The following is a 49,675-nucleotide window of genomic DNA, read 5'->3' as shown; positions in this document are numbered from 1 at the left end:
GTCCGTCAGCAGAGCTATCCCGTGAAAGGGCGGATCGCCTCCATGGCACGCTCGGTGACCTCCTCGACCGGGCCGGACGCGTCGTCACCCAGGCCCACCGCGACCAGCAGCGGGGCGGTGATGGCGCCGAAGGTGGGGATCTTGGCGATCTCGCCGGGCCGGCCGCTGAAGCCGGCGGCGGTCAGGGAGGCGGCGAGCTTGCCCCCGAAGGCCGCGTCGAGCGCATCGGCGCTCGTGACGGGGCGGGGGGCTTCGGAGCCGGACCGGAACCCGACGATCAGCGCGTCGGTGTCGAAAGAGACGGGATCTGCTGAGTTCAGCCGCACAGTGGTCACGTAAATGGACTCTATCGAGGGTTACGAGGTACTCACAAACAGGGGTTCATCCCACCTATCAGCGGTAATGGAATGGTGCTAGTGTCATTGGCATCATGTTGCTGACACTCGACCTCAACGACGCCCGGCCCCTGCACGAGCAGGTGGCGGCGGCCATCCGCCGGGCCATCGGCGAGGGCTCGTACGCCCCTGGAGACCGGCTGCCGCCGGCCCGTGACCTGGCCCTGGCGCTCGGCATCAACACCAACACGGTGCTGCGCGCCCTGCGCGACCTGCGCGACGAGGGCCTGCTGGAGTTCAGGCGGGGACGGGGCGTCAGCGTCGCCGGCGCCGCCGGCGGCCGCGCCCTGCTGGTCCAGCGGGCGCGCGAGCTGCTGGAGGACGCCCAGAGGCACGGCTACCGCCGCGAGGACCTCATCACCATCCTGGAGGAGCTGCCATGACCCCCCGAACGTCGGCCACGCTGTGTGGCCTCCTGGTCTCCGCGGTCCTGGCCGTGGCGCCGCTCGCCGTACGGGACCGGCTGCCCGACCCGGTCGCCACCCACTGGAGCGGCGGGTCCGCGCCCGACGGCGCGATGCCGCTCGCCGTGTCGACGACGGTGAACGTGGCGATCTGGGGCGTCCTCTGGGTGACCCTCGTCGTGGTCGCCCCGATGGCGCAGCAGCGCAGGAACGGCCGTGCCGGGTGGTGGGGCGCCCTGGCGGGGGGCGCGGTGCTCTTCGTCGGGGTGAGCGGCACGACTCTGCTGGCCAACCTGGACGCCTCCTCCTGGACCGAGGCGCGGCTGAGCGGCTGGCAGGCGGCCGCCGTCATCGGCGCGTCCCTGGCCGTGGGGGTGCTGGTCGGATACCTGCGCCGCGGCGAGACGGACCCGCCGTCCGCGGGGGAGTCGGCGCCGCCGTCGCTGCGGCTCCAGGCCGGCCGGCGCGCCGTGTGGGTCGGCCGGGCCGGCAACCGAGGGCTGGCCGCGGTGACCGTGGCCGCCGGGGTGGCGCTGTGCGTCCTGGCCGCGCTCGTGCTGCTCGGCCTGGCAGACGGCGGCGCCGCTCGCGCGCTGCTGCCCGGCCTGGGGATCACGCTGGCCGTCGGCCTGCTCACGTCGTCGCTCGCGGCGCGGGTCACCGAGGACGGGCTCGTGATCGGGCTCGGGCCGCTGAGGTGGCCGGTGCGCAGGATCCGCCTGGACGCCATCGAGCGGGCGTGGACCGAGACGCGCAGCCCCGCCGAGGTCGGCGGGTGGGGCTTCCGCGGCCTCCCGGGCAGCGCCACGATCATGCTGCGCGGCGGGGAGTGCCTGGTGGTCCGTTACCGCTCGGGCGGGCGGCTGGCGATCAGCGTCGACGACGCCGAGCGCGGGGCGTCCCTGATCAACGCCCTCATCGCCGAACGGGCACGCGTATGAACCGGCTGCCGGTGTTCCTGGCCGTGTCGTTCGGACTGGCGTGGGTCGTGGCGATGCCCGTATGGCTCGCGGGCGGCCTCGGCACGCCGCCGACGCAGGTGTCGGCGGTGCTGATGATGTTCACGCCCGCTCTGGGCGTGCTGGCTGTGTGGCTGCTGCCGGGCCGGTCGGGTGGATTGGGCGGTTCCGGCGGGACCCGGCGGCCGCCGTTCCGCGTGTTCGCCGCGAGACGGGGCTGACGCCGGGGGAGCGGCCCGGCCGCACCCTCCTGCTCGTGCTGCTCGCCTGGCTCGGCGTGCCGCTGCTCGTGGCGGTGTCGATCGCGCTCAGCGCCGCGCTGGGGCTGGTCTCGCTGGACCTCACCCGGTTCAGCCTGTTTCAGGAGGCACTGCGGGCGCAGGGGGCGCAGGTGCCGGCCGGGCTCTCCACGATGGTCACCGTCCAGGTCGTGCTCGCGGTGCTGGCCGGCCCGCTGCTCAACGCGGTCCCGGCACTCGGCGAGGAGTGGGGCTGGCGTGGCTGGCTGGTGCCCCGGCTCGTGGCCGCGCGCGGTCCGGTCGCCGGGCTGATCCTCTCCGGCGTCGTCTGGGGGCTCTGGCACGCGCCGCTCACGCTCCTGGGCTACAACTACGCTCGCCTCGGCCCGTGGGCCGCCCTCTACTTCGTGGGGTTCTGCGTGGCAGCCGGGGTGGTGTTCGGCTGGCTGCGGCTGCGCTCGGGCAGCGTGTGGCCCGCCGTGGCCGCCCACGGCTCGGTGAACGCGGTGACGGGCGTCGTCGTGCTGCTCGGCGACGCCGCCGCGCCGCCCGATCCGGTCGTGGCCGGGCTCACGGGCCTGGTCGGGTGGGCCGTACTCGCCGTGACGGGTGTGGCGCTGCTCCGCTTCTTCCCCGTACGGCAGCCCGGGCCCGCCACCTCGCCACTCACGGAGCCCTCGCACGCGGACCCCTGATCCGGGGCTCTGCGCTCCGCCCGCCTTCGCGTACGGAGTCCGGAACGCGGCCCCACGGGTCGGCCCGGGCGGGTCGGCCCGTGCGGGTCAGCCCGCCATCGCGCACACCACCAGGACGCCCGTCGTCGCCGTCTCCACCAGCGCGCCGAGCACGTCCCCGGTGACGCCTCCCAGCCGGCTCCGTGCCCGCCGGAGCAGCAGCAGAGCGATCCCCAGCCCCAAGGCCATGGCGACGGGCAGCAGCAAGGCGAGCGGTACGGCGCCGGGGAGCCCGGTGCCGGACAGCCCCGTGCCGGACAGCCCCGTGCCGGCCAGCCCGGTGCCGGCGGCCGCGGCGAGCGCCGCCGCGGTCACCAGCGATGCGGTCGCGGGCCGTACCGTGCCGGCGACCGTCGATCCCAGCCCGCCGGGCCGCGCGGCCGGCACCCCCGGACGGCAGGCCCAGACGAGGGCCAGCCGCCCCGTCACGCAGGCGGTCACCAGCGCGTACGGCCCGGCCGCCGCCAGCGCGGCCACCTGGGCGAACAGCGTGATCACCAGCGTTATGACACCGAACGGCCCGATGTCCGACTTTTTCATGATGTCGAGCGCTTGACCGGCGGGCTTGCCGCTGCCCAGCCCGTCGGCCAGGTCCGCCAGCCCGTCCAGGTGGAGCCCCCGCGTCAGCACCGCGAGCACCCCCACCGACAGCACCGCGCCCAGCAGCGGCGGCCCCGGGAGCAACAGCGGCAGGCAGGCCACCGCCCCCAGCACCAGCCCCACGGCCGGCGCCACGAGCATGGCCACGCCCGCGGCCCGCCGGTCCACCCGTTCCACGCGTACCGGGAAGATCGTCAGCATGCCCACGGCCAGCCGGAGCCCGTCCATCCGGCCCGTCCCGCCCGGCGAGGAGCCGGGAGATCCCCCGCGAAGCCGCATAACGGTCGATGGTACGGCCGTTAGGGTGAGCGGATGCACGTGGTTCAACTCGAAGGCGTAGCGGTCCGGGTCGTCGGCAAGACGCTGCTGAGCGGCGTCGACTGGCGGGTGGAGTACGGCGAGCACTGGGCGATCCTCGGCCCCAACGGGGCGGGGAAGACGACGCTGCTGTCGCTGGCCGCCGCCGTGCGGCACCCGACCGAGGGCGCGGTCAGCGTCCTCGGCCACCGCCTCGGCCGGGTCGACCTGCGGTCCCTGCGCCGCCACATCGGCCTGGTGGCCTCCAGCCAGCGCCTGGTCGACGAGGGGCTCCTGGAGGAGGAGGGGGCCACCGCGCTCACCGTGGTGCTCACCGGGCACACCGGGACCAGCGCCCCTCTCTGGGACAGGTACGGCGACGCCGAGCGTGACCGTGCCCTGCGCCTGCTGGCCGACCTCGGCTGCAAGGACCTGGCCGACCGGCCGTTCCGGGTGTGCTCCCAGGGGGAGCGGGCCCGGGTCAGGGTGGCCAGGTCGCTCATGCCGGACCCGGCGGTGCTGCTGCTGGACGAGCCGTACGCCGGCCTGGACCTGCCGGCCCGCGAGGACCTGATCGCGGCGGTCGAGGACCTGGCGGCGACGCGGCCGGTGCTCACCACGATCACGGTGACGCACCACCTGGAGGAGATCCCCGCCACGACCACGCACGCCATGCTCATGCGCGACGCCCGCGTCCAGGCGGCGGGGCCGGTGGCGGACGTCCTCACGCCCGCCAACCTGTCCGAGTGCTTCGGCCGCGCCCTCCACGTCGACCGCCTCGACGGCCGCTGGTACGCCCGCGCCGTCCGTCCCTGACCGTCCAGCCACCTCGTCCGGCCACTTCGTCCGGCCCGGTGGGAGGTCACGGCAGGGGGACGAGGCGGCCCGCCACGACGAGGGCGACGTCCTCCGACTCGGCCGCCAGGCGCTCGTTGAGGCGGCCCAGCGCGTCCCTGAACATCCGCCCGCTCGGCGTCGCGGGCACCACGCCCATGCCCACCTCGTCCGACACCGCCGCGACGCGACACCGGGCCCCGCGCCAGGCCGCCACCAGCTCGTCGCACCGCCGCCACACGGCGGACCGGTCGCCCTCCCAGGCGCCGTGCTCGTCGAACACCGCCGCCAGCCACGTGCCCAGCCCGTCCACCAGCAGCGGCGTGGTGGCGTCCCGCACCGCCCCGGCGAGGTCGGTCGTCTCCAGCGTCGCCCAGTGCGCCGGCCTGCGCCGCCGGTGCGCGCTGATCCGCGCCGCCCACTCGGCGTCGCCCTCGCCGCCGGGGCCGGTGGCGACGTAGGTGACGTACGGCTCGGCGGCCAGCCGCAGCTCCGCCTCGGCCGACTTCCCCGAACGCGTCCCGCCCAGCACCAGCTCACGCCACGGCCGGCCCACGGGCGTCACGCCGGGAACCGTCCCCTCCGGGCGGGCCCCGGCTGATCGGTGGGCCGTGTCGAGTGTCGTGCCGTCCGGCACGGCCCGCGCGCCCCACAGCGCCAGCCGCCGGGCCAGCTCCTCCTCCGAGCGCACCCGGTGGTCGAGCCCGACCGCCACCACGAGGGTGTCCACGTCCGCGATCCCTTCGCGGCGCAGCAGCCCGAGCCGCTCCGGCCGGTCGAGCAGGTCGATCAGCAGAAGGTCGCAGCGGCCACGCCCGCCCGCCGTCTCCGAAAGGCCGGTGCCCGGCAGGCCGGTCGGGTGGCCGGAAGGCGCGTACAGCACGCGTGTGCCGTCGGGGCCCTCCAGGCCGTGGCCTTCCCCGAAGGCGCGGTAGCCGGACGGCGGGGAGTGGCACGGCAGGCGTACGGCGCCGTCCACGATCGCCTCGAACGGCCGCCGGCGACCGGCGGGAAGACGCCCGCAGGAGGCGCACCGGCAGCCCGGCTCCGGCCAGCCCGCGCCACCCGCCGTACCGGGGAGAAAGACCTTCACCGCGCCGAGGGTACGCGCCCCGGCGGCCCCGCGGGGGCACGCCCCGTCCCCGGCCGGACGGGCTGGAGCGGGCGGCAGGGCGGGCGGCAGGGCGGGCGGACGGCTGCGCGGGGTGCGGGCCCTCGCCGGGGCGCGGGAGTAGGGTGCCAGTGCCGCCGGAGGGTGCGCCGGCGAACCCGCGGAAAAGGAGCGTATGGCATGACATGGCGGTGGCGTTACGAGAACGCGCATGGCGGTGAGGTGACAGACCGCCCGTTGCCGCGAGAGGTGTTCCCGAGCCAGGCCGACGCGGAGTCCTGGCTCGGCGAGAACTGGCGTGAGCTGCTCGAGTCCGGTGTCGAGCAGGTCGCCCTGCTCGACGAGGACCGTGTCGAATACCAGGGGATGTCCCTGCGCGCGGAGTGACGGCCGCGCGTCCATGGAGATCACGAACGGCGGGACGCGAGACCCCTCGAGCCGGTGGTCATGGCTCGAGGGGTCTCGCATGCCGGGGGCCTCGCGTGCGAGGCCCTGCCGGCCGCCGCACGCGGACGAACGTTCAGGTACGGGTCAGGGGCGCTTGGCGGGGCTGACGGTCTTGCCGGGGTCGCGCTCGACGACGGAGCCGAGGACGTCGTCGATCTGCTTGAGCACCTCGGCGTCCAGCTTGACGCCGGCCGCCTTCACGTTGTCGCGCACCTGCTCGGGGCGGGAGGCGCCGATGATCGCGCTGGACACGTTCGGGTTCTGCAGCACCCAGGCGACGGCGAGCTGCGCCATGCTGAGCCCGAGATCGGCCGCGATCGGCTTGAGGTTCTGGACGCGGGTGAGCACGTCGTCGTTCATGAACCGGGCGATCATGCCGCTGCCGCTCGGGTCGGTGGCGCGGGAGCCCTCCGGGGGCTGCTGGCCGGGCAGGTACTTGCCGGTGAGCACGCCCTGCGCGATCGGCGACCAGACGATCTGACCGATGCCCTCACGCTCGGACAGCGGCACGATCTCGGCCTCGATGACCCGCCACAGCGCGGAGTACTGCGGCTGGTTGGACACGATCCGGTCGAAGCCCATCTCGTCGGCGATCTTCAGCGCCCGGGCGATCTGGTCGGCGGTCCACTCGCTGACGCCGATGTAGAGGACCTTGCCCTGCCGTACGAGGTCGTCGAACGTCTTCAGGGTCTCTTCGAGCGGCGTCTCGGCGTCGAACCGGTGCGCCTGGTAGAGGTCGACGTAGTCGGTCTGGAGGCGGCGCAGGGAGCCGTTGATCGACTCGGTGATGTGCTTGCGGGACAGGCCGCGGTCGTTCTGGCCCGGCCCGGTGGGCCAGTAAACCTTGGTGAAGATCTCCAGCGACTCGCGGCGCACGCCCTTCAGCGCCCGGCCGAGGACCTCCTCGGCCTTGGTGCCGGCGTAGACGTCGGCGGTGTCGAACGTGGTGACCCCCTCGTCGAGGGCGGCCTGCACGCACTGCTTGGCGGCCTCCTCCTCGACCTGGGAGCCATGGGTGAGCCAGTTACCGTAGCTGATCTCGCTGACCTTGAGACCGCTGCGGCCGAGGTGACGGAATTCCATACACCCGACCCTAGGCGGTCACGTGATGTGACCGGATTCGGGATAGGGTGCGCGACGTGCTGAAGCTCGTACGGACGGCGCTGACGGCGGCGATCCTGACCGCGATCGCCGTACGGCTGCGCCGCCGGTCGCACCGGGAGACGGCCGGTGAAACGGCAGGTGGAACGGCAGGTCAGGCGTCCGGTCACGCGACTTCTGAAGCGAGGCGTCCCGGCCGGGACGCCGGGACGGGCCTGTCGGCCCGCGGCGCACGGCGGGCGGGGCGGGTCACGCCGCTCGTGCTCGGCGCCGGCGCGATCGTGGCGGTGGCGCTCGTGGTCGCAACGGCGCTCGTGACACCCGCCGCCACGACGGTCCCGGCCACGACGGCGCCCGTCATGCCGGCGGCCGCCACACCGCCACCGGCTCCCTCGGCGCCCGCGACCCCCGCCGGCGCGTCCCCGAGCGCCGACCCGGAGACGCCGCTGGGCCCCGGCTGCCGTCCCCGGTCGCGTCCCGTGGTGGTACGGCCGATCGACCCGCGTGTGCGGCGTGCCGTCAACCGCCAGTGGGGGCGCGTCGAGCGGTGGCTGAGGCGGAACGCGCCGCGGACCTACGCGACGCTCGGGGCCCGGAGCAGACCGAGGACGATCGCGTTCGCGGAGGCGTACATGGGCATGGAGTTCCCGGACGCCCTGCGCGCCTCCCTGCTGCGCCACAACGGGGCGGCGTATTTCGGGTTCTTCGGCGAGCGGCTGTACGGGGTCCGGCAGATCCGCGCAGTTTGGCGCGACCACTGCCGCGAGGGCGGCCGGGACGGCTGGGGCGGCGAGCTGATCCCGGTCGCGTCGCAGGGAGAGCCGGAGCTGTTCGTCTCGGGCGAAAAGTCCGGCTCCCTCGGCGAGCTCGCCGAGATCGGCGAGGAGTCGCGGACGTCCGAGCCCGCCGGCCTGAAGGTCAGGTCGTACTACGCGCTGCTGAAGGCCACGGCCGACGCCCTGGAGCGAGGCCGGCTGGGAGAGTGGCGGCCCCGCGTCGTGGACGGCTCGCTCGTCTGGGACCGGCGGTAGGAGACCGGACCAGCGGCAGGAGGCCGGACCGGAGGGCGGCGCTACTTCTTGGGTGTCACAGGCTTGCCGCCCGGCCGCACCGTGGGCGGCGGGAAGCGGAGCTTGCGGATCTGCAGCGCGCGCATCGCCGCGTAGAACCCGACGCCGCGCATGCTCTCGTTCGGCAGCTTCTCGGCCGCCACCCGCTTGACCCGCCACGCCACGTAGATCGAGGTGGCCACGACGCCGATCATCATGACCGGCCAGCCGATCGTGATGACGTAGCCCAGGATCAGGCCCCGGACGTCGGGCGGCCACGGGATCCACGTCGCCAGCAGGATCACCAGCGAGAACGGCAGGAAGTACTGGCTCGGCAGCCGCCGCGAGTCGACCCAGTCGCGGGCGAACTTGCGGGCCGGGCCCTTGTCGCGCGCCGGGAGGAAACGCTCCTCTCCCGCCAGCATGCCCTTACGGGCCCGCTCGCGCTCCGCGGCCTGCTTGGCCCGCATCTGCCGGTAGGCCTCCTTGCGATCCTTCGGAGCGCTGACCGGCTGGCGCCGCCTGCCTTCGGCGTCTCGGCGCTTGGGTGTGGGACGACCCTTGCCCTGAGGCTTAGGATCGTCAACGGGGACGGGAGTGTCGTCCACGGAGGTTTGGGAACGGCGTCGCAACACGACGTCAACCCTACCTGGACTGCAACTTAGTGACGCCCTCGTGCGTTATGCGTAGGGTAATCCCAGGGCGGCTGCGCTGCACTGGGTGACCACCAGCACGACCTAAGAAGGGGACGGCCGACGCGCATGAGCGTGATGAAGAGACTTTCGATGATCTTCAAGTCCAAGGCCAACAAGGCCCTGGACAAGATGGAGGATCCGCGCGAGACCCTCGACTACTCCTACCAGCGGCAGCTGGAGCTGCTGCAGAAGGTGCGCAGGGGCGTGGCCGACGTCGCCACCTCCCGCAAGCGGGTCGAGCTGCAGATCAACGGTCTTGAGCAGCAGGCCAGGCGGTATGAGGAGCAGGGCCGCAAGGCGCTGTCCGTCGGCCGCGAGGACCTCGCCCGCACGGCGCTGGAGCGCCGGGCCGGCCTGCAGACGCAGATGGCGGACCTGAAGGTCCAGCACGACAACCTGCAGGCCGAGGAGGAGAAGCTCACGCTGGCCTCCCAGCGGCTGCAGGCCAAGGTGGACTCCTTCCGCACCAAGAAGGAGACCATCAAGGCGACCTACACCGCCGCCGAGGCGCAGACGCGCATCAACGAGGCCTTCTCCGGCATCTCCGAGGAGATGGGCGACGTCGGCCTGGCGATCCAGCGGGCCGAGGACAAGACCGCGCAGATGCAGGCTCGCGCCGGCGCCATCGACGAGCTGCTGGCCAGCGGCGCGCTCGACGACTTCAGCGGCACCCGCGGCGACGACATCCAGGCCGAGCTCGACCGCATGGGCGGCGGCATGGACGTCGAGCTGGAGCTGGCCCGCATGAAGGCCGAGCTCGGCCAGGGGCCCGCGCCGCAGAGCGCGATCGAGCAGGGACGCCAGCAGCAGCAGGCGCAGCCCCAGCCGCAGCAGCAGGGCCAGCCCCAGCAGCACACGCAGCAGCTGCGTCAGCCGGGGGAGGGCGCATGATCGTCAGAATCATGGGCGAGGGCCAGATCGAGATCTCGCCGTCCGACATCACCCTGCTCAACGAGCTGGACAGCGAGCTTGAGTCGGCGATCGAGTCCGGCGACGAGGCCGCTTTCCGGGTCAAGCTCCACGCGCTCCTCGACAAGGTGCGCCACGTGGGCAAGGCGCTTCCCGACGACAGCCTTGAGCCGTCAGAGCTGATCCTTCCCCCCGCGGATGCCTCGATCGAGGAGGTCCGGGAGATGCTGGGCGATCAGGGCCTGATCCCGGGCTGACCCGTGCGCACGCGGTTCGCGTCCGATCGCGGCCTGACCGGCCGGATGGTCGTGACGATGTTCCTGCTCGGGTTGCTCTACGTGGTATTCGTCGGCGCCCTCGTCGCCCTGGGGGTGCGGGCGCTGACGGTGCTGCTGGTCGCGGGGGGCCTGCTGCTGGTGCAGTACTTCCTGTCCGACCGCATCGCGTTGTACGGGATGGGCGGGCGCGAGGTGTCGCCGCGGGAGGCTCCCGAGCTGCACGGCCTGATCGACCGGTTGTGCGCCATGGCGGACATGCCCAAGCCCAGGGTGGCCATCGCGGATTCGGACGTCCCCAACGCGTTCGCCACCGGCCGCAACCAGAAACACGCCGTCGTCTGCGTGACGACGGGCATCCTGCGCCGCCTGGACGCGCGGGAGCTCGAGGGAGTGCTGGCCCACGAGCTCTCGCATGTCGCCCACCGCGACGTCGCCGTCATGACGATCGCCTCGTTCCTCGGAGTCGTCGCGGGGCTCATGACGCGCTTCGCCCTCTACAGCGGGCTGGGCGCGCGCCGCTCCGACAACCAGGGCGGCCTGCCGATCGGGCTGATCGTCATGCTGGTCTCCATCCTCGTGTACGCCGTGAGCTTCCTGCTGACCCGGGCCCTGTCGCGCTACCGCGAGCTGTCCGCGGACCGGGCCGGCGCCCTGCTCACGCAGCGGCCCTCGGTGCTGGCCAGCGCCCTTGTGAAGATCAGCGGGGAGATGGCCCGGATCCCCACGCGCGACCTGCGTGAGGCGGCGCCGTTCAACGCCTTCTACTTCGCCCCGGCCGCCGCGCCGGGCGCGACGCTGGCGAACATCTTCTCCACCCACCCGTCGCTCGACCGCCGCCTCCGGCAGCTCTCGGAGATCTCCGACCAGCTCGGGCGGGGATGAGCGTGGGCTGGCTGGACGCCCTCCTGGGCCGCTCGAAACCGGTCAGGCCGAACCTCGACGCGCTGTTCGCGCTGCCGTCCGCCGCCGTGACCCTGGAGGCCGCCACCGGCCTGACGCCGACCGGGCTGGGCTCGGTGGCGTTCCGCGCCGCGGAGGGAGGCGCGTTCGCGGAGGCGGAGCGGGACGCCAAGGCGCTGCTCGGCGAGCGGGTCGAGGAGTCGGACGACGGCTACGGCTACACGTGGCTCCTGGTGCGCCGCCCGCCCGAGGCGTCCGGTGACCTGGTGACGGAGCTGCACGCGGTCAACTCCACGCTGGAGGGCGCCGGGTTCGGCCCGTCGCTGCTGTGCTCGCTCGTGTCGTTCGCCGGGCCGGACGGGCGGCGGCTGGCGGTCGTGTACCTGTACAAGCGCGGCACCTTCTACCCGTTCGCGCCCCTGCCCGGTCAGCGGCGCGACAACGCGCTCGAACTCCAGGCGCGGGGGGTGCTGGCGACGGACCTCCCACTGGAGTCCGACCTCGCCCGCTGGTTCCCGGTATGGGGCGCCCCGGGGCTCTGAACACGGAGAGTGGTCTAATTGTCGCGTGGAGCGACAATTGTCGGTATTTGCGGCTTCTGCCTTCATCGTGGCCGCCGTGCTCGCCAGCGCCTGGGTGACCGGGCAGTTCACCACCCCGGCCCTGGGCGGCGCCGCCGGCTACGTGAGCGAGCTGGCCGCCCGCGACCAGCCGTGGACGCGCCTGTTCCGGGCCACCGACGCGCTGGCGGGCCTGGCCTGCCTGCTCGGCGTGGCCCTCACGCCCCGGACGGACGGTGAGGGGGCGGGCTGGCTGCTGCTGGCCGTCTTCGCCGTGCTGACGATCGCCGGTGCCGCGTTGCCGCTGGACTGCGCGGTGCTGAGCGACCCGTCGTGCGCGCACCGGGCGCGGTCGCTGGCCCATCACGTCCACGCCGTGGCCGGGGTGCCGTCCGCGGCGTGCGGAGTGGCCGCCATGGTGCTGCTGAGCCTGCGCTGGCACACCTGGCCGGCCGCGCTGCTGGCGGGCGCGTCCCTGGGGGCCGGCGTCCTCACGGCCGCCGCCGGCGTCCTGGGCGTCCCGTTCCTCGTTCTGGCCCCCGGCGCGGCCCCGGCCGCCCTCACGCTCGCCTCCGGCGCCGCGAGCGCCCTCACGCTCGCCCCCGGCGCGGCCCCGGCGGTCCTGGGGCTTCCGCCCGGCGCGGGGGTCGTGCAGCGCGTCCAGGTCGCGCTCCTCGCCGGCTGGCTCGTGTACGCGGGGCTCAGGCTGCTCCTGTCCGCCCCACCGGGCCAGGCGCCGGAGGCCGGACCCGCACCGGGGTACGGGGCCGGCGCCGGGCCCGCCGTGATCCTCACCTCCGGTCTCGGCGGCGCGTGGCTGTCCTGGGAGCGGCTGGCGGGCGCGCCGTCGCGCGGGCGCAGGGTGATCCGCTTCGACCGCCCCGGACTGGGTGCCGCCCCCGCCTCGTCCGTGCCGCCCACCCTGTACGGCGAGGCGGCCCGCCTGGCGGCGCTCGCCCCCGCGCACCCGGAGCGCGTCACCGTCGTCGCCCATGGACAGGCCGCCTGGCACGCGGAGGCGTTCGCCCGGCTGCACCCGCTGCGGGTGGCCGGGCTGGTCCTCGTGGACCCGGCCCCCGTGGTGCCGGGCGCGCGGGGCCCGTCGGAGCCGGTCCGGGAGGCGGCCCGCTGGCTGCCCGCCCTGGGCGGCACATGGGGCGCCGCGGCCCTCGCCGAGCTGGCCGCCCCGGTCCTGGCCCGCCTGTACGCCCCGGTCTCGCCCGTCCGGCCGGGGGCCGGCGGGCTGGGGAGGACGGCGGCCGCGGTGGCGGGGGAGTGGCTGGCCCGCCGCGACATGGCCGCCGGGCTGCGCCGCCTGCGCGCCGGGCGACCCATGCCGGCCGTGCCGGTCGTCGTGGTCAGCACGAGCCGGCGGCGCTCCCGCGGTGAGCGGGTGGCCGCCCCGCTGCGGGCCGAGCTGGTCCGCGTCCCGCGCCGGGTCCTGCTCCGGGACCCGGCCGCGCTGACGACCCTGGCATGACTCCCGGGCGGCCAGCAGAATGGCGGGAAGGACGGCACACCCGGAACCGCGCACGTCCACGTAAGAAGAACACGTCCACGCAGGACGAACGCGTCCACGCGAAGAGGAACACGTCCACGAAGGCCCGTCCGCGTAACACGTCCACGAAGGGGTGCGGGTGACCACCGAACACGAGCAGATCGCGGTCGCCGGTGAGGGATCCGCGGCCGCCGCGCCCGACGTCATGCGGCTGAGCGCCGGTGTCGAGGTGCGCGGCGCCTCGGCCGCGCAGGCGTTCGCCGCCGTCCGGACCGCCGCCGCCCGGCTGGAGGCCGCCCTGCGCGGGGCCGGCGTCGCCGGGGAGGACCTGCGGACGAGCGAGCTGTCTCTCGGCCCCGAGTACGAGGCCTACCCCAGGGTGTCCGGGTACCGGGCGGCCCAGGGGGTCGAGGCGGTGGTGCGCGACCTGGCCGGTGCCGACCGGGTCGTCGACGCCGTCGCGGGGGTGGGGGAGGAGGCGCGGCTCGGCGGCGTGTCCTTCGAGCTGTCCGACCCGTCCGGGGCGCTGGCGCAGGCCCGGGAGCGGGCGTTCCGCGACGCCGCCGCCAAGGCGGCCGAGTACGCCCGGCTGGCCGGGAGGCCCCTCGGCCGGGTCGTGTCGGTCACCGAGGAGGCGAGGGGCGGCCCCCAGCCGATGGCGTTCGCCGCCATGGCGGCCGAGGACCGCTCGTCGGTCAGCCCCGGGCGCCAGACCTTGTCGGTCGGCGTCCGGGTGGTCTACGCGTTCGGCGACGCCGTCCCCGCCGCCCCGGGTTCCGGCGGCCGCTAGGGCAGGGCCAGCATGCGGTCGAGGGCGACCCGCGCCCAGTGCGCGGTGTCCGCGTCCACCGTGATCTGGTTGACCACCTCGCCCAGCGCCAGCGACTCCAGCGCCCACACCAGGTGCGGCAGGTCGATGCGGTTCATGGTGGAGCAGTAGCAGACCGTCCGGTCCAGGAACGAGACATTCTTGTCCGGAAACATCCCGGCGAGCCGCTTGACGAGGTTCAGCTCGGTGCCGATCGCCCAGCTCGACCCGGCGGGCGCCGCCTCCAGCGTCTTGATGATGTGCTCGGTGGAGCCGACGTGGTCGGCCTTGAGCACCACCTCGTGCCGGCACTCCGGGTGGACGAGCACGTTCACGCCCGGGACGCGCCGCCGTACGTCGTCGACGGAGTCGGCCGTGAAGCGGCCGTGCACCGAGCAGTGGCCCTTCCAGAGGATCATCCTGGCGCGCTGGAGCTGCTCGCGCGTCAGGCCCCCGTTGGGGTGGTGCGGGTTCCACACCACGCAGTCGTCCAGTGACATGCCCATCTCCAGCACGGCCGTGTTGCGGCCGAGGTGCTGGTCGGGCAGGAACAGCACCTTGCCGCGCTGCCCGAACGCCCACTCCAGCGCGCGGCGCGCGTTGGAGGAGGTGCAGACCGCGCCGCCGTTGCGCCCGCAGAACGCCTTGATGTCCGCGCTGGAGTTCATGTACGTGACGGGGATCACCTCGCCGGCCAGGCCCGCGTCCTCCAGCGCCTCCCAGCACTCCTCGACCTGGTCGAACGTGGCCATGTCGGCCATCGAGCACCCGGCGGCGAGGTCCGGGAGGATCACCTTCTGGGCGTCCCCGGTGAGGATGTCGGCCGACTCGGCCATGAAGTGCACGCCGCAGAAGACGATGTACTCCGCCTCAGGCCGGGCGGCGGCCTGCTGCGCCAGCTTGAAGGAGTCACCCGTCACGTCGGCGAACTGGATGACCTCGTCGCGCTGGTAGTGGTGGCCCAGCACGAACAGCCGGTCGCCCAGCGCCTCCTTGGCCTTGCGTGCCCGGTCCACCAGGCCGGGGTCGGAGGCGGGCGGGAGCTCGCCCGGGCAGTCCACCCCCCGCTCGGAGTGCGGATCGGCGTCCCTGCCGAGGACGAAGAGCGGCAGACCAGTCTGGGTGGCCACGGCCACACCCCCTTATCGTCGGACTGACGATACTGATGATGGCACACGGCCCGCGATGGTCGCGTCCCGGGTGGGTAGGGAGTGGAAGGAACCAGGGGGAGGCGGGGGAATGCCGGGCATGCCCCAGGTGTTGGTAGCGTCTGAGTAGGACGTCAGAAAGAGACAGCCGGGTTAGACAGCCGGGTTAGGGAGTCAGCAGATGACGGTTGAGAGCAGCGAGACCACGACGCAGGGCCTGATCCTGACTGACGCGGCCGCCGCCAAGGTCAAGAGCCTGCTCGAGCAGCAGGGCGAGGAAGGCCTGCAGCTGCGCGTGGCCGTGCAGCCGGGCGGCTGCTCCGGCCTGCGCTACCAGCTCTTCTTCGACGACCGCTCGATGGACGGCGACGTGGTCACCGACTTCGGCGGCGTGAGCGTCGTGACCGACAGGATGAGCGCCCCGTACCTCATGGGCGCGTCCATCGACTTCGTCGACACGATCGAGAAGCAGGGCTTCACCATCGACAACCCCAACGCCACCGGTTCGTGCGCGTGCGGCGACTCCTTCAACTAGTCGTCTGACGGGTAGTCACCGACACGGTCCCGCTCGCCTTTGTGCGTGCGGGACCTTCGCGTATTCTCGAGGGGCTCATTTGGCTTGCTGACAACGAGGAAGAAGAATCCCGTGCGCATCGCCGTCACCGGCTCCATCGCGACCGACCAACTGATGACGTTCCCCGGAAGCTTCGGCGACCAGCTCATCGCCGAGCAGCTCGACCGGGTGTCACTCTCGTTCCTGGTCGACGACCTGCAGATCCGTCGCGGCGGGTGCGCGGCGAACATCGCCTTCGGCATGGGCTGCCTGGGCCTGAAGCCGGTCCTGGTGGGCGCCGTCGGCAACGACTTCGCCGACTACCACTCCTGGCTGGAGCGCCACGGCGTCGACTGCGGCTCGGTGCACGTCTCCGAGACCCGCCACACGGCCCGTTTCCTGTGCACCACCGACGAGCACCACAACCAGATCGCCTCCTTCTACACCGGGGCGATGGCCGAGGCGCGGCTCATCGAGCTGCAGCCGGTCGCCGCCCGGGTGGGCGGCCTCGACCTCGTGCTGGTCAGCCCCAACGACCCCGACGCGATGCTGCGCCACACCGACGAGTGCCGCCAGCGCGGGATCCCGTTCGCCGCCGACCCGTCCCAGCAGCTCGCGCGCATGGCCGACGACCAGATCCGCGACCTCGTCGACGGCGCCGCCTACCTGTTCTCCAACGACTACGAGAAGGGGCTCATCGAGCAGAAGACCGGCTGGTCCGACGAGGAGATCCTGTCCCGCGTCGGCGTCCGCGTCACCACGCTCGGCCCCAAGGGCGCGGTCATCGACCGCCACGGCGAGCCGCCCATCCACGTCGCGCCGGCCCCGGAGCGGGGCAAGGCCGACCCCACGGGCGTCGGGGACGCCTTCCGCGCCGGCTTCCTGGCCGGCCTGGCCTGGGGCGTGTCGCTGGAGCGCTGCGGCCAGATCGGCAACCTGACGGCCACCCACGTGCTGGAGAACGTCGGCGGCCAGGAGTACGAGCTGGGCCAGAAGGTGTTCCTGGAGCGCTTCGCCGCCGCCTACGGTGCCGAGGCCGCCGACGAGGTCGGCGCCCACGTGCGCTGCCACCACCCCTAGGCGCCCCGGTCCGAGGTCGATGCCGCACGGACGGACCCGCGAAGCCGAGCACACCGCCGGCTCGCGGGTCCCTCGTCCTGGTGTCAGCCGTGCGCGTAGACGCGGTGGACGAACTCCGCGAGCTGGGCGTCCGGCAGGTGCCTGGCCAGGTCGGCCTCGCTGATCATGCCCACCACGCGGTCGTCCTCGACCACCGGCAGCCGCTTGATCCGGTGCTCCTCCATGCGCGACAGCGCCTCCGCCAGCGGGGCGTCGGGCGTCACCGCCACCAGGTCCGCCGTCAGGTCGCCGGCCCGCACCTGCGCGGGGTCGCGGCCCTCGGCCACGCACTTGATCACGATGTCGCGGTCGGTGATGATCCCGATGACCCGCCCGTCGGAGTCGCAGACGGGCAGCGCCCCGATGTTGCCGTTGCGCATGAGCTGCGCGGCCCGGTCGAGTGACTCGTGGGCCGGCAGGCACTCGGCGCCCGGGTTCATCACGTCGCGTGCGGTCTCGTGCGGGTGTCCTTCGGTCATCTCTCCCCCTTGAGCGGTCGGTGAGCCGTCTCCGGCCCGCACTGGCCCTACCCATATCGGGTCACAAGCCACATGCAACGACCACGGGGGCCGGGGTCAGTAGTTGCGCCGGACGTGGATCGACCAGCCGCCGCCCGGCAGCTCGTACGAGCCGACGTGGCGGTGCGACTTGAGGCGGCACCAGGCCGGCACGTCCGCGTAGGCGGCCGGGTCGTCGGCCAGGACGGCCACCACGGAGTTGAGCGGCACGTGGTTGATCTGCTCGGCGAGCATGATGATCGGGATCGGGCACTTCTTCCCGAGTGCGTCGATCGTCAGTGCCGGCGTGGTGACCTCGGTCATGCGACTCCTGCGTCGTGGCGGATCCGGCGCACCAGCTCGGGCAGCACGGCGAGGAACCTGTCGACCTCGTCCGCGGTTGCGCCCCTGGGCAGGGAGACCCGCACGTTGCCATGGGTGAGCACGCCCATCGCTTCCAGGACGTGCGATGGACGAAGCGTACTAGCGGTGCAGGAGCTGCCGGACGAGACGGCGAACCCCGCCTTGTCGAGCTCGCCGAGGAGCACCTCGCCGTCCACGTACAGGCAGGAGAACGTCACGATGTGCGGTGCCCGCTCGACCGGCTCGCCGATCACCTCGACGTCCGGGACGATCTTCGGGACCGTCTCCCTGATCCGCCCGACCAGCTCCGACAGGCGCCGCTGCTCCACGGCGGCCTCCTCGGCCATGGCGCGTAGCGCCGCCGCGGCGGCCACGGCCGCCGGCACGTTCTCGAAGCCCGGCACGCGGCGGCGCTCCCGCTCGTCCTCCGGCACGAACGAGCGGAACCTCGTGCCCTTGCGCACGGCCAGCACGCCCACCCCGGCCGGGCCGCCCCACTTGTGGGCGCTGGCCGTCAGGACCGACCATCCCGCGGGAACCGGCAGCCGGCCCGCGGTCTGCGCCGCGTCGACCAGCAGCGGGACCCCGAACCGCCGGCACGCCTCGGCGGCCTCGGCCACCGGCTGCAGCGTGCCCACCTCGTGGTTGGCGGTCTGCAGGCACGCCAGCGCGGTGCCCTCCCGCGCCACGGCGGCCTCGAAGGCGGCCGGGTCGACCCGGCCGGTCAGGCTCACGCCGACCGTCTCGACCGTGCCGCCGTCGCGTTCGTGCAGCTGGGCGGCGTGGAGCACGCTGGAGTGCTCCACCGCGGCCGTGACGAGGTGGCGTCCGGCCCTGCGCCTGCCGTGTAGGGTGCCGAGGACGCCGAGATGCACGGCCTGCGTGCCCGAAGAGGTGAACGACACCTCGTCGGGACGCGCGCCCAGCACCTCGGCCACCTCCGAGCGCGCCTGCTCCAGCAGCAGATGCGCCCGGCGGGCCTGGGTGTACGGCCTCGCGGGGTCGGCCCAGCCGACGTCGATCGCCGCCAGGAGCGCCTCGCGCCCCCGGGGGTGCAGCGGCTCGGTCGAGGCCGCGTCGAAGTACGCCACGTGACCATCGTCCCACCCGCGCCGACCCGCTCGCGGCCGGCTCCCGGCCGCCCGGCCGTCTCCGGCAGGAGACACCGGGCCCCATCAGGGGCGCGCCATCCGAGGGGGCGCGCGGGAGGGCGGGGCCCTTGCACGCTAATGTGTCTGCAATCAGCTGTGCATTTGGAAATACGAGCGCCCAAGAGTGACTCTTGGGCTTCATCTGTGGGGTAGGCGATCCGTGAGTCCGACTCGCCGTTCGACACGGCGTTCGTTGGCCCGGCGCGGGGTGCCGCGCGCCGCCGCTTTGGCGTTGCTGCTGGCCACCGTGACGGCGTGTGCTAATGACGTTCCCAAGGCCGACTGGTCTCGTGGCCTCCTTCCGACGAGCATCACCACCCAGGGTGACACCATCACCAATCTGTGGAACGGCGCCTGGATCGCCGCGCTCGCCACGGGTGTCGTCGTCATCGTCCTGATCGTGTGGGCGTGCATCTTCCACACCCGGCGACGGGCCAAGGCAGAGCTGCCTCCGCAGGTTCGCTACAACCTGCCGATCGAGATCTTCTACACCCTGGTGCCGCTCGTCATGGTGTCGGTGTTCTTCTTCTTCACCGCCCGTGACACCCGCGACCTGCAGGCCCTGCCGGGCAATCCGGACGTCCAGGTCAAGGTCGAGGCGTTCCAGTGGAGCTGGCGCTTCACCACGACGGTCGGCGGCAAGACGCTCAAGCCCGTGACGGGCCAGCCGGTCAGCGACTACCACCAGGGTCCCCAGCTCGTCCTGCCCGTGAACAAGCGCGTGGAGTTCGACCTGAACTCCCCGGACGTCATCCACTCCTTCTGGGTGCCGGCGTTCCTGTTCAAGCGTGACGTGATCCCCGGCCTCCTGGAGAACGACAAGGGCCGGAAGTTCGAGATCACCACGCTGAACAAGCCCGGCGTCTACGCCGGCCGCTGCGCCGAGCTGTGCGGTGTGGACCACAGCCGCATGCTGTTCAACGTCAAGCTCGTTCCGCAGGCCGAGTACGACCAGTACATCGCGACCCAGACTGGGAGCGCCCAGTGACCGCCATCCAAGAGCCCCTCCGGACGACGGCAAGGCCCACACCCAAGGGCCGGATCATCGCCAAGTGGCTGTCCTCCACCGACCACAAGATCATCGGTCACCTGTACCTGATCACGTCGTTCATCTTCTTCCTCATCGGCGGCGTCATGGCGCTGGTGATGCGGGCGGAGCTGGCGCAGCCGGGTCTGCAGTTCACCAGCAACGAGCAGTTCAACCAGCTGTTCACCATGCACGGCACGATCATGCTGCTGATGTTCGCGACGCCGCTGTTCGCCGGCTTCGCCAACGAGCTGATGCCGCTGCAGATCGGCGCCCCCGACGTCGCCTTCCCGCGCCTCAACATGGTGAGCTACTGGCTCTACCTGTTCGGCAGCACCATCGCCGTGTCGGGCTTCTTCACCCCCAACGGCGCCGCCTCCTTCGGCTGGTTCGCCTACACCCCGCTGTCCAGCGTGGTCTACTCGCCCGGCATGGGCGGCGACCTGTGGATCATGGGTCTGGCGCTGTCCGGCCTCGGCACCATCCTCGGCGCGGTCAACTTCATCACCACGATCATCTGCATGCGCGCTCCCGGCATGACGATGTTCCGCATGCCGATCTTCACCTGGAACATCCTGCTGACCAGCATGCTCGTGCTCATGGCGTTCCCGGTGCTGGCGGCCGCGCTGCTCGCCCTGGAGGCCGACCGCAAGCTCGGGACCCACATCTTCGACTCGGCCAACGCCGGGCCGATCCTGTGGCAGCACCTGTTCTGGTTCTTCGGCCATCCCGAGGTGTACATCATCGCGCTGCCGTTCTTCGGCATCGTGACGGAGATCCTGCCGGTCTTCAGCCGCAAGCCGATCTTCGGTTACATCAGCCTGGTCGGGGCGACCATCGCGATCGCCGGTCTGTCGATCACGGTGTGGGCGCACCACATGTTCCCCACCGGACAGGTGCTGCTGCCGTTCTTCTCGTTCATGACGTTCCTCATCGCGGTGCCGACGGGCGTGAAGTTCTTCAACTGGATCGGCACGATGTGGCGAGGCCATCTGAGCTTCGAGGCGCCGATGCTGTTCTCGATCGGCTTCCTCATCACCTTCCTGCTCGGCGGCCTGACCGGCGTCATCCTGGCCTCCCCGCCGCTGGACTTCCACATCAGTGACACCTACTTCGTGGTCGCGCACTTCCACTACGTGGTGTTCGGCACGGTGGTGTTCGCGATGTTCGCCGGCTTCTACTTCTGGTGGCCGAAGTTCACCGGCAAGATGCTCAACGACCGCCTCGGCAAGGTCCACTTCTGGCTGCTGTTCATCGGCTTCCACACGACCTTCCTCATCCAGCACTGGCTGGGCGTGGCGGGCTTCCCGCGCCGCTACGCCGACTACAGCCCGCTCGACGGCTTCACCGACCTCAACATGATCTCGTCGGTGGGCGCCTTCGTGCTCGGCGCGTCCACGCTGCCGTTCTTCTACAACGTGTGGAAGACCTGGCGCAGCGCTCCGAAGGTCACCGTGGACGACCCGTGGGGCTTCGGCGGCTCGCTCGAATGGGCGACCTCCTGCCCGCCGCCGCGGCACAACTTCACGTCGCTGCCGCGCATCCGCTCGGAGCGCCCGGCGTTCGACCTGCACTACCCGCACACGTCCGCCAAGTCCGCCCAGGAGGTCGAGGCCTGATGAAGGTCCAGGGTTGGCTGTTCCTGCTGTGCGGCGTCTTCTTCGCCGGAGTCGACGTCGCCTACTGGTTCTGGACGAAGGCCGCGACGGGCCACGGTGAGCCGGTCGGCACCACCGCCATGGCCATCTCGGTGGGCTTCGCGTTCATGATCGGCTACTACCTGATGTTCACGGCGCGGCGCATCGGCGCCCAGCCGGAGGACAACAAGCAGGCCGACATCAGCGACGGCGCGGGTGAGATCGGCTTCTTCAGCCCGAGCAGCTGGTGGCCGCTGTTCCTCTGCCTGGCGGCGGCCTTCGCCTTCGCCGGGTTCGTCGTCGGCCTCTGGATGTTCCTGATCGGGATCTTCCTGGTCATCATGGCGATGATCGGCTTCGTGTTCCAGTACTACCGGGGCAACTTCTCGCACTGACGCGAGCCGTCGAAGCGGGTGTCCTCCTTGCGGGAGGGCGCCCGCTTTTTGATGATCTTTACCGCCACACAAAGTGGCGAATCCATCACTCAGGGTACAACGGGAGGCGAAGGGACCGAACGGGACGGGGGAGTACTCGTGGGGCGCTTCACGTATGGATCGGCCGGTCTGCTCGCTCTGTCACTGCTGACGGCGTGCACCGCCACCACCGCAACCAGACAAGCCGTCAAACCCGCCGCCCCGGCCGTCTCGGTGGCCGTCATCCCCGGCGACCGGGCCAAGGACGTGCCGACCGAGGAGCCCGTCGTCGTGGCCGCCGACGCCGGCAGGCTCACCAGCGTCCACGTCAGCAGCGACCAGGGCCCCCTGCCCGGCGTCATCAGCGCGGACGGCACCCGCTGGCGCAGCAACCAGACCGCCAGACCGGGCACGAAGTACACGGTGCGGACCGTCGCGGTCAACGCCGACGGCAGGCGCAAGGAGAGCACCAGCACCTTCACCACGGTCAAGGCGGCCCAGACCTTCGACATCGAGTACATCACCCCGAACAGCAACGACACCGGCACCACGGTGGGCGTCGGCATGCCCATCATGATCACCTTCGACAAGCCGATCACCGACCGGGTCGCGATCGAGCGCAACCTCACCGTGCAGAGCTCCAAGCCCGTCCAGGGCGCGTGGCACTGGTTCGACGACCGGCACGTCGACTTCCGGCCGACCGAGTACTGGCCCGCCTACACCAAGGTCCGCCTGGACGCCCGGCTGGCCGGCGTGCGCGGCGGCGAGGGCATGTACGGCAAGCGCGACGTGCGGCTCGACTTCCGCATCGGCCGCGAGCAGATCACCCGCGGCACCACCCAGAACCACGTCCTGACCGTCAGGCGCGACGGCAAGGTGGTCCGCACCATGCCGATGAGCGCGGGGCAGGGCGGCGCCTGGAAGTTCTACACGACCTCCGGCATCCACCTGGCCATGTCCCGGGAGGCCGTGACGGTCATGACCTCGCCCGGCATCGGCCCCGGCGAGTCCGGCTACTACCAGCTCACGGTCTACGACACGGTCCGGATCTCCAACAGCGGCGAGTACGTGCACAGCGCGCCCTGGTCGGTGGGGGCGCAGGGCAACTCCAACGTCAGCCACGGCTGCGTGAACGTCAGCCCGGAGAACGCCAAGTGGTTCCTCGACAACACCCTGATCGGCGACCCGATCATCATCACGGGATCGCCGCGCGTGCTGGAGCCCACCAACGGCTGGGGGCACTGGCAGGAGAACTGGAAGGAATGGCTCAAGTGGAGCTCGATCAAGGACGGCCCCACCGTGGGGTTCTGACGAGCGCTCCGGCGGCGCCGCGCAGAGGCTCCGCGCGGCGCTGTGATGGCTTCCTCACGCCCGGTGGGTCGCGGATGGGGGAGCGGACGTAAGGGCAGGCCATCGGCCGCGTACGGGCCGTACGGACGCGAACGCGGCCCGGGGCGTGCCGGCTGGTGAAGCCGTGGACGTCCCGGGCCGCGTCCGGTCGCGTTGGAGCTGTCGTCAGGCGGCGCGGCTCACCTCGACCCAGCGGTCGAGGGTCGCGGCGGCCCGGCCGGAGTCGACCGCCTGTGTCGCCCGCGCGTACGCGTCGATCATGGCCGAGTCGAGGTCGTCGCCGGGCCCGTCGAGGGCGACCAGCGCGGCGGCGGCGTTGAGCAGCACCGCGTCGCGCACCGGCCCCGTCACGCCGTGGACCAGGTCGCGCACCGCCTGGGCGTTGAACGTCACGTCGCCGCCGCGCAGCGCGGCCGCGTCGGCGCGCGGGATGCCCAGCACCGCCGGGTCGAACACCGTCTGCGTGGCGGCGCCGTCGCGGACCGTCCACACCGTCGAGGTGGTGGAGATCGTCAGCTCGTCGAGGCCGTCGTCGCCGCGGAACACCAGCGCCGACACGCCCCGCTCGGCGAAGACGCCCGCCAGCACCGGCAGCATGCCCGCGTCGTAGACGCCGATCGCCTGGGCCGCCGGCCGGGCCGGGTTGGTGAGCGGGCCGAGGAAGTTGAAGACCGTCGGGACGCCGATCTCCTTGCGCGGCGGACCGGCGAAGCGCAGCGCCGGGTGGTAGACGGGCGCGAAGCAGAACGCGATGCCCGCCTCCCGCGCCACCCGGGCGGTCTGCTCGGGCGTGAGGTCGAGGCGGATGCCCAGGTGCTCCAGGACGTCGGCGGCGCCGCACGAGGAGCTGGCGGCGCGGTTGCCGTGCTTGACCACGCGCGCGCCCGCGGCGGCGGCCACGATCGCCGCCATCGTGGAGACGTTGACCGTGTGGGCGCGGTCGCCGCCGGTGCCGACGACGTCGACCACCGGGCCCTCCACGCTCAGCGGCGTGGCCAGCTCCAGCATGGTGCGGGCCAGCCCGGCCACCTCCGCCACGGTCTCGCCCTTGGCCCGCAGCGCCACGGCGAAGCCGGCGATCTGCGCGGGCGTCGCGGAGCCGGACATGATCTCTCTCATCGCCCAGGCGGTCTCGTCGGCGGTGAGGTGCTCCCCGGAGAGGAGCGCCGACAGCAGGGCCGGCCAGGTGGTCCGGGCATCCACGGAGGGCACCTACTTAGCGTTGAGTCGGGTCGAGGAACGGCGGCGCATGAGGTCGGCGACGGTTTCGGCGACCACCAGGGGCTCCAGCGGCTGCGGGACGACGGCGTCGGCCTTGGACCACTCGGCCAGCCAGCGGTCGTCGCGCCTGGCGATGATCAGGCAGATCGGCGGGCAGTCGTAGACCTCGTCCTTGGCCTGCCGGCTCACGCCCATGCCGCCGGCCGGCTGGGTCTCGCCGTCGAGCACGGCGACGTCGATCTCGCCGGAGGCGAGCCACTGGTGGACCTTGGGCTCGGTGGCGCACTCGACGACCTCCACGAACGGCACGTCGGCGGCCGGACGGCGGCCGAGCGCCAGCCGCACCTCCTCGCGGGTGGTGGCGTCGTCGCTGTAGACGAGGACCTTCATGGTGTCGTCGGTGCTCACGGTCGCGCTCACTATCGGTCGAAGCGGTATATGGTCACCTGGGATCGTACCGGTGCGACGGCGTGCAATCCCAGGGAGCCGTCCCAGGCGCGTGATTTGCAGGAATCATCCCAGCTTGGTGGTCTCCGGACCCCCGCTAACGGGGGGTCGTGCGCCGGACCGACACCCGGAGCCGCAATAATGCTGCCCGTGGCGACAGCATCCGCAATAACTTCGACGACGACAGCACATCCGTCCCGCAGACCCAACCTGGTCAGCGTCGGGACGATCGTGTGGCTGTCCTCTGAGCTCATGTTCTTCGCGGCGCTGTTCGCGATGTACTTCACCATCCGGTCGGTGAGCCAGGGCCACGGCCTCGAATGGGGGCCTGCGCTGCTGCCGAAGGGCGCGACCGCCGAAGGCGCTCACCTGAACATCCCGTTCGCGACGGTCAACACGATCATCCTGGTGCTGTCGAGTGTGACGTGCCAGCTGGGCGTGTGGGCCGCAGAGAAGGGACAGGTCGGCAAGCTCCGCTTCTGGTACCTCGTCAGCTTCCTGATGGGCGCCGTGTTCGTCGGCGGTCAGCTGTACGAGTACGGCGAGCTGGCGAGCGAGGGCGCCACCCTGTCCGCCAACGCATTCACGTCGGTGTTCTACCTCACGACGGGCTTCCACGGCCTGCACGTGACCGGTGGCCTGATCGCGTTCCTGTTCATGCTGGGACGCACGTACGCCGCGAAGCGCTTCACGCATGAGCAGGCCACCAGCGCGATCGTCGTGTCCTACTACTGGCACTTCGTCGACGTCGTCTGGATCGGTCTTTTCGCGACCATCTACATCATTCGTTAAGGAACGGGATCTCTGTGACTAGGATCACCGCTTGGCGGCGGCATCCCCTCGCGAGATACGCCGTCCTGATTTTGGCGTTGGCGCTGGTCGGGATGGTTTATACCGCCTTCGTGCAGGCCGGCCGGCCCGCCGACGCGGCTCTCGCCTCGGGCAAGCTGGACGACGTCGCGGAGGGCAAGAGCCTCTTCGAGGTCCACTGCGCGAGCTGCCACGGCATGAACGCGCAGGGCACGTCGACCGGGCCGACGCTGATCGGCGTGGGCGCCGCGGCCGTCGACTTCCAGATGAGCACCGGCCGCATGCCGGCGTCCAACCCGGGCGCGCAGGTGCCGCGCAAGCCGCTCGCCGGCTGGGTGACGCCGGACAAGATCCGCCAGATCGGCGCCTACGTGCAGTCGCTCGGCGGCGGCCCGCAGGTGCCCGGCAAGGAGCAGGTCGACCCCGCGCTCGGTGACGCCGGCAAGGGCGGCGAGCTCTTCCGCGCCAACTGCATCCAGTGCCACAACTGGGCAGGCGCGGGCGGCGCGCTCACGCAGGGCAAGTACGCGCCGAACCTCAACCAGGCCACTCCGGAGCAGATCTACGAGGCGATGGTCACCGGGCCGCAGGCCATGCCGGTGTTCAACGACACCACGATCACGCCCGAAGAGAAGCGCAGCATGATCGCCTACATCACCCAGGTGCGCGAGCAGAAGGACCCGGGAGGCTTCGGCCTGGGTCGGATCGGCCCCGTGACCGAGGGTCTCGTAGGTTGGTTGGTGGGCATCGTGGCCCTCATCCTCGCATCCATCTGGATCACCGCGAAGAAGCGACAGAAGTCATGACAGACATCGAGCACGAGACCGAGCAGCCCGACGACCGCGTGCCCAAGCGCGTCATCGGCACCCCCGCCCCGGGCACCTCGATGCTCGGCGACGGAGTGGAGCCCGGCCGGGGCGACACCGAGGTCCCCGGCGTCACGTACCAGGACCAGGACAAGGCCCGCAAGGCCGAGAAGATCGTGGCGCTCTGCTTCACGATCACCTTCCTCGCGGCGATCGCGTTCATCATCTCGTACGTGGTCTTCCAGGTGGGCAGCCCGGAGGCCACCGCGGTCTCCAACCTCGCGCTGGGCGGAACTCTCACGCTCGCGCTGCTGGGGCTGGCCGTCGGCATCGTGGTCTGGGTCCGCCAGATCATGCCGAAGTACTCCCTCGTCCAGGAGCGCCACACGATGGCCTCCGACGAGGACAGCCGTGAGGTGGTCGCCGAGACCTTCATCCAGGGCGCCAACGAGAGCGGGTTCGTCAAGCGCCCGCTGCTGCGCCGCACCCTGCTGCTGGCGGCGGCTCCGCTGGGCCTGGTCCCGCTGGTGCTCCTGCGCGACCTGGACAACTCGAAGATGCCCGGCGCGAAGTTCAACGAGACCCTGCGCCACACCGTCTGGGGCGAGAAGACCAAGGAGGGCAAGCCGCTGCGCCTCGTCGTCGAGGGCACCGGCCAGCCGATCCGCGCGGCGGACTTCAACTCGCCGGGCGGCATCCTCTCGGTCGTCCCCGAGGGCTACCAGCATGACCTCAACGCCCTCGCCAAGGCCACGCTGATCCTGATCAAGTTCCGGCCGGAAGAGATCAAGTCGGGCGTCAACAGCAACTGGACGCACGACGGCATCGTGGCCTACTCCAAGATCTGCACGCATGTGGGCTGCCCGGCGGCCCTGTACGAGCAGACCACCCACCACATCCTGTGCCCCTGCCACCAGTCGACCTTCGACGCCGCCGACGGCGCCAAGGTCATCTTCGGCCCGGCCGCCCGGCCGCTGCCGCAGCTGCCGATCACGGTCGACGACCAGGGCTACCTCATCGCCAAGGGCGACTTCGCGGTGCCCGTCGGCCCCAGCTACTGGGAGCGCGGCGACGCCGAGGCCGAGGCCAGGTCCAAGGGAGGTCACGCATGAGCAGCGACCTGACAACGGTTCCCAAGGGCATCGCCGGTCCGTCGAACTTCATCGACGAGCGCATCGGCGCGGCCAACTTCCTCAAGCGCAACCTGCGGAAGGTCTTTCCCGACCACTGGTCGTTCCTGCTCGGTGAGATCGCGCTCTACGCCTTCATCCTGCTGCTGCTGACCGGCACGTTCCTGACGTTCTGGTTCAAGCCCAGCATGGGGGAGATCGCCTACGACGGCTCCTACGCCCCGCTCAAGGGCGTCATGATGTCCGAGGCGTACGCGTCGTCGCTGGAGATCAGCTTCGACGTGCGCGGCGGTCTGCTCATGCGGCAGATGCACCACTGGGCGGCCCTGCTGTTCGTGTCCGGCATGATGGTGCACATGCTCCGGGTGTTCTTCACCGGCGCCTACCGCAAGCCCCGCGAGCTCAACTGGCTGATCGGCGTCCTGCTGCTGACGCTGGCGCTGGTCGAGGGCCTCACCGGCTACTCCCTGCCCGACGACCTGCTGTCCGGCGCCGGTCTGCGGATCACCGAGGGCGTGGCGATCTCGCTGCCGCTGGTCGGCACGTACATCACGTTCTTCCTGTTCGGTGGCGAGTATCCCGGCGAGGACATCATCTCCCGGTTCTACTCGCTGCACATCCTGCTCATCCCGGGCCTCATCCTGGCTCTCGTGTCGGCCCACCTGGTGCTCATGTGGGTGCAGAAGCACACCCAGATGCCCGGCAAGGCCCGCACCAACAAGAACGTGGTGGGCGCGCCGTTCTACCCGGCCTTCATGGCCAAGGCCGGCGCGTACACGCTGTTCACGTTCGCGGTGGTCGCGGGGCTGGCGACCTTCACCCAGATCAACCCGATCTGGCTGTTCGGCCCGTACACGCCGGCGGACATCTCGGCGGGCTCCCAGCCCGACTGGTACATGGGCTTCCTCGAAGGCTCGCTGCGGCTCATGCCGTCGTGGGAGATCAACATGTTCGGCACCGCCCACGCGGGCACGCTGCCGCTCAGTGTGATCATCCCGGCGCTCGTGCCGCTGGGCCTGGTCATGACGGGGCTCGCGCTGTACCCGTTCCTGGAACGCTGGATCACGGGCGACCACCGCGAGCACCACGTCGCGGACCGCCCGCGCAACAACCCGCACCGCACCTCGATCGGCATGGCCGCCATCGTGTTCTACGGCGTGCTGTGGCTGCTCGGCGCCAACGACGAGCTCTCGGCGAACTTCCAGATCTCGCTCAACTGGACGACCTACGCCGGTCGCGTGCTGGTGTTCGTGCTGCCGGCGCTGGCGTACGTCATCACCTACCGCATCTGCCTCGGCCTGCAGCGCCACGACGCGGGCGTCGTCTCGCACGGCGTCGAGTCGGGCGTCATCAAGCGGCTGCCGCACGGTGAGTTCATCGAGGTCCACACGCCCGCGGCGGACGACATCGAGGCTCACGTGCGCGGCAAGGAAGCGGTGCCCATGCTGCCCGTCGAGGCGGACGGCGCCGGCATCCCGCCCAAGGGCATGCGCGGTCCGCTCGGCAAGCTCCGGGCCCGCATGTCCCGCGCGTACGGCGGCGAGAAGATCGCCCTCGACGAGGGCCACGGTCACGGCCACGACGAGGAGCACGCCGCGGTCGAGTCCGGCGAGGACCGCTCGCTGACTCACTGACCACCCGCGCCGCCGGTCCTTCCGGGACCGGCGGCCCGACCCGGGCCCGGGCGGCTGCTGCCGTCCCGGGCTCGCGTTGTGTCCGGGGGTGGTGGCCTGAGGTGTCCTTGGCGGAGGCGTCCCGTGGAATTGGCGCCCGGGTCCTCGGGCCGTCCTCGGTTCGCGCGCGGTCCTCGGGCCGTCCTCGGTTCGCGCGCGGTCCTCGGGCCGTCCTCGGTTCGCGCGCGGTCCTCGGGCTGTCCTCGGTTCGCGCGCGGTGTCGCGGCGCGGGTCTGCAAGGATCGGGTGGCCGGTCGGCGAGTCGGTCCATGCGTCCGGCCGGGCCCGGCGTGCTCGGATGCGTCCGGCAGGTCGCCGTCACCGCCGTTCCGGGTCGCGTTCCGCCGTAGCCGGTGGTGTGCTGCCGTACCCGGTGATGTGCTGCCGCGTCCGGTGGTGCCCCGCCGTGCCAGGCGAAGTCCCGCCGTGGCCGGCGCAGGGGGGGCGGGGGCGGTCAGTCGGACTCGGTGAAGCCGATCGAGAAGGCGGAGTCCAGGTCGTGCTTGGAGTACGCCCGGAAGGCGATGTGGGTCTCGGTGTGCAGGACGCCCGGGACCTTGTTGAGGCGGCCCGGGACCACCTCGGCGATCTCCTCGTAGGCGGCCACCCGCACCATGGCCAGCAGGTCGTACTCGCCGGTGATGGAGTAGACCTCGCTGACGCCGTCGATCTCGGCGATCGTCTGGGCGACCTCCGGGATCCGGTCCACCTCGGCGTTGATGTGAACGATAGCCGTGACCATGGCCCAACTCTATCGGGTCAGCGCAGGGGGCGGCCCTCGCGGGAGCGCTGCGCGGTGAGAGGGCGGTAGGCGAGCTCGATGCGGGCCTTGTGACGGGCCGCCCCGTGGACGGGCAGCGCCCAGTCCCCGTCGACCTCCACCAGCCGGACCCCCGGCGACTCCAGCCAGCGCAGGATGCACTCGGTCTCCTCGGCGCTCGCCGCGTGGACGGGGCCGGGGCCGGGCAGGACGGTCTCGGCGTGGGCCGCCAACGACTCCACGTACGGGGTGGGGTGGGCGCCGCGCGGCATGACCCCGGCCGCCGCCAGCCGGCCGTACCGGACGACGTGGATGTCCCAGCCGCCGTCGAACGCCGGACTGGCCGCGATGAGCTGCGGGATCCGCGTGATCGAGGACAGGCGCTGCATGCGGGCCGCCGTGCGGACGAACGCGGCCAGCCGGTCGCGGTCGACCGACGCCTCCTCGTAGCGCTGCTCGGCCGAGAGCCGCTCCATGCGGGCGGTCACCGCGGCGAGGACGGGCGAGGCGTCGAGCGTCATGGCCCGGCGGGCCGTCTCGGCGTGGACGGCGTACTCGGCCTGGCTCTGCCTGCCCTCGCAGGGCGCGCCGCAGCGGCCCATCTCCAGCAGCACGCAGGCCGCCCGGCGGGTGCGCAGCGTGACGGGCTGGGTGCACTGGCGCAGCGGCACCGCCTCGTGCAGGGCGAGGCGGGCGTCGTCGGCGGAGCGGCTGCTGCCGAACGGGCCGAGGTAGGCGGCGCCGTCGTCGCGCACCTCGCGCACGATCGACAGCCGGGGGAACGGCTCCTGGGTGAGCTTGAGCCAGACGACCTTCTCGGGGAACCGGGAGCGGCGGTTGTAGCGGGGCTTGGCGCCGCCGATCAGGCGCAGCTCGCGTACCTCGGCCTCTAATGCCGTGGCGCACACGATGTGGCGGACCCGCTCGGCGATGCCGATCATCTCGCGGATGCGCGGCCGGGTCTCGCTCGCGGTGAAGTAGGAGCGCACGCGGTTGCGCAGGTTGGTGCTCTTGCCGATGTAGAGGACCTCGCCGCGCTCGTCCTCGAACAGGTAGACGCCGGGGGAGTGGGGCACCGACTCGGCGAGGTGACGCTTGCGCTGCTGCTCGGGGGTGGGCGCGCGGACGAACGACTTGAGCTCCTCCAGCGTGTGGACCTGGAACGATCCCGCCCGCTCGATCAGCCCGTGGAGCACGTGCACGGTGGCCCTGGCGTCCTGCAGGGCGCGGTGGCACGGCTCGGCGGGGCTGCGGAAGAACTTGGCCAGCGTGCCCAGCTTGGCGTTGGGCGTCTCGTCGCGGGTCAGCACCCGGCGGGCCAGGTCGACGGTGTCGACCACCGGGTTGGCCGGAGGGGGGTAGCCGTGGTCGGCGCAGGCCGCCTTGATGAAGCGGGTGTCGAAGCCCGCGTTGTGCGCGACCAGCGTCGTGCCCCGGATGAACTCGAGGAAGCTCGGCAGCACCGCCTCGATGCGGGGCGCGGCCACGACCATGGCGTCGGTGATCCCGGTGAGCACCGAGATGAACGGCGGGATCGGGCCGCCCGGGTCGACCAGCGTGGAGAACTCGCCCAGCACCTCGCCGGCCCGCACCTTGACCGCGCCGATCTCGGTGATCGCGTGCTCGGCGGGCGAGCCGCCGGTCGTCTCCAGGTCGAACACCACGAACGTGACGTCACTCAGCGGGGTGCCGAGCTCGTCGAGTGTGCCTTGTACCGCGTCCACGATCCAAGACCATAGAGTCGGCCACCGACAGTTGCGCGCCCGCCCCGACAAGGACCCGCTCAGAAGGACCCCCTGAGAAGGACCGGACGAATAACCCTTCATCATGATCATTAGTTAGTCTTCCGGTTATGTCTGGCGGAAGACTCGCCGGTCGCTACTCCCTGATCCGCCCGCTCGGCTCCGGCGGCATGGGGAAGGTGTGGCTGGCCAGGGACGAGATGCTCGACCGCGAGGTGGCGGTCAAGGAGCTGACGCTGCCCGAGGGCCTGCCCGACGGGGAGCGGAACGAACTCGTCACGCGCGCCGTGCGGGAGGCGCAGGCCACCGCGCGGCTGCGCCATCCCGGAATCGTGGCGCTGCACGACGTCATCGTCGAGTACGGCCGCCCGTGGCTGGTGATGGAGCTGCTGCGCGGCGGCACCCTGGCCGACGTCGTCAAGCGGCACGGCCCGATGCCGCAGGAGCACGCGGCGCGGATCGGCGCCGACCTGCTGGAGGCGCTGGCCGCCGCCCACGCGCAGGGGCTGCAGCACCGCGACGTCAAGCCGGGCAACGTGTTCATCACCGACGGCGGCCGGGTGGTGCTCACCGACTTCGGCATCGCCCGTCAGGAGGGCCAGGCCGCCCTCACCGAGCAGGGGCTGACGATCGGCTCGCCGGGGTTCATCGCGCCGGAGCGGCTGGACGGCGACCCGGGCGGCCCGGCCAGCGACCTGTGGTCGGTCGGGGCCACCCTGTTCTACGCGGTCGAGGGCCGGCCGATGTACGGCGGCACGGCGAGCGAGCGGATCACGGCCACGCTCACCACGCCGCCGCCCGAGACGGCCGGTCCCATCGGGCCGGTGATCGCCGCGCTGACCGCGCGTCACCCGTTCAACAGGCCCGACGCGCGGACCGCCCGCGACGCGCTGCGGCAGGTCATGGCCGGCCAGGCCCCCCGTCTCACGTCCACGCAGGAGATCACGGCACCCCGCCGGTTGCCGGGCCGCCGCAAGGGGCTCCTGTGGGGCGCCGCGGCCGTGGCGGTCCTGCTCGCCGCCGTGGGCACGGGTGCCTTCTTCCTCGTACGCCAGCAGGGCGACGGCCTCCCCGAGGCGTTCGCCGTTCCGATGGACGCGTGCGCGCTGCTGCCGCGTGAGGACGTGAGCCGTCTCCTGCGCCTGCAGAAACCCCCGGACGGCAAGCGGAGTTCGAACCAGGACGGCCCGACCTGCGGCTGGGCCATTCAGGGGCGCGGCCTCGGGCTTCAGCTCCAGAAGGACTCCGACACGGCCGACCCGTGGTCGATGACCCGGACGTCGGCTCACACCCTGTTCGAGAACCAGCGGGTCTACTGGGGCAGGTACACACACCAGCAGATCGACTGGACCTGGCCCGAAATCGGCGCCAAGGGCTTCAACAAGGCGACCCTCACCCCGGTCCACGCGGTCAGCGGGGTCGGCGAGGAGGCGTTCGGCTACGAGCTGAAGGGATCGACGGGCCGGGTGCACTCCGCCCACATCTACTACCGGCTGGCCAACCTCGTGGTCCGGGTCGAGTACTCCGACCTGGGCAACCGGCCCACCGACGCGGACATCAGGAACACCGCGCTGGACGCGGCGCGGGTCACCGAGCAGGCGTTGCGCCGTGCGGGCTGAGCCCTACCGGCTGGCCGGCCGCTACCGCCTGGTGGAGCGGCTCGGCGAGGGCGGCGCCGGCACGGTCTGGCGGGCCATCGACGAGACGCTCGACCGGCAGGTCGCGGTCAAGCAGGTGCGCGTCCCGGGGGGTCTCACCCCTCAGGAGCGGGCCGCGTTCGCCGACCGCGCCATCCACGAGGCCAGGTCCGCCGGACGGCTGCGCGACCCGGCGATCGTGATGGTCCACGACGTGGTGCTCGACGGCGACCAGCCGTGGATCATCATGGACCTGGTCGTCGGACGGTCGCTGGACAAGGTCGTCAAGGAGCTCGGACCGCTCCCGCCCGGCGAGGTGGCGCGCGTCGGGCTGCGGGTGCTGTCGGCGCTGGAGACCGCGCACCTGAACGGCATGCTGCACCACGACGTCAAACCGGCCAACATCCTGCTGGACTCCGACGGCTCCGCGATGCTCACCGACTTCGGCATCGCCGTGCCCCTGTACGGCCCGGACGGCGCGGGTCCGGGTGCGGTCTCGGGCGCCGGCTCGCTCGGCTACATGGCGCCCGAACGGCTGAACCAGCGGGCCGCCGGCTCCTCCTCCGACCTGTGGTCACTGGGCGCGGCTCTCTACACGGCAGCCGAGGGCAGGGCGCCGTTCGAGCGGGCCATGCCGGCCGCCGTGGCGGCGGCGGTGCTGCTGCACGACCCGCCGTTCCCGGAGCAAGCGGGTCCGGAGCTCGGGGCGCTGCTCATGGAGATGCTCGCCAAGGACCCGGCGGCGCGGCCGTCGGCGGGCGAGGTCCGGGAGCGGCTGAGCGCCGTGGCCGAGCCCGCCCGGCGCCGTCGCCGCTGGTGGCGGGCTCCCGTGGCGGTCGTGTCGGCTCTGCTGCTGGCCGCGGGCGGCTGGTACGGCCTCGCGGCGCTCAAGGGGACGCCCGAGGTGGGAAGGTTCGCGAAGGCGCCCGACCCGTGCGGGGCGATCAGTGACGCCCGGGCCGCCGAGCTGCTGGACGGGCCGGTGAAGCGCCAGGTGCCCCTGCCCGGCTGGTGCGAGTGGCGGCTCAACGGGGTCTCCGGCCCGGCGCGCAAGCTGACCGTCCGGCTCTGGGCCGAGCAGCCGACCGGCGACCTCAGCGGCCCCGCGGTGGCCGCGCGCAGGTACGCCAGCGAGCGTGCCAGCAGGGGGGCCGCGATGGGAACGACGTTCCGCACCGTCACCGGGAAGGGCCAGGACGTGGCGGGGGTGGGCGAGGCGGCGTTCGGGCAGACCTCGTTCGAGCTCTTCCCCACCGACCAGGAGGGGCGGACGAACGACGTCCTGCTGTTCCGCCTGAGCAACCTCATGGGCGAGGTGATCCTGCACCGCGAGGAGGTGCCGATGAAGGACGCCACGGGCGGCAAGGAGCCGGCGCTCGCCGTGGCGCGGGAGCTGGTGGCGTCACTCAAGGGATGACGGCCTCGGGTCGCGGCGGCGCCCCTCTCGGCGGATCAGGAAGTGCCGCATCACGGGTTTCACTAACATGTTCAGTCGCATGTCATGGCGAATCCCCAGGAGTGCCTCGTGAATGCCGGTAACCGGAATGAGCCGCCGCCCAACCCCCAGCCGGGGCCGGGCGGGCCGTCCGAGCCTCCAGGCTGGTCACCGGCGGGGCCGCCGTTCACGCCCTGGGAGCCGCAGGCGGGACCGTACGAGGGCCGCCCGGCCACCCCGCCCCCGCCGGTCCCGCCCGCCACGCCGCAAGCCGGTCCGCCCTCAGGTCCTCACAGCGGTCCCTCGGTGGGGCCGCCCGCTGGGACGCCGGTCTGGCCTCCCGCCACGCCCCCTCCCGGCCCTCCGGCAGGCCCGTCGGGCCAGCCGCTTTCGGGTCCGCAGGCCGGGCTGCCTTGGGGTCCTCAGACCGGGCCGCCTCTGGGTCCTCAAGCTGGGCCGCCTGTGGGTCCTCAGGCCGGGCCGCTTCCGGGTCCTCAGTCAGGGCCGCAGCCCGGTCCGCCCCTCTGGCCCGCCCCCGGTGCACCTGCCGGGCCGTTCCCCGTCCCGCCCGCCGGCCCGTACGGGGACCCGGGCGCGCCCGGCTCCCCGTACGGCGGCCCGCCGCCGAGCGTTCCGGCGGGCCAGGATCCACCACCGGGCCAGTACGGTCCGCCCGGCCCGCCCGGTCCGCCCGGCCAGTACGGCCCGCCGGGCCAGTACGGCCCACCCGGCCAGTACGGTCAGTACGGTCCGCCCGCGCCGGGGGCTCCCGGCGCCGCGTACGGCCAGCCCGGGGGCGGTGCGTCGGACACCGCGCCGTCCTTCGTGGGCGTGGACGTCCCCACCGGCGCGTCCCCCAGCTCGGCGAACCGCCCCGAGAACCGCCCGGGAGGCCGTCCGGACGGCCGTCCGAAGGCGCGCCGCCCCTGGGTGATGCCCGCCGTGGCCGCCGGCGTCGCGGTCCTGCTGGCTGGCGTGGCAGGCGGCGCCTACCTCGTGTTCGGCAGGACGTCCGCCTCGGAGCAGCCCGCCGCCAAGTCCTCCGCCCAGAAGGCGGCCGCCGTGACCGGCCCCGATGTGTGCGCCATGCTGCCCAAGGAGACGGTCGACCGGCTCGTGCCGCAGGCGACGGTCACCGCCGACTCCAGGTCCGGCGAGTACACGATCACCTTCAACTGCACCTGGGTGAACCAGCGGATCTCCTTCGGCGAGTACTGGCGCAGCCGCCAGGTCGAGGTCAAGGTCGATCAGCACCGCGGCGACGGCGCGAAGACCGGCCGTTCCATGGCCCAGAACTCGTTCGACATCGACTACAGCAGCGCCAAGTACGGCGAGACCGCCAAGCCGACCCTCAAGAAGGGCGAGAAGGACTACACCTCCAAGGTCAGGGACATCCAGGGGGTGGGTGACGGCGCTTTCGCCCAGTACGTGTGGCGCCGCTCGGGCAACGTGTTGTGGTACTCGTACGGCGAGGCCCACGCCCGGGTCGCCGACATGACCATCCAGGTCAAGTACCAGGCGAACCAGCAGCGCAAGGACGCCCAGATCTTCAGCAGCGACACCGTCCAGTCCGTCACCGAGGACAACGCCATCCGCGAGGTCACCGGACTCGCCGGGCAGATCGCCAAGGGCGTGGCCGCGTGGAAGGCACAGCACCCCGACGTGCTGGCCCAGCCGCTCAAGGTGCCCTCCGCCACGCCTACGGCCCCCTCGGCGTCGGCGACGCCCACGCCCTCGCCGACGCAGCTCGCGGCGATGCCCGCCGACTGCGTGGCGGCGGGGAAGGCCGCGACCGAGCTGGTGCCGGGCGCGGAGACCAGGGCGACGGGCGGTGGCACGGGGGCGGATGCCCAGAACGAGTGCCGCTGGCTCAACCGCAAGATCGACGCCGGTGACGATGTCACGAAGACCCGCAGCGTGCTGATCACCACGCACCGGTTCACGAACCGCGCGGGCGCCCCCGACGCCGGCGCCGCCAAGACCTTCTACGCGAGCCGGCGCGGCGGGGCAAAGTCCGTGGAGGACCTCGACTCGCGCGACGTCGACTGGGCCAAGCTGAGCGACATCAAGGGCATGGGGGACGCCGCCTACAGCCAGTACATCAGTTACCGGCGCGGGGCGATCTTCGCGGGCAGCGCGACGGTGACGATCCAGAAGGGGGCGCTGGTCGTGACGGTGGACTACGCGGGGCAGCAACGGCCCGACAGCGAGCCGACCAACTCCCCCAAGGTGCGCCTCATGCCGAGCAAGGAGGCCGTCGCGGGCGCGCTCGCGGTGTCCCGCGCCTACCTGGCGGGACTGGAAGGCGGGCCCGGCGGCGGCTGACCTGCCCCGGCCCTGCCCATCCCGGTTCGGGCGGGCCCGGCACCACGTCGCCGGGCCGGGCGACCGGCAAGGGGCCCCGAGCGCGGCGTACCCACGGGCAGGTGACCGGCGTCCACCCGGGCGCGACGCGCCATGACCGCGTGCCTTCCGGAGACGGCGAAACGGCATACACCTGGACGGTTGACGCGAAGGGTTTACGGGCCTGCAACTGATCTGCAAGCGGGGCAAATAGCGTTGATCGCGTAACAGCGTGAGCCGCGTGATCTCGCTTGACCGTGACAGGGGCGCGGGCAAGCCGTGGGGGATCCCGCGACTCACACCGCCTCGCGCGCGCCCGCCCGTCGGGAGCCGGGCCCGCGCGCGCGAGGCCCCCTCCGTCCGGTGGCATTCGCCCGCTCACCCCTCGGGGCCCCCGGTGCGGACCAGGAACGGGTCGAGGAGGCCGGGCACGGCCCCTGCCGCGAGCTCCAGGCCGGCGTCACAGCCCACGTCGACGACGTCGTAGTGGCCGTCGCCCGCGGCCGTCGTGGCCGAGACCGTCAGCAGCCCGGCGCGGCGCTGGACGTACGACTGAGTGATCGTCCAGCCCACGATGCCGCCGAGGTCGAGCGCGACGGTCCGGCGCACCACCGCACCCGACCGGGCGACCAGGTGGCGCCCGCCGAGCGCGTGCCCCAGTCCCCGGTAACCGGCCACGGCCAGCCAGAGCGCGGCCGCCAGAGCCGTCGCCGTGACGGAGGCCGCCACACCCCAGACCCACGCCTCCGTGGACGCGGCCCGCGCCCAAACCCCCGCCTCCGACGCCCAGGACCAGCCGGAGCGGGAGAGCACCGCCACGGCGATCGCGAGCGCCGCGACCGGTGCGACGACGGCGGCCAGCGCCCTCCGCACCCGCCTGCGCCGGGCGGCCACCGGGTGCGGAAGGGGCTCAGGAAGGGGTCCGCCCGCGATCCGGGCCGCCACGCGCGCGGCCTCGCCGCGGGGCAGGGGCGGAGTGAGCGCCGCCACGTCCTCCGTCTCGCCCTCCTCGGCCTTGCCCAGGCCGGTGGCCACCGCCTTGACACGGGCCCCGCCTCCGAGCCTCAGCAGCAGCGGCTCGCGGATCTCCACGCCCCGCAGCCGCTCCTCGTCCAGCGTGAGCGACCGGCTGGTCAGCAGCCCCCGCCGCACCCGCCACCGCCCGTCCCGCCGCGCCGGGTCAGCAGCCGGGCTTCGCACCCGGTCCGGGCCGGTGGCCGTGGCCGATCCAGGGCGGCCGGGCTCGCGTTCCAGGCGGTAGCCGCCCCACGACTCCACGAAGATCAGCAGCGCTCCCGTCACGCCGGCCACCACGTTGCCCGCGACCACCAGCGGGACCGTCACCCAGGGCCGCTCCGTCAGCCAGTCCCACACGACGCCCGCCGTCTCGCCGGAGAACACCTCCACCCCGAGCGCGTCGAGCGGCTTGTACAGCACCCCGAGCACGATCGCGGCCCCGGCGAACGACCACACGGTCAGCGGCGCGTACCGGACCCACGACCACCGCAACCGCGCCACCACCTCGACGGCCCCCGCCCCGACGGTCTCAGCCCCGACGGCGCCCCCGATGCGCCCGGCGTCCCGGTCGCCGGTCGCCCGACCGCCTCCCGGGCCGGTGGACGTGCTCGCCGACGGCAGGTCCTCCCAGCCCGTGGCCGGGAGGAAGGGGCCGGCGGGGGCGCCCGACAGGAGGGCCCGGCGCAGCGACTCGGCCTCGGCCCTCGTCAGCGGGTCCAGGGTCAGCTCGGTGCGCTCGTCCCCATGGCCGCCCGCGCCGATCCTGACGACGGCCAGCCCGAACGCCCGCCGTACCGGATCGGCGCGCAGGTCCACGCTGCGGACCCGGTCGCGCGGCACCGACCGGTGCCGGCGCGACAGCACGCCGGAGCGCAGCTCCAGGCGGTCCCGCGTGAGCCGCCAGCGCGTCACGCGCAGCCGTGTCACGTCGTACGCGACGACAGCCGCCACGATGAGGACGGCGGCCACCGCCGCCACGGCCGCGACCGCGCCCCACGGCCGGTCGGCTCCGTGCAGCACCCGCACCACGACCACGTCCACGGCCACCACGGCGCCGAGGGACAGCACCGCCGAGACCCCCACGCTCCGCCCGGGCAGACGACGCCAGGTCATGTCGCGTCCCCCGGCGTGGCCTGCGTGATCGCGGTCAGCCGGGCCGCGAGCTCGGCGGCCAGCTCGTGGTCCAGCCCCTCGATCGTGATCGGTCCCGCGGCCGACGCCGTGGTCACCGTCACGTCCGCCAGCCCGAACAGCCGCTGCACCGGCCCCCGCGCGGTGTCGACCGTCTGGATGCGCGACATCGGCGCCACCCGCCAGGTGTGGGTGATCCAGCCCTTGCGCGTGTACACCGCCTCGGCGGTCACCTCCCAGCGCTCCCTCCGGTACGACGCGCGCGGCCCGGCCACGGCCAGCACCAGGCAGCAGCCCGCGAACCCGGCCACCAGCACGCCCAGCACGACCGGATGCCCGGTGAACAGCCAGTACGCCGCCACGGTCCCGCCCGCCACCGGGACGGCCAGCATGAGCGCCTGCGCCGTCCACCACCTGACGGCACGCGGATCGGCCCGGTGACGCGGTGGCCTCAACGCCACCCCGGCCACCCCCGTCCCCGCCTCGGCCCCGATCCCCGCCTGCGCCCCCGTCCGCGCCGCTCGCCGACGGGGCGGGCGCGGGTCAGGGAAGGTGTCCGGCCGTGGCACCGGATGTTCGTCGTGACGTTCCATGTCACCGACCATGGCGCGGCCGGCGAGCCCGGCGCGTCCGCCGGAGGTCGCGCGGTGTATCGACTTTGGTCGCTGTCCGCCCGCCGGCCGACCCCCTAACCTCGGGACATGTGAGCGACCACCACGAATACCGCTGGGCCCTGCCGTCCGTCCTCCTGGGCGACGGCTCCGCCGGGCGGCCCGTGCGACGCTCCACCCGCGACTGGATCGTGGACATCCTCATGTTCCTGGCCGCGTGCGGCATCACGCTGATGACGGCGCCCGAGCTGGAGGGCATACCGCGGGCGCTGGTGGTGACCGAGCAGGTCGCCGGGGTGCTGTCGTGCGTGGCGGTGTGGCTGCGCCGCCGGTGGCCGGTGGGATTGGCCGTGGTGACCGGGGTGCTGTCGACGTACCTGCTGATGGTCGGCGGCGCGGCCGTGGTGGGGTTGTTCACGGTGGCGGTGCACCGGCCGTTCAAGGTGTCGGGGCTGGTCGCCGCGCTCGGCTTCGTGACCATCGCCCCGTACGCGCTGCTCCGGCCCGATCCCGAGCTGGGGCCGGCCGGGACGGCGACGCTGACCGTGGCGATCCTGCTGACGGTGTTCGCCTGGGGTGTGGTCGTACGGGCCCGGCGGCAGCTCGTCTGGTCGTTACGGCAGCGCGCGGTCATCGCGGCCGACGAGGCCAAACGGCTCGAACGCGAGCGGATCGCCCGCGAGATGCACGACGTGCTGGCCCACCGCATCTCCATGCTGAGCCTGCACGCGGGCGCGCTGGAGTTCCGGCCCGGCGCGCCGCCCGAGGAGATCTCCCGGGCCGCCGGCGCCATCCGCGACAGCGCCCACCAGGCGCTCCAGGATCTGCGCGAGGTGATCGGCGTGCTGCGCCACCCGTCCTCCTCCGGCGACGAGAACGGTCCCGTGCCTCTCCCGCCCCAGCCCACGCTGGCCGACCTGCGTTCCCTGGTCGAGGAGTGCCGGCAGGCGGGCATGAAGGTGTCCTTCACGATGAACGGGTTCGACGGGGACGCGGCCCGGGCCGCCGGCGGGGGAGACGCCGCGGTGCCGGACGCGCTCGGCCGTACCGTCTACCGGGTCGTCCAGGAGGCGCTCACCAACGCGCGCAAGCACGCGGGCGGCGCGCCGGTGGGCGTGACCGTCGCAGGGCGGCCCGGCGACGGAGTGACGGTCGAGGCGCGCAACGCGGTGTGGGCCCGGCAGAGCCCGCGCCTCCCGGGAGCGGGAGCGGGGCTCATCGGGCTCACCGAGCGGGTCGGGCTGGCGGGTGGCCGACTGGAGTTCGGGTCGGTGGCGGGGGGCGACTTCCGCCTGCACGCGTGGCTGCCGTGGGCGTCGTGACCGTCGTCCGGGATCGTGACGACGAGCTGTGGATTGCGGCCGTGAGGGAGGAAGGGGCTGGTGTGAGGGTGGAATCGGTGGCCGTGGTGGGCGTCCGGACCGGTGGCGGGGGCCGGTCATGATGGACGCCATGACGATCAAGGTGCTCATCGTGGACGACGATCCGCTCGTCCGGGCGGGGCTGGCGATGATCCTCGGCGGCGCGGACGACATCCGCATCGTCGGCGAGGCCGGTGACGGGTCCCAGGTACCGCCTCTGGTCGCCGAGCACCGTCCCGACGTGGTCCTCATGGACATCCGTATGCCGGACGTCGACGGCCTCGCCGCCACCGAGGCGCTGCGCGCCACCAGGGAGCCGCCCGAGGTCGTGGTCCTGACGACGTTCCACGCCGACGCCCAGGTGCTGCGGGCGTTGCGGGCCGGGGCGGCGGGATTCCTGCTGAAGGACATCGCGCCCGCCGAGCTGGTCGGGGCGATCCGGAAGGTGTCGGCGGGGGAGCCGATCCTGTCGCCGGCGGTGACCCGGCAGCTCATCACCCACGTGTCGGGCGGAGGCGCCGAGAGCCGCGCGGGGCGGGCCCGGGCGCTGCTCGACCGGTTGAGCGAGCGCGAGGGGGAGGTGGCGACGGCCGTCGGTCAGGGCCGGTCCAACGCCGAGATCGGGGCCGACCTGTACATGAGCGTCGCCACGGTCAAGGCGCACGTCTCGCGCATCCTCACCAAGCTGGGGCTCAACAACCGGGTGCAGATCGCCCTGCTGGTCCACGACGCCGGGTCGGGGGAGCACCGGCGCGGGTAGCGGGACGTGACCGCGCCTGGGGAGTGGTGCGGGGCCGGCCGTCCAGGGTGGGTCAGGCTTCCAGCATGCGTTCCAGTGTGCTGCGGTGCATGACCAGGTCGTCCGGGTCGTCCGGCATGGGCTGCTCGCCGAAGTGGACGCGGCGTCGCCACACCCGGGCCATGATCACCCCGTGCCTGAGCGCCGCGTACGTCAGGTGGAAGTCCATGTTCGCCGGCGTGTGACCCGTCAGTGCCTGGTACGTGCGGCACACGTCGTCCCCGCGCATGAAGTCCGGCAGCCCCGGCAGGCCGATCGCCTCCGTGAGGTCCTGGAAGAACCGGTGCAGGAAGATCATCCAGGCCAGGTCCAGCTCGCGCGGCCCCACGGCGGCCATCTCCCAGTCGAGCACGGCGACCGGCCGGAAGTCCCGGTACATCACGTTCCCGATGCGGGCGTCGCCCCAGGTGAGGACGTCGGGGCCCGGGTCGTCGGGCCAGTGCGCCTCCAGCCAGCCGAAGGCGCGCTCCAGCAGCGGGATCGGGTGGTCACCGTGCGCCCACGCGTAGTAGGCGCGCTGCGCGTCCACGTGCGCCCGCAGCCCGCCGCCCCGCACGCCGCCTCCCCCCTCGTCGCCGGCGAAGCCCTCCCCGCCGTACGAGGGCCGCTCTCCGCCGCCCAGGGCCCGCTCGTCGCCGTACGAGGGCCGCTCGTCCGCGCGTGAGGGCCGTACGCCGGTGGGGGACAGGACCGAGAGGTCCTCGCGGGTGAACGGCGCGTCGTGCAGCGCGGCGAGGAGCCGTACCGTCGCGTCCTGCAGGACGCGCCGCCGTCCTGGTGGCGCGTCGAGCAGCCAGCCCTCGAACGTGTACGGCATGACGTCCGGCGGCACGTCCCCGTCCTCCCGCTCCATGACGAAGAACGGCGTGCCCAGCGGCGCCGGGTCCGGCTCGAACCACAGCGCCCTCGGCGCCGGGATCCCGGCCCGGTCCCGGGCCAGCCGCATCACCTCGAACTGGGCCCCCAGGTCATAACGGGGGAAGACGGGTACCGCCTCGGCCGCCGGCGCCAGCCGGGCCACGCACCGTGCGTGCCGCCGGCCCGGCCAGGAGGCGGTGAAGAAGACCGTCTCGCTGGACATGCCGTTGGCCGCGGGCCGCGAGAGCTCCGACACGTCCACCGGGCCGCCGGTGCGGCCGGCCAGCCAGGACGCCATCCGGTCGCGGAGCCGGCCCAGGTCACGGGTGGACGTCCGCATCTCCTCCGTCACGGCGGCCTCCTCGGGTGAGTTCCGGTCCCGCCCCAGTGGTATACCCCTAGCAAGCGCTTGTCCACGTGGGGCGAGCGTTACGGTCAGGTACGGGGCAGCCGTACCCTTGTCTGAAAGGGCATGTCACGAAGGGACAGTGGGATGAGCTCAGCGGGTGAAGGCCTGTCTCGCCCGCTTCCCGAGCCGGTGCGGCTGAACGTCGTCGACCTGGCAGCCCAGGTCCTCGGCTCGATGCCCGCTGCGTCCGTGCCGGCCCCGTTGCGGGGCATCGCCAAGTTCGACCCGCGCAAGCGCGCCCGCCTGGGCAGCGCCCCGATCGCCGCGCAGCTGGAGAACGACAAGGAGTTCCGCGAGCTGGTCGCCGAGTCGGTCGCGGCGGGCTGGCCGGAGCTGGCCGCCTCGCTGGTGGACGGCCACGTGCCGCCCGCCGCCGACCCCGTGCTCGTGGCGGCCGCCGCCTACCTCACCCGCCCGCCCGGCTGGGCCGACATGGTCGAGGCCGCCCGCGCCGACCTCGAACGGTCCGCCGTGGCCGCCGAGGGGTCCGAGCGCGAGGAGGTCGTGTCCCGGCTGCGCGAGCAGCTCGCCGCCCAGAAGAGCGCCGCCAAGGAGGAGACCGACCGGCTGCGCGAGCAGCTCAAGGCCGCCCGCACGGAGAACTCCGACCTGCGCCGCCGCCTCCATGAGGCCCGGGAGAAGTCCAGGGAGGCGCAGCGGCGCGCCGAGGAGATGGAGCAGCTCGCCGAGGAGGCGCGGTCGACGGCCTCGGCGGCGGGCAGCGCGGGCGAGGCCGAGCTGCGGCGGTTGCGCGAGCGGCTGGCCGACGCCGAGAAACAGCTCGAAGCCTCGCGCCGGGCCGCCCGCGAGGGCCGCAGCATCGAGGACGCCCGCATCCGGGTGCTGCTCGACGCCCTCCAGGACGCCTCCGCCGGGCTGCGCAGGGAGCTGGCCCTGCCCACCATGATCAGCAGGCCCGCCGACTCGGTGGCGGCCGTCACCGGCGAGCGTCCCAGCGTGCGCGGAGTGCCGGCCCGCGCGCTGGCCGACGACGACCCGCAGCTCCTCGACCAGCTCCTCGCGCTGCCCCAGGTCCACCTGATCATCGACGGCTACAACGTGACCAAGGCCGGCTACGGCACCCTCACGCTGGCCGACCAGCGCAACCGGCTCATGACCGGGCTCGGCGGGCTCGTCGCGCAGACCCGCGTCGAGGTGACCGTGGTCTTCGACGGGGCCGAGCTGAACGCGCCGGTCCAGGTGGTGGCGCCGCGCGGGGTGCGCGTGCTGTTCAGCGCGCCGGGGGAGATCGCCGACGACCTCATCCGCCAGCTCGTCCGCGCCGAGCCGCCCGGCCGGGCCATCGCCGTGGTGTCCTCCGACCGCGAGGTGGCCGAATCCGTCCGCAGGATGGGCGCCCGCCCCGTACCGTCGGCACTGCTGCTCCGCAGGCTGGGCCGCGCGTAAACCGCGAGCTGGGCTGCGCGTAGACCGAGGGCTGGGCTGCGCGTAGACCGCGGGCCGGACTTGAGCAGGGCGCGATCCGGACGTAGCGGCTGGACGGCAAAGCGACGGTATAAGGAATCTGGCGTTTAGGTGAGATCAACACCTTAACTTCTGTACTATTTCGCCCCAGGTATGATCCCTTGGAGGCGACGCTGTGAGTTTGGGCCGGGTGCCGATGGTCGCGTGTCTCGCGATCGGGTTGCTGCTTTCGCCGACAGGTGGAGCCCAGGCCGCGCCGAAGCCCACGATCAAGCAGGCCAAGGCGAAGCTCGCCAAGCTCAACGACAAGGCCGACAAGGTCGTCGACCGCTACAACACGGCGACCGAGAACCACAAGAAGGCCCAGTCCGCCTACACCGAGCTCAACGACAGCTACAAGCGCAAGCTCGCGACCGTGGCCGACCTGCGCGAGCAGGTGATCTCGATGGCCGTCAACAGCTACAAGCTGGGCCGCGACGTCACCTCCATGCCCGGCGTGATCGGCTCCGACGATCCCATGAACACCCTGGGCGGCCTCGCCCTGGCCGACCAGGTGACCCGGGAGCGCGCTGACAAGCTCACCGCCTTCGACCGGGAGAACCGCGGCCTCAAGGCCGAGCGTGACAAGGCCGAGGAGGCCCTGGCCGCCGCCGACAAGGAGCGCGACGCGGTCCGCAAGGAGCGCGCCGAGGTCCTCAAGCTCATCGCCCAGCAGAAGAAGCTGCTCGACCGGCTCGGCGCCTACCGGGTGGGCGACCCGAACAGCACCGGCATCAAGTACACCGGCGCGGCCTCGGGCAACGCGGCGGCCGTGCTCCGGTTCGCGTACTCGCAGGTGGGCAAGCCGTACGTGTTCGGCGGCACGGGCCCCGGCGGCTGGGACTGCTCGGGGCTGACGCAGGCGTCGTGGCGCGCGGCCGGCGTCTCGCTGCCGCGCACCACCTGGCAGCAGTGGGCGTGGGGCGCCTCGCGCAGGGTGGCGCTGAACGCGCTGCAGCCCGGGGACCTCATCTTCAGCTCGGGACTCGGCCACGTGAGCATCTACGCGGGCAACGGCCAGATCGTTCACGCGCCGCAGACGGGCGACGTCGTCAAGGTCGCCACCCTCTCCTCGTACGGCGGCGCCCTCGTCGGCGCCATCCGCCCGTAGCGCGCCACGCGGCGCATCCTCTCACTCTGAACCGAAGACACTGCCTCGCTGTGGCGAGGCAGTGTAGCGGCCGTGCGCGCGTCTCGTGACGGGAACGCAAGTGAAGAACTGAAGCGGTCCGTGACCGGTCATGGTCACGTGGCCTGCCGTCCTGCCGGGGACAAACCTGACAAATGTGACGAAAGAGTCCTGACAGGCGCCTGATTCGTCAAGTGTGAGCAGAGTCACATTTGCGTAACGAATCATGGTGGCTAGCTGGGAGTCGTCCCTTTACTGACACCTTATGGCGATCTTTACAGCTTGACCCACGCTTTGCCGTTTCATGACATCTCGGCGTAACTTCTGGCGTCGCGGCGAACAAGCCATGGCGCCGCGAACCAACATCGGTCCCACCGATGTGGACGAGATAGCAATCCATCGGTCGCCGCCGTAAATATCCGTACTTGTTGCGGTGGTGGCCTGCCGAGTCCGTGCAGCCAGGAGGCACGGAGCCGGGGACCCAGCGATCCCGAGCGGGATCAGGGGTGAATCGGCGCGTAACGCGCCGTAGGGCGACTTCCAGGCCCGAATCCGTCAGCTAACCCGGTAGGCGTTCGTGGAAGATCCAAGGAGAAATCCTGTCTACCCACTCGCACAACCCCCGTCTGTCCCGAATCGCCCTGAGCGGCGTCGCTCTCACCATGACCGTGACGGCCGGAGGTCTGGTCCTCCATGCTCCGGCGGCCCAGGCGGCAGGGACGACGAGCACCACGGCCAGTCTTTCCACGGTTTCGGCGGGCACAGCCGCCGCGTCCGTGAAGACGGCGGCCGGCAAGACGGCGAAGGCCTCCAAGGCCGTCCGGCAGCAGGCGAAGGCCCATGCGGCCGTCGCCGTCGCCAAGGCGCAGATCGGTGACCCGTACCGTTACGGCGGCACCGGCCCTGGCGCGTTCGACTGCTCCGGACTGGTCCAGTACGCCTGGAAGAAGGCCGGCGTGAGCATTCCCCGCGTGACGAACAGCCAGTACGCACGCATCAAGAAGAAGGTCTCCTGGAAGAACCTCCAGCCGGGTGACCTGATGTTCTTCCGGGGGCTCGGTCACGTGGGCATGTACGTCGGCCACGGCAAGATGGTCCATTCGCCGCGGACAGGTCTGACGGTACGCGTCGAGAAGATCAGCGGATGGCGCAAGTCGTCGTTCGTGGGGGCGGTACGTCCCGGCCTGTGAGCACGCACGAAGACCCCGTCCCGGGTTGGGGACGGGGTCTTCGCGCGTTCGGGAACGAACAGCGGGCGGGTGGCCGGGTACGATCGGACAGCGTGTCCGCCCGGGTGAGTCGTCGAGCCGTGCTGGCGGGGGTGGCGCCCCTGCTCGCGCTGGCCGCCGCGTCCTCGCCGGCCCGTGAGCCTGCTCAGGCGGATCGTGCCGTCGGGCTCGGCGGGACAGGGGGCGAGCCGTGGCCCGGCGAGACGCGGGCGGCACGGGGCGCCCGATCACTCGTGCTGGGACACCGGGCCGATCCGAGCCTGCTCCAGGATCTCGCGCGCCGGGCCGACACCGCGGCGGAGCGCGTCTCCGGCGTTCTCAGCGTGTCCGTGCGGCCCCTCGTGCTCGTGCCCGCCTCCGCCGCCGAGGCCGCGCGCCTGGCCGGCGTGGCGGACGTCGAGGGGCTGGCCGCCGTGGCCGACGGAAGCCGCGTCGTCGTGGTCCCCGGCACGTTCGACCGCCTCACCCCCACCGGCCGCGACGTCGTGCTCACCCACGAGCTCACCCACGTCGCCGCCGGCACCGGCGGGCTGCCGCCGTGGCTGTACGAGGGATTCGCCGACTACGTCGCCTACCGCGACGCCGGCCTGAGCGTGCCTGTGGCCGCCGCCGAGCTGGCCGCGGAGGTCCGGGCGTCGCGGCCGCCGCGCCGGCTGCCCGAGCCCGGCGATTTCGCGCCCGGCTCGGCCCGGCTGGCGGCGGTCTACCAGGAGGCGTGGCTCGCCTGCCGGTACGTCGCCGAGCGGCGTGGGGAGGACACGCTGGTGAGGCTCTACCGTGATGCCAGGACGCGGGGCGCCGCCCGCGCGCTGACCGCCGCCGGACTCCCGGCCGCGCGGCTGACGGCGGGGTGGCGCGCGTACGTGCGTGAGAAGCTGGCGTAGGGGGATCATGTGACGAACGACGGCCAGGTGGGGGACGCGGCCCGCGGAGCGGACGCGCCCGGCACAGACGCGCCCGGCACCGACGCGACTCCGGGCGACAGCGCCACGGGGCATACCGCGGCGCGGCAGGCCGGGCTGGTGTGCGCCGGGCTCGGGATCGCGACCCTGGCCGTGGTGGCCCTCACGACGCCGTGGCGGGCGCTGCCGCCCTCCGCGCCGCATGTGGCCCCCGACCCCGCCCGTGACTTCAGCCCCGCCCAGATCGCGCACGCCGCCGCGTTCGACGCCGCCACCGGCGCGCCCGGCTACCTGTCGCTCGGCCTGAGCCTGCTCTTCGCCGGCCTGCTCGTCCTCACCCCGCTCGGCGGCCGGCTGCTCGGACGGCTCAGGGGCCCGTGGTGGCTGCGCGTCGTCCTGGGCGTGCTGCTGCTCACCGCGATCGTCGAGGCGGTCAGGTGGCCGCTCGGCATGTGGTTCGAGACCGAGCTGCGCGCGTACGGCCTGTCCACGCAGGACTGGGCGTCCTGGACGGGCGACCGTCTCAAGAGCATCGGCGTCAACGCCGCCGTGCTGTCCCTCACGATGGTGGTCCTGGTCTGGCTGGCGCGCAGGGTCCGCCGGTGGTGGATCCCGGCCGCGGTGGGCGCGTTCGCGCTGACCGTGGCGCTCTCGTTCATCTATCCCGTGGTGGTCGAGCCGCTGTTCAACGACTTCCGCCCCATGCCGCAGGGCCCGCTGCGCACGAGCCTGCTGCGGATGGCCGAGCGCGACGGCGTGCCGGTGGAGGACGTGCTCGTCGCCGACGCCTCCCGCCGCACCACCGCACTCAACGCGTACGTCTCGGGCTTCGGCGCCACCCGCCGGATCGTCGTCTACGACACGCTGCTGCGCGCCCCGGGCCCGCAGGTGGAGCTGGTGGTCGCGCACGAGCTCGGCCACGCGAAGAACGGCGACGTGCTGAGCGGCACGCTCGTCGGCGGGCTCGGCGCCGCCGCCGGCACCGTGCTGCTGTACCTGGCCTTCCAGCTCGTACGGCGGCGCACCGGAGTCGCCTCGGTGGCCGACCCCAAGGCCGTGGGCGCGCTGCTCGGCCTGATGAGCCTGGCCACCGTGCTGTCCGGCCCCGCCCAGAACGTCGTCGGCCGCCACGTCGAGGCCCGCGCCGACGTCCACGCCCTCGACCTGACGAGGGACCCGGCCACCTTCGTCGCCATGCAGAAACGCCTGGCGCTCACCAACATCTCCGACCTGTCACCCGATGCCGTGGAGTACGTGCTCTACGCGTCCCATCCCTCGACCCCGGAGCGCATCGCCCTGGCGCGCGCGTGGGCGCGGCTGAACGGCGTGCCCACGCCGTGACCCCACGCGTCGTCATCGTCACCAACGACTTCCCGCCGCGCCCCGGCGGCATCCAGTCCTTCGTCCACGGCCTGGCCGTGCGCACCCCCGGCGTGGCCGTCTACGCGCCCTCCTGGCCGGGCTGCGCCGAGTTCGACCGCCACCAGCCGTACCCGATCGTGCGTCACCCGACCTCGCTCATGCTGCCGACGCCCGCTGTCGCGCGCGCGACGGCCCGGCTGGTGGCCGAGCACGGGGCGCGGACGGTGGTGTTCGACGAGGCCCACAGCGAGTCGTGGTCCATCCGCCGCGACGTGGCCGAGACCATCAACCCCGCCCATCCCGACGACAGCAGCTACGCCCGC

The 49,675-nt window shown here is 72.6% G+C and carries 49 protein-coding genes, 1 pseudogene and 1 riboswitch; of the genes and pseudogenes, 34 read left to right on the top strand and 16 right to left on the bottom strand.

Annotated elements, in window-relative coordinates; genetic code table 11:
* Positions 1 to 14: 14 nt before the first annotated feature.
* Positions 15 to 335, bottom strand: coding sequence for a M17 family peptidase N-terminal domain-containing protein (locus ABZS51_RS29995; protein ID WP_355447834.1), 321 nt, complete (start codon positions 333 to 335; stop codon positions 15 to 17).
* A 95-nt stretch (positions 336 to 430) separates the two neighbouring features.
* Between ABZS51_RS29995 and ABZS51_RS29990 the strand changes: the two genes are divergently transcribed.
* From ABZS51_RS29990 to ABZS51_RS29975, 4 genes are read left to right on the top strand one after another with little or no spacing between them, the layout of a single operon-like run.
* Complete coding sequence (locus tag ABZS51_RS29990; RefSeq protein ID WP_310715117.1) at positions 431 to 778, top strand: GntR family transcriptional regulator; 348 nt, start codon at positions 431 to 433, stop codon at positions 776 to 778.
* A complete protein-coding gene (locus tag ABZS51_RS29985; RefSeq protein ID WP_355447831.1) occupies positions 775 to 1,740 on the top strand; it encodes a hypothetical protein in 966 nt (321 codons plus the stop codon). Before ABZS51_RS29990 ends, ABZS51_RS29985 begins: the two co-directional genes overlap by 4 nt.
* Positions 1,737 to 1,979 carry a hypothetical protein gene (locus tag ABZS51_RS29980; protein ID WP_355447829.1) on the top strand — a complete coding sequence of 81 codons (243 nt, stop codon included), beginning with the start codon at positions 1,737 to 1,739 and terminating at the stop codon, positions 1,977 to 1,979. The genes ABZS51_RS29985 and ABZS51_RS29980 overlap by 4 nt, the downstream gene beginning before the upstream one ends.
* A gap of 35 nt (positions 1,980 to 2,014) precedes the next feature.
* Positions 2,015 to 2,692, top strand: a complete 678-nt coding sequence (locus ABZS51_RS29975) for a CPBP family intramembrane glutamic endopeptidase (protein ID WP_355447826.1) — start codon at positions 2,015 to 2,017, stop codon at positions 2,690 to 2,692.
* Between the two features lie 87 nt (positions 2,693 to 2,779).
* On the opposite strand, the gene ABZS51_RS29970 is transcribed toward ABZS51_RS29975, so the two are convergent.
* Complete coding sequence (locus ABZS51_RS29970; protein WP_355447823.1) at positions 2,780 to 3,610, bottom strand: adenosylcobinamide-GDP ribazoletransferase; 831 nt, start codon at positions 3,608 to 3,610, stop codon at positions 2,780 to 2,782.
* Positions 3,611 to 3,643: 33 nt separating this feature from the next.
* Here ABZS51_RS29970 and ABZS51_RS29965 point away from each other — a divergent pair, with 33 nt between their 5' ends.
* Positions 3,644 to 4,444, top strand: a complete 801-nt coding sequence (locus ABZS51_RS29965) for an ATP-binding cassette domain-containing protein (protein WP_355447821.1) — start codon at positions 3,644 to 3,646, stop codon at positions 4,442 to 4,444.
* 46 nt (positions 4,445 to 4,490) lie between these two features.
* Here ABZS51_RS29965 and ABZS51_RS29960 read toward each other — a convergent pair whose 3' ends face one another.
* Entirely contained in the window at positions 4,491 to 5,555 is a 1,065-nt protein-coding gene (locus ABZS51_RS29960) for a bifunctional adenosylcobinamide kinase/adenosylcobinamide-phosphate guanylyltransferase (RefSeq protein ID WP_355447818.1), read from the bottom strand.
* Between the two features lie 198 nt (positions 5,556 to 5,753).
* Between ABZS51_RS29960 and ABZS51_RS29955 the strand changes: the two genes are divergently transcribed.
* Positions 5,754 to 5,960 carry a hypothetical protein gene (locus ABZS51_RS29955; protein ID WP_310715103.1) on the top strand — a complete coding sequence of 69 codons (207 nt, stop codon included), beginning with the start codon at positions 5,754 to 5,756 and terminating at the stop codon, positions 5,958 to 5,960.
* Between the two features lie 144 nt (positions 5,961 to 6,104).
* On the opposite strand, the gene ABZS51_RS29950 is transcribed toward ABZS51_RS29955, so the two are convergent.
* Positions 6,105 to 7,103 carry an aldo/keto reductase family protein gene (locus tag ABZS51_RS29950; RefSeq protein ID WP_310715101.1) on the bottom strand — a complete coding sequence of 333 codons (999 nt, stop codon included), beginning with the start codon at positions 7,101 to 7,103 and terminating at the stop codon, positions 6,105 to 6,107.
* A gap of 56 nt (positions 7,104 to 7,159) precedes the next feature.
* On the opposite strand from ABZS51_RS29950, the gene ABZS51_RS29945 reads away from it, so the two are divergent.
* A complete protein-coding gene (locus ABZS51_RS29945) occupies positions 7,160 to 8,152 on the top strand; it encodes an SMI1/KNR4 family protein (protein ID WP_355447814.1) in 993 nt (330 codons plus the stop codon).
* 41 nt (positions 8,153 to 8,193) lie between these two features.
* Here ABZS51_RS29945 and ABZS51_RS29940 read toward each other — a convergent pair whose 3' ends face one another.
* Positions 8,194 to 8,778 carry a DUF3043 domain-containing protein gene (locus ABZS51_RS29940; RefSeq protein ID WP_355447811.1) on the bottom strand — a complete coding sequence of 195 codons (585 nt, stop codon included), beginning with the start codon at positions 8,776 to 8,778 and terminating at the stop codon, positions 8,194 to 8,196.
* 153 nt (positions 8,779 to 8,931) lie between these two features.
* Between ABZS51_RS29940 and ABZS51_RS29935 the strand changes: the two genes are divergently transcribed.
* The 6 genes from ABZS51_RS29935 (at position 8,932) to ABZS51_RS29910 (ending at position 13,800) form a co-directional block, all read left to right on the top strand.
* Positions 8,932 to 9,756, top strand: coding sequence for a PspA/IM30 family protein (locus ABZS51_RS29935; protein WP_310715095.1), 825 nt, complete (start codon positions 8,932 to 8,934; stop codon positions 9,754 to 9,756).
* A complete protein-coding gene (locus tag ABZS51_RS29930) occupies positions 9,753 to 10,031 on the top strand; it encodes a hypothetical protein (RefSeq protein ID WP_310715094.1) in 279 nt (92 codons plus the stop codon). Before ABZS51_RS29935 ends, ABZS51_RS29930 begins: the two co-directional genes overlap by 4 nt.
* Positions 10,032 to 10,034: 3 nt before the next feature.
* On the top strand, positions 10,035 to 10,934 hold the full coding sequence (gene htpX, locus ABZS51_RS29925) for a zinc metalloprotease HtpX (protein ID WP_355447806.1): 900 nt from the start codon (positions 10,035 to 10,037) through the stop codon (positions 10,932 to 10,934).
* A gap of 2 nt (positions 10,935 to 10,936) precedes the next feature.
* Positions 10,937 to 11,494, top strand: a complete 558-nt coding sequence (locus ABZS51_RS29920) for a hypothetical protein (protein ID WP_310715092.1) — start codon at positions 10,937 to 10,939, stop codon at positions 11,492 to 11,494.
* Between the two features lie 76 nt (positions 11,495 to 11,570).
* Positions 11,571 to 12,992 carry an alpha/beta fold hydrolase gene (locus ABZS51_RS29915; protein ID WP_355447802.1) on the top strand — a complete coding sequence of 474 codons (1,422 nt, stop codon included), beginning with the start codon at positions 11,571 to 11,573 and terminating at the stop codon, positions 12,990 to 12,992.
* A 157-nt stretch (positions 12,993 to 13,149) separates the two neighbouring features.
* The gene (locus tag ABZS51_RS29910; protein ID WP_355447799.1) at positions 13,150 to 13,800 is read left to right on the top strand and encodes an SIMPL domain-containing protein; all 651 of its coding nucleotides are present in this window, start codon (positions 13,150 to 13,152) and stop codon (positions 13,798 to 13,800) included.
* Here the strand turns inward: ABZS51_RS29910 and nadA are convergent.
* A complete protein-coding gene (nadA, locus tag ABZS51_RS29905) occupies positions 13,797 to 14,954 on the bottom strand; it encodes a quinolinate synthase NadA (RefSeq protein WP_355447796.1) in 1,158 nt (385 codons plus the stop codon). The two genes, ABZS51_RS29910 and nadA, sit on opposite strands and share 4 nt — an antisense overlap.
* Positions 14,955 to 15,147: 193 nt before the next feature.
* Here nadA and erpA point away from each other — a divergent pair, with 193 nt between their 5' ends.
* On the top strand, positions 15,148 to 15,501 hold the full coding sequence (gene erpA / locus ABZS51_RS29900; protein ID WP_049566397.1) for an iron-sulfur cluster insertion protein ErpA: 354 nt from the start codon (positions 15,148 to 15,150) through the stop codon (positions 15,499 to 15,501).
* A 111-nt stretch (positions 15,502 to 15,612) separates the two neighbouring features.
* The gene (locus tag ABZS51_RS29895) at positions 15,613 to 16,599 is read left to right on the top strand and encodes a carbohydrate kinase family protein (RefSeq protein WP_355447793.1); all 987 of its coding nucleotides are present in this window, start codon (positions 15,613 to 15,615) and stop codon (positions 16,597 to 16,599) included.
* Positions 16,600 to 16,682: 83 nt separating this feature from the next.
* On the opposite strand, the gene ABZS51_RS29890 is transcribed toward ABZS51_RS29895, so the two are convergent.
* The 3 genes from ABZS51_RS29890 to ABZS51_RS29880 form a co-directional block, all read right to left on the bottom strand.
* On the bottom strand, positions 16,683 to 17,117 hold the full coding sequence (locus ABZS51_RS29890) for a CBS domain-containing protein (RefSeq protein WP_355447790.1): 435 nt from the start codon (positions 17,115 to 17,117) through the stop codon (positions 16,683 to 16,685).
* Positions 17,118 to 17,213: 96 nt separating this feature from the next.
* Positions 17,214 to 17,459 (bottom strand): sulfurtransferase TusA family protein, encoded by a 246-nt coding sequence (locus ABZS51_RS29885; RefSeq protein ID WP_310715084.1) that lies wholly within the window; start codon positions 17,457 to 17,459, stop codon positions 17,214 to 17,216.
* Positions 17,456 to 18,589, bottom strand: coding sequence for an aminotransferase class V-fold PLP-dependent enzyme (locus ABZS51_RS29880; protein WP_355447787.1), 1,134 nt, complete (start codon positions 18,587 to 18,589; stop codon positions 17,456 to 17,458). Before ABZS51_RS29880 ends, ABZS51_RS29885 begins: the two co-directional genes overlap by 4 nt.
* A gap of 253 nt (positions 18,590 to 18,842) precedes the next feature.
* Between ABZS51_RS29880 and ABZS51_RS29875 the strand changes: the two genes are divergently transcribed.
* The 4 genes from ABZS51_RS29875 to ABZS51_RS29860 all read left to right on the top strand — a co-directional run bounded on the left by ABZS51_RS29875 (position 18,843) and on the right by ABZS51_RS29860 (position 23,037).
* Positions 18,843 to 19,637 carry a cytochrome c oxidase subunit II gene (locus ABZS51_RS29875; protein ID WP_310715081.1) on the top strand — a complete coding sequence of 265 codons (795 nt, stop codon included), beginning with the start codon at positions 18,843 to 18,845 and terminating at the stop codon, positions 19,635 to 19,637.
* Positions 19,634 to 21,295: a cytochrome c oxidase subunit I gene (gene ctaD, locus ABZS51_RS29870; protein ID WP_310715080.1), complete on the top strand. Its 1,662-nt coding sequence runs from the start codon at positions 19,634 to 19,636 to the stop codon at positions 21,293 to 21,295. Before ABZS51_RS29875 ends, ctaD begins: the two co-directional genes overlap by 4 nt.
* The gene (locus ABZS51_RS29865) at positions 21,295 to 21,708 is read left to right on the top strand and encodes a cytochrome c oxidase subunit 4 (protein WP_355447784.1); all 414 of its coding nucleotides are present in this window, start codon (positions 21,295 to 21,297) and stop codon (positions 21,706 to 21,708) included. Before ctaD ends, ABZS51_RS29865 begins: the two co-directional genes overlap by 1 nt.
* 138 nt (positions 21,709 to 21,846) lie before the next feature.
* A complete protein-coding gene (locus ABZS51_RS29860; protein ID WP_355447781.1) occupies positions 21,847 to 23,037 on the top strand; it encodes an Ig-like domain-containing protein in 1,191 nt (396 codons plus the stop codon).
* 204 nt (positions 23,038 to 23,241) lie between these two features.
* Here the strand turns inward: ABZS51_RS29860 and trpD are convergent, their stop codons facing one another.
* Both trpD and ABZS51_RS29850 read right to left on the bottom strand, forming a co-directional pair.
* Complete coding sequence (gene trpD / locus ABZS51_RS29855) at positions 23,242 to 24,279, bottom strand: anthranilate phosphoribosyltransferase (protein ID WP_355447778.1); 1,038 nt, start codon at positions 24,277 to 24,279, stop codon at positions 23,242 to 23,244.
* A 9-nt stretch (positions 24,280 to 24,288) separates the two neighbouring features.
* Positions 24,289 to 24,687, bottom strand: a complete 399-nt coding sequence (locus tag ABZS51_RS29850; RefSeq protein WP_310715248.1) for a hypothetical protein — start codon at positions 24,685 to 24,687, stop codon at positions 24,289 to 24,291.
* 198 nt (positions 24,688 to 24,885) lie between these two features.
* On the opposite strand from ABZS51_RS29850, the gene ABZS51_RS29845 reads away from it, so the two are divergent.
* From ABZS51_RS29845 to ABZS51_RS29830, 4 genes are read left to right on the top strand one after another with little or no spacing between them, the layout of a single operon-like run.
* Positions 24,886 to 25,536 carry a heme-copper oxidase subunit III gene (locus ABZS51_RS29845; RefSeq protein ID WP_355447776.1) on the top strand — a complete coding sequence of 217 codons (651 nt, stop codon included), beginning with the start codon at positions 24,886 to 24,888 and terminating at the stop codon, positions 25,534 to 25,536.
* Between the two features lie 14 nt (positions 25,537 to 25,550).
* Positions 25,551 to 26,360 (top strand): c-type cytochrome, encoded by an 810-nt coding sequence (locus ABZS51_RS29840; protein WP_355447773.1) that lies wholly within the window; start codon positions 25,551 to 25,553, stop codon positions 26,358 to 26,360.
* Positions 26,357 to 27,472, top strand: coding sequence for a Rieske 2Fe-2S domain-containing protein (locus ABZS51_RS29835; RefSeq protein WP_310715070.1), 1,116 nt, complete (start codon positions 26,357 to 26,359; stop codon positions 27,470 to 27,472). Before ABZS51_RS29840 ends, ABZS51_RS29835 begins: the two co-directional genes overlap by 4 nt.
* Entirely contained in the window at positions 27,469 to 29,124 is a 1,656-nt protein-coding gene (locus tag ABZS51_RS29830) for a ubiquinol-cytochrome c reductase cytochrome b subunit (RefSeq protein ID WP_355447769.1), read from the top strand. The genes ABZS51_RS29835 and ABZS51_RS29830 overlap by 4 nt, the downstream gene beginning before the upstream one ends.
* A 493-nt stretch (positions 29,125 to 29,617) precedes the next feature.
* Here ABZS51_RS29830 and ABZS51_RS29825 read toward each other — a convergent pair whose 3' ends face one another.
* Both ABZS51_RS29825 and ABZS51_RS29820 read right to left on the bottom strand, forming a co-directional pair.
* Positions 29,618 to 29,905, bottom strand: coding sequence for an Lrp/AsnC ligand binding domain-containing protein (locus tag ABZS51_RS29825; protein ID WP_310715066.1), 288 nt, complete (start codon positions 29,903 to 29,905; stop codon positions 29,618 to 29,620).
* A gap of 17 nt (positions 29,906 to 29,922) precedes the next feature.
* Positions 29,923 to 31,647 carry a DEDD exonuclease domain-containing protein gene (locus ABZS51_RS29820; RefSeq protein WP_310715065.1) on the bottom strand — a complete coding sequence of 575 codons (1,725 nt, stop codon included), beginning with the start codon at positions 31,645 to 31,647 and terminating at the stop codon, positions 29,923 to 29,925.
* A 128-nt stretch (positions 31,648 to 31,775) separates the two neighbouring features.
* Between ABZS51_RS29820 and ABZS51_RS29815 the strand changes: the two genes are divergently transcribed.
* The 3 genes from ABZS51_RS29815 to ABZS51_RS29805 all read left to right on the top strand — a co-directional run bounded on the left by ABZS51_RS29815 (position 31,776) and on the right by ABZS51_RS29805 (position 37,062).
* Positions 31,776 to 33,284 (top strand): serine/threonine-protein kinase, encoded by a 1,509-nt coding sequence (locus ABZS51_RS29815; RefSeq protein WP_355447765.1) that lies wholly within the window; start codon positions 31,776 to 31,778, stop codon positions 33,282 to 33,284.
* Positions 33,274 to 34,719, top strand: coding sequence for a serine/threonine-protein kinase (locus ABZS51_RS29810; protein WP_355447762.1), 1,446 nt, complete (start codon positions 33,274 to 33,276; stop codon positions 34,717 to 34,719). Before ABZS51_RS29815 ends, ABZS51_RS29810 begins: the two co-directional genes overlap by 11 nt.
* Before the next feature lie 849 nt (positions 34,720 to 35,568).
* On the top strand, positions 35,569 to 37,062 hold the full coding sequence (locus ABZS51_RS29805; protein WP_355447760.1) for a hypothetical protein: 1,494 nt from the start codon (positions 35,569 to 35,571) through the stop codon (positions 37,060 to 37,062).
* A gap of 396 nt (positions 37,063 to 37,458) precedes the next feature.
* Here the strand turns inward: ABZS51_RS29805 and ABZS51_RS29800 are convergent, their stop codons facing one another.
* Together ABZS51_RS29800 and ABZS51_RS29795 are read right to left on the bottom strand one after the other, a co-directional pair.
* Complete coding sequence (locus ABZS51_RS29800) at positions 37,459 to 39,210, bottom strand: PH domain-containing protein (protein ID WP_355447757.1); 1,752 nt, start codon at positions 39,208 to 39,210, stop codon at positions 37,459 to 37,461.
* Entirely contained in the window at positions 39,207 to 39,821 is a 615-nt protein-coding gene (locus tag ABZS51_RS29795) for a PH domain-containing protein (protein ID WP_355447754.1), read from the bottom strand. Before ABZS51_RS29795 ends, ABZS51_RS29800 begins: the two co-directional genes overlap by 4 nt.
* A 110-nt stretch (positions 39,822 to 39,931) precedes the next feature.
* Here ABZS51_RS29795 and ABZS51_RS29790 point away from each other — a divergent pair, with 110 nt between their 5' ends.
* Complete coding sequence (locus tag ABZS51_RS29790) at positions 39,932 to 41,161, top strand: histidine kinase (protein ID WP_355447751.1); 1,230 nt, start codon at positions 39,932 to 39,934, stop codon at positions 41,159 to 41,161.
* A 130-nt stretch (positions 41,162 to 41,291) separates the two neighbouring features.
* Positions 41,292 to 41,960, top strand: a complete 669-nt coding sequence (locus tag ABZS51_RS29785) for a response regulator transcription factor (protein WP_355447749.1) — start codon at positions 41,292 to 41,294, stop codon at positions 41,958 to 41,960.
* Positions 41,961 to 42,012: 52 nt separating this feature from the next.
* Here ABZS51_RS29785 and ABZS51_RS29780 read toward each other — a convergent pair whose 3' ends face one another.
* Positions 42,013 to 43,209, bottom strand: coding sequence for a phosphotransferase family protein (locus ABZS51_RS29780; protein WP_355447746.1), 1,197 nt, complete (start codon positions 43,207 to 43,209; stop codon positions 42,013 to 42,015).
* A 141-nt stretch (positions 43,210 to 43,350) separates the two neighbouring features.
* Between ABZS51_RS29780 and ABZS51_RS29775 the strand changes: the two genes are divergently transcribed.
* The 6 genes and pseudogenes from ABZS51_RS29775 to ABZS51_RS29750 all read left to right on the top strand — a co-directional run.
* Positions 43,351 to 44,673 carry an NYN domain-containing protein gene (locus ABZS51_RS29775; protein WP_310715048.1) on the top strand — a complete coding sequence of 441 codons (1,323 nt, stop codon included), beginning with the start codon at positions 43,351 to 43,353 and terminating at the stop codon, positions 44,671 to 44,673.
* 193 nt (positions 44,674 to 44,866) lie between these two features.
* Positions 44,867 to 45,841 (top strand): NlpC/P60 family protein, encoded by a 975-nt coding sequence (locus ABZS51_RS29770; RefSeq protein WP_355447743.1) that lies wholly within the window; start codon positions 44,867 to 44,869, stop codon positions 45,839 to 45,841.
* A gap of 450 nt (positions 45,842 to 46,291) precedes the next feature.
* Positions 46,292 to 46,448, top strand: a riboswitch (cyclic di-AMP (ydaO/yuaA leader).
* 187 nt (positions 46,449 to 46,635) lie between these two features.
* Entirely contained in the window at positions 46,636 to 47,049 is a 414-nt protein-coding gene (locus tag ABZS51_RS29765; protein ID WP_355447740.1) for a C40 family peptidase, read from the top strand.
* A 92-nt stretch (positions 47,050 to 47,141) separates the two neighbouring features.
* Entirely contained in the window at positions 47,142 to 47,972 is an 831-nt protein-coding gene (locus ABZS51_RS29760) for a hypothetical protein (RefSeq protein WP_355447737.1), read from the top strand.
* Between the two features lie 9 nt (positions 47,973 to 47,981).
* On the top strand, positions 47,982 to 49,331 hold the full coding sequence (locus ABZS51_RS29755; RefSeq protein ID WP_355447734.1) for a M48 family metallopeptidase: 1,350 nt from the start codon (positions 47,982 to 47,984) through the stop codon (positions 49,329 to 49,331).
* Positions 49,328 to 49,675, top strand: a pseudogene (locus ABZS51_RS29750) (hypothetical protein); the annotation flags it as partial. The gene ABZS51_RS29755 and the pseudogene ABZS51_RS29750, both read left to right, overlap by 4 nt.

It is taken from the genome of Nonomuraea sp. NPDC005501 (genome assembly GCF_040605905.1).
GTDB lineage: Bacteria > Actinomycetota > Actinomycetes > Streptosporangiales > Streptosporangiaceae > Nonomuraea.
Note: the sequence above shows the minus strand (reverse complement) of the source record. Positions and strands in the feature narration are given on the sequence as shown.

What these genes read in the sequence shown, in the direction of transcription:
- ABZS51_RS29990 (WP_310715117.1), top strand. Translation starts at nt 431, where the DNA reads ATGTTGCTGACACTCGACCTCAACGACGCCCGGCCCCTGCACGAGCAG.
- ABZS51_RS29985 (WP_355447831.1), top strand. Translation starts at nt 775, where the DNA reads ATGACCCCCCGAACGTCGGCCACGCTGTGTGGCCTCCTGGTCTCCGCG.
- ABZS51_RS29980 (WP_355447829.1), top strand. Translation starts at nt 1,737, where the DNA reads ATGAACCGGCTGCCGGTGTTCCTGGCCGTGTCGTTCGGACTGGCGTGG.
- ABZS51_RS29970 (WP_355447823.1), bottom strand. Translation starts at nt 3,610, where the DNA reads ATGCGGCTTCGCGGGGGATCTCCCGGCTCCTCGCCGGGCGGGACGGGC.
- ABZS51_RS29965 (WP_355447821.1), top strand. Translation starts at nt 3,644, where the DNA reads ATGCACGTGGTTCAACTCGAAGGCGTAGCGGTCCGGGTCGTCGGCAAG.
- ABZS51_RS29955 (WP_310715103.1), top strand. Translation starts at nt 5,754, where the DNA reads ATGACATGGCGGTGGCGTTACGAGAACGCGCATGGCGGTGAGGTGACA.
- ABZS51_RS29950 (WP_310715101.1), bottom strand. Translation starts at nt 7,103, where the DNA reads ATGGAATTCCGTCACCTCGGCCGCAGCGGTCTCAAGGTCAGCGAGATC.
- ABZS51_RS29935 (WP_310715095.1), top strand. Translation starts at nt 8,932, where the DNA reads ATGAGCGTGATGAAGAGACTTTCGATGATCTTCAAGTCCAAGGCCAAC.
- ABZS51_RS29930 (WP_310715094.1), top strand. Translation starts at nt 9,753, where the DNA reads ATGATCGTCAGAATCATGGGCGAGGGCCAGATCGAGATCTCGCCGTCC.
- erpA (WP_049566397.1), top strand. Translation starts at nt 15,148, where the DNA reads ATGACGGTTGAGAGCAGCGAGACCACGACGCAGGGCCTGATCCTGACT.
- ABZS51_RS29890 (WP_355447790.1), bottom strand. Translation starts at nt 17,117, where the DNA reads ATGACCGAAGGACACCCGCACGAGACCGCACGCGACGTGATGAACCCG.
- ABZS51_RS29885 (WP_310715084.1), bottom strand. Translation starts at nt 17,459, where the DNA reads ATGACCGAGGTCACCACGCCGGCACTGACGATCGACGCACTCGGGAAG.
- ABZS51_RS29865 (WP_355447784.1), top strand. Translation starts at nt 21,295, where the DNA reads ATGAAGGTCCAGGGTTGGCTGTTCCTGCTGTGCGGCGTCTTCTTCGCC.
- ABZS51_RS29850 (WP_310715248.1), bottom strand. Translation starts at nt 24,687, where the DNA reads ATGAAGGTCCTCGTCTACAGCGACGACGCCACCACCCGCGAGGAGGTG.
- ABZS51_RS29845 (WP_355447776.1), top strand. Translation starts at nt 24,886, where the DNA reads ATGCTGCCCGTGGCGACAGCATCCGCAATAACTTCGACGACGACAGCA.
- ABZS51_RS29835 (WP_310715070.1), top strand. Translation starts at nt 26,357, where the DNA reads ATGACAGACATCGAGCACGAGACCGAGCAGCCCGACGACCGCGTGCCC.
- ABZS51_RS29830 (WP_355447769.1), top strand. Translation starts at nt 27,469, where the DNA reads ATGAGCAGCGACCTGACAACGGTTCCCAAGGGCATCGCCGGTCCGTCG.
- ABZS51_RS29825 (WP_310715066.1), bottom strand. Translation starts at nt 29,905, where the DNA reads ATGGTCACGGCTATCGTTCACATCAACGCCGAGGTGGACCGGATCCCG.
- ABZS51_RS29815 (WP_355447765.1), top strand. Translation starts at nt 31,776, where the DNA reads ATGTCTGGCGGAAGACTCGCCGGTCGCTACTCCCTGATCCGCCCGCTC.
- ABZS51_RS29800 (WP_355447757.1), bottom strand. Translation starts at nt 39,210, where the DNA reads ATGACCTGGCGTCGTCTGCCCGGGCGGAGCGTGGGGGTCTCGGCGGTG.
- ABZS51_RS29795 (WP_355447754.1), bottom strand. Translation starts at nt 39,821, where the DNA reads ATGGAACGTCACGACGAACATCCGGTGCCACGGCCGGACACCTTCCCT.
- ABZS51_RS29785 (WP_355447749.1), top strand. Translation starts at nt 41,292, where the DNA reads ATGACGATCAAGGTGCTCATCGTGGACGACGATCCGCTCGTCCGGGCG.
- ABZS51_RS29775 (WP_310715048.1), top strand. Translation starts at nt 43,351, where the DNA reads ATGAGCTCAGCGGGTGAAGGCCTGTCTCGCCCGCTTCCCGAGCCGGTG.